54 protein-coding genes and 4 tRNA genes (2 of these 58 running past the window's edge) are annotated in these 55671 nt (G+C 64.7%); 24 read left to right on the plus strand and 34 right to left on the minus strand.

The window, feature by feature from the left end; translation table 11 throughout:
• On the plus strand, nt 1–178 hold the 3' portion of the coding sequence (locus NX862_RS11265; protein ID WP_264494016.1) for an enoyl-CoA hydratase/isomerase family protein. 1607 nt of this gene lie to the left of the window's left edge; 178 of the gene's 1785 nt are visible here — the last part of the coding sequence; its start codon lies beyond the left edge, outside the window; it ends in the stop codon at nt 176–178.
• A 23-nt stretch (nt 179–201) separates the two neighbouring features.
• On the opposite strand, the gene NX862_RS11270 is transcribed toward NX862_RS11265, so the two are convergent.
• A complete protein-coding gene (locus NX862_RS11270) occupies nt 202–417 on the minus strand; it encodes a hypothetical protein (protein WP_264494017.1) in 216 nt (71 codons plus the stop codon).
• A 72-nt stretch (nt 418–489) separates the two neighbouring features.
• Between NX862_RS11270 and NX862_RS11275 the strand changes: the two genes are divergently transcribed.
• Nucleotides 490–738, plus strand: coding sequence for a DUF2312 domain-containing protein (locus tag NX862_RS11275; protein ID WP_264494018.1), 249 nt, complete (start codon nt 490–492; stop codon nt 736–738).
• A 122-nt stretch (nt 739–860) separates the two neighbouring features.
• Here the strand turns inward: NX862_RS11275 and NX862_RS11280 are convergent, their stop codons facing one another.
• Nucleotides 861–1748 (minus strand): hypothetical protein, encoded by an 888-nt coding sequence (locus NX862_RS11280; protein ID WP_264494019.1) that lies wholly within the window; start codon nt 1746–1748, stop codon nt 861–863.
• 79 nt (nt 1749–1827) lie between these two features.
• On the opposite strand from NX862_RS11280, the gene NX862_RS11285 reads away from it, so the two are divergent.
• Both NX862_RS11285 and NX862_RS11290 read left to right on the plus strand, forming a co-directional pair.
• Complete coding sequence (locus NX862_RS11285) at nt 1828–3480, plus strand: ABC transporter permease (RefSeq protein ID WP_264494020.1); 1653 nt, start codon at nt 1828–1830, stop codon at nt 3478–3480.
• 44 nt (nt 3481–3524) lie between these two features.
• A tRNA-Thr gene (locus NX862_RS11290) sits at nt 3525–3599 on the plus strand.
• A gap of 160 nt (nt 3600–3759) precedes the next feature.
• Here NX862_RS11290 and NX862_RS11295 read toward each other — a convergent pair.
• On the minus strand, nt 3760–4365 hold the full coding sequence (locus tag NX862_RS11295; RefSeq protein ID WP_264494021.1) for a VPLPA-CTERM sorting domain-containing protein: 606 nt from the start codon (nt 4363–4365) through the stop codon (nt 3760–3762).
• A gap of 191 nt (nt 4366–4556) precedes the next feature.
• Between NX862_RS11295 and NX862_RS11300 the strand changes: the two genes are divergently transcribed.
• Both NX862_RS11300 and NX862_RS11305 read left to right on the plus strand, forming a co-directional pair.
• Nucleotides 4557–4627: transfer RNA gene (locus NX862_RS11300), tRNA-Gly, on the plus strand.
• A 98-nt stretch (nt 4628–4725) separates the two neighbouring features.
• Nucleotides 4726–5424 carry an SDR family oxidoreductase gene (locus NX862_RS11305; protein ID WP_264494022.1) on the plus strand — a complete coding sequence of 233 codons (699 nt, stop codon included), beginning with the start codon at nt 4726–4728 and terminating at the stop codon, nt 5422–5424.
• A 43-nt stretch (nt 5425–5467) separates the two neighbouring features.
• Here NX862_RS11305 and NX862_RS11310 read toward each other — a convergent pair whose 3' ends face one another.
• Both NX862_RS11310 and NX862_RS11315 read right to left on the minus strand, forming a co-directional pair.
• The gene (locus tag NX862_RS11310) at nt 5468–5935 is read right to left on the minus strand and encodes a DUF2244 domain-containing protein (protein WP_264494023.1); all 468 of its coding nucleotides are present in this window, start codon (nt 5933–5935) and stop codon (nt 5468–5470) included.
• 223 nt (nt 5936–6158) lie between these two features.
• The gene (locus NX862_RS11315) at nt 6159–7823 is read right to left on the minus strand and encodes a cytochrome c oxidase subunit I (protein ID WP_264494024.1); all 1665 of its coding nucleotides are present in this window, start codon (nt 7821–7823) and stop codon (nt 6159–6161) included.
• Nucleotides 7824–8117: 294 nt separating this feature from the next.
• Here NX862_RS11315 and NX862_RS11320 point away from each other — a divergent pair, with 294 nt between their 5' ends.
• The gene (locus NX862_RS11320) at nt 8118–9398 is read left to right on the plus strand and encodes a calcium-binding protein (RefSeq protein WP_264494025.1); all 1281 of its coding nucleotides are present in this window, start codon (nt 8118–8120) and stop codon (nt 9396–9398) included.
• 52 nt (nt 9399–9450) lie between these two features.
• On the opposite strand, the gene NX862_RS11325 is transcribed toward NX862_RS11320, so the two are convergent.
• On the minus strand, nt 9451–9870 hold the full coding sequence (locus tag NX862_RS11325; RefSeq protein ID WP_264494026.1) for a c-type cytochrome: 420 nt from the start codon (nt 9868–9870) through the stop codon (nt 9451–9453).
• A 123-nt stretch (nt 9871–9993) separates the two neighbouring features.
• Complete coding sequence (gene lipB / locus NX862_RS11330) at nt 9994–10635, minus strand: lipoyl(octanoyl) transferase LipB (protein ID WP_264494027.1); 642 nt, start codon at nt 10633–10635, stop codon at nt 9994–9996.
• A 101-nt stretch (nt 10636–10736) separates the two neighbouring features.
• On the opposite strand from lipB, the gene NX862_RS11335 reads away from it, so the two are divergent.
• The 6 genes from NX862_RS11335 to speB all read left to right on the plus strand — a co-directional run bounded on the left by NX862_RS11335 (nt 10737) and on the right by speB (nt 16688).
• Nucleotides 10737–10823: transfer RNA gene (locus NX862_RS11335), tRNA-Leu, on the plus strand.
• A gap of 377 nt (nt 10824–11200) precedes the next feature.
• The gene (locus tag NX862_RS11340) at nt 11201–12295 is read left to right on the plus strand and encodes an ABC transporter ATP-binding protein (RefSeq protein WP_264494028.1); all 1095 of its coding nucleotides are present in this window, start codon (nt 11201–11203) and stop codon (nt 12293–12295) included.
• Between the two features lie 61 nt (nt 12296–12356).
• Nucleotides 12357–13424, plus strand: a complete 1068-nt coding sequence (locus NX862_RS11345) for an ABC transporter substrate-binding protein (protein WP_264494029.1) — start codon at nt 12357–12359, stop codon at nt 13422–13424.
• Nucleotides 13425–13499: 75 nt separating this feature from the next.
• On the plus strand, nt 13500–14759 hold the full coding sequence (locus NX862_RS11350; protein WP_264494030.1) for an ABC transporter permease: 1260 nt from the start codon (nt 13500–13502) through the stop codon (nt 14757–14759).
• A gap of 4 nt (nt 14760–14763) precedes the next feature.
• Nucleotides 14764–15738: an ABC transporter permease gene (locus tag NX862_RS11355; RefSeq protein ID WP_264494031.1), complete on the plus strand. Its 975-nt coding sequence runs from the start codon at nt 14764–14766 to the stop codon at nt 15736–15738.
• Nucleotides 15735–16688, plus strand: coding sequence for an agmatinase (gene speB, locus NX862_RS11360; protein ID WP_264494032.1), 954 nt, complete (start codon nt 15735–15737; stop codon nt 16686–16688). Before NX862_RS11355 ends, speB begins: the two co-directional genes overlap by 4 nt.
• 131 nt (nt 16689–16819) lie before the next feature.
• On the opposite strand, the gene NX862_RS11365 is transcribed toward speB, so the two are convergent.
• Genes NX862_RS11365 through NX862_RS11395 form a run of 7 tightly spaced genes read right to left on the minus strand, consistent with a single transcriptional unit; the run spans nt 16820 to nt 23115 of the window.
• A complete protein-coding gene (locus tag NX862_RS11365) occupies nt 16820–17755 on the minus strand; it encodes an AEC family transporter (RefSeq protein ID WP_264494033.1) in 936 nt (311 codons plus the stop codon).
• Nucleotides 17755–18546, minus strand: a complete 792-nt coding sequence (locus NX862_RS11370) for an MBL fold metallo-hydrolase (RefSeq protein WP_264494034.1) — start codon at nt 18544–18546, stop codon at nt 17755–17757. Before NX862_RS11370 ends, NX862_RS11365 begins: the two co-directional genes overlap by 1 nt.
• A complete protein-coding gene (locus NX862_RS11375) occupies nt 18543–19328 on the minus strand; it encodes a TatD family hydrolase (protein WP_264494035.1) in 786 nt (261 codons plus the stop codon). Before NX862_RS11375 ends, NX862_RS11370 begins: the two co-directional genes overlap by 4 nt.
• Nucleotides 19329–19331: 3 nt before the next feature.
• Entirely contained in the window at nt 19332–20459 is a 1128-nt protein-coding gene (locus tag NX862_RS11380) for a DNA polymerase III subunit delta' (protein ID WP_264494036.1), read from the minus strand.
• Nucleotides 20456–21055, minus strand: a complete 600-nt coding sequence (gene tmk, locus NX862_RS11385) for a dTMP kinase (protein ID WP_264494037.1) — start codon at nt 21053–21055, stop codon at nt 20456–20458. Before tmk ends, NX862_RS11380 begins: the two co-directional genes overlap by 4 nt.
• Nucleotides 21055–22194, minus strand: a complete 1140-nt coding sequence (locus tag NX862_RS11390; RefSeq protein ID WP_264494038.1) for a D-alanyl-D-alanine carboxypeptidase family protein — start codon at nt 22192–22194, stop codon at nt 21055–21057. The genes tmk and NX862_RS11390 overlap by 1 nt, the downstream gene beginning before the upstream one ends.
• A gap of 9 nt (nt 22195–22203) precedes the next feature.
• Nucleotides 22204–23115, minus strand: a complete 912-nt coding sequence (locus NX862_RS11395; protein WP_264494039.1) for an SPOR domain-containing protein — start codon at nt 23113–23115, stop codon at nt 22204–22206.
• Between the two features lie 182 nt (nt 23116–23297).
• On the opposite strand from NX862_RS11395, the gene NX862_RS11400 reads away from it, so the two are divergent.
• Nucleotides 23298–23387, plus strand: a tRNA-Ser gene (locus NX862_RS11400).
• 59 nt (nt 23388–23446) lie between these two features.
• Nucleotides 23447–24271 (plus strand): serine O-acetyltransferase, encoded by an 825-nt coding sequence (gene cysE / locus NX862_RS11405; protein ID WP_264494040.1) that lies wholly within the window; start codon nt 23447–23449, stop codon nt 24269–24271.
• A 348-nt stretch (nt 24272–24619) separates the two neighbouring features.
• Here the strand turns inward: cysE and NX862_RS11410 are convergent, their stop codons facing one another.
• From NX862_RS11410 to NX862_RS11435, 6 genes are all read right to left on the minus strand, one after another.
• Nucleotides 24620–25894: a pyruvate dehydrogenase complex dihydrolipoamide acetyltransferase gene (locus NX862_RS11410; RefSeq protein ID WP_264494041.1), complete on the minus strand. Its 1275-nt coding sequence runs from the start codon at nt 25892–25894 to the stop codon at nt 24620–24622.
• Between the two features lie 11 nt (nt 25895–25905).
• The gene (locus tag NX862_RS11415) at nt 25906–27258 is read right to left on the minus strand and encodes a pyruvate dehydrogenase complex E1 component subunit beta (protein WP_264494042.1); all 1353 of its coding nucleotides are present in this window, start codon (nt 27256–27258) and stop codon (nt 25906–25908) included.
• 11 nt (nt 27259–27269) lie between these two features.
• Nucleotides 27270–28259 (minus strand): pyruvate dehydrogenase (acetyl-transferring) E1 component subunit alpha, encoded by a 990-nt coding sequence (gene pdhA / locus NX862_RS11420; protein WP_264494043.1) that lies wholly within the window; start codon nt 28257–28259, stop codon nt 27270–27272.
• A gap of 250 nt (nt 28260–28509) precedes the next feature.
• Nucleotides 28510–28812: an FtsB family cell division protein gene (locus tag NX862_RS11425; RefSeq protein WP_413694556.1), complete on the minus strand. Its 303-nt coding sequence runs from the start codon at nt 28810–28812 to the stop codon at nt 28510–28512.
• Nucleotides 28813–28956: 144 nt separating this feature from the next.
• The gene (locus NX862_RS11430) at nt 28957–29589 is read right to left on the minus strand and encodes a hypothetical protein (RefSeq protein ID WP_264494044.1); all 633 of its coding nucleotides are present in this window, start codon (nt 29587–29589) and stop codon (nt 28957–28959) included.
• 94 nt (nt 29590–29683) lie between these two features.
• A complete protein-coding gene (locus NX862_RS11435; protein ID WP_264494045.1) occupies nt 29684–30613 on the minus strand; it encodes a class I fructose-bisphosphate aldolase in 930 nt (309 codons plus the stop codon).
• 170 nt (nt 30614–30783) lie between these two features.
• On the opposite strand from NX862_RS11435, the gene NX862_RS11440 reads away from it, so the two are divergent.
• On the plus strand, nt 30784–31488 hold the full coding sequence (locus NX862_RS11440) for a helix-turn-helix domain-containing protein (protein WP_264494046.1): 705 nt from the start codon (nt 30784–30786) through the stop codon (nt 31486–31488).
• A 374-nt stretch (nt 31489–31862) separates the two neighbouring features.
• Here the strand turns inward: NX862_RS11440 and NX862_RS11445 are convergent, their stop codons facing one another.
• Nucleotides 31863–31988 carry an entericidin gene (locus tag NX862_RS11445; RefSeq protein ID WP_264494047.1) on the minus strand — a complete coding sequence of 42 codons (126 nt, stop codon included), beginning with the start codon at nt 31986–31988 and terminating at the stop codon, nt 31863–31865.
• 13 nt (nt 31989–32001) lie between these two features.
• Entirely contained in the window at nt 32002–33819 is a 1818-nt protein-coding gene (locus NX862_RS11450) for an extracellular solute-binding protein (RefSeq protein ID WP_413694557.1), read from the minus strand.
• A 296-nt stretch (nt 33820–34115) separates the two neighbouring features.
• On the opposite strand from NX862_RS11450, the gene NX862_RS11455 reads away from it, so the two are divergent.
• Nucleotides 34116–34892, plus strand: a complete 777-nt coding sequence (locus tag NX862_RS11455) for a 3-hydroxybutyrate dehydrogenase (RefSeq protein ID WP_264494048.1) — start codon at nt 34116–34118, stop codon at nt 34890–34892.
• Between the two features lie 233 nt (nt 34893–35125).
• Here NX862_RS11455 and NX862_RS11460 read toward each other — a convergent pair whose 3' ends face one another.
• From NX862_RS11460 to hemB, 5 genes are all read right to left on the minus strand, one after another.
• Entirely contained in the window at nt 35126–35800 is a 675-nt protein-coding gene (locus NX862_RS11460) for a DUF502 domain-containing protein (RefSeq protein WP_264494049.1), read from the minus strand.
• A gap of 70 nt (nt 35801–35870) precedes the next feature.
• Complete coding sequence (locus tag NX862_RS11465) at nt 35871–36797, minus strand: pseudouridine-5'-phosphate glycosidase (protein WP_264494050.1); 927 nt, start codon at nt 36795–36797, stop codon at nt 35871–35873.
• Nucleotides 36794–37681 (minus strand): PfkB family carbohydrate kinase, encoded by an 888-nt coding sequence (locus NX862_RS11470; RefSeq protein WP_264494051.1) that lies wholly within the window; start codon nt 37679–37681, stop codon nt 36794–36796. The genes NX862_RS11465 and NX862_RS11470 overlap by 4 nt, the downstream gene beginning before the upstream one ends.
• A 44-nt stretch (nt 37682–37725) precedes the next feature.
• Complete coding sequence (locus tag NX862_RS11475) at nt 37726–38292, minus strand: lipid-binding SYLF domain-containing protein (RefSeq protein WP_264494307.1); 567 nt, start codon at nt 38290–38292, stop codon at nt 37726–37728.
• Between the two features lie 419 nt (nt 38293–38711).
• Nucleotides 38712–39722: a porphobilinogen synthase gene (gene hemB / locus NX862_RS11480; RefSeq protein ID WP_264494052.1), complete on the minus strand. Its 1011-nt coding sequence runs from the start codon at nt 39720–39722 to the stop codon at nt 38712–38714.
• A 202-nt stretch (nt 39723–39924) separates the two neighbouring features.
• Here hemB and NX862_RS11485 point away from each other — a divergent pair, with 202 nt between their 5' ends.
• Nucleotides 39925–40449, plus strand: a complete 525-nt coding sequence (locus NX862_RS11485; RefSeq protein ID WP_264494053.1) for a component of SufBCD complex — start codon at nt 39925–39927, stop codon at nt 40447–40449.
• Nucleotides 40450–40458: 9 nt separating this feature from the next.
• The gene (mfd, locus tag NX862_RS11490) at nt 40459–43905 is read left to right on the plus strand and encodes a transcription-repair coupling factor (protein WP_264494054.1); all 3447 of its coding nucleotides are present in this window, start codon (nt 40459–40461) and stop codon (nt 43903–43905) included.
• Between the two features lie 140 nt (nt 43906–44045).
• Here the strand turns inward: mfd and NX862_RS11495 are convergent, their stop codons facing one another.
• The 3 genes from NX862_RS11495 to NX862_RS11505 form a co-directional block, all read right to left on the minus strand.
• Nucleotides 44046–45239 carry a multidrug effflux MFS transporter gene (locus NX862_RS11495; protein ID WP_264494055.1) on the minus strand — a complete coding sequence of 398 codons (1194 nt, stop codon included), beginning with the start codon at nt 45237–45239 and terminating at the stop codon, nt 44046–44048.
• 136 nt (nt 45240–45375) lie between these two features.
• On the minus strand, nt 45376–46011 hold the full coding sequence (locus tag NX862_RS11500; protein WP_264494056.1) for a DsbA family oxidoreductase: 636 nt from the start codon (nt 46009–46011) through the stop codon (nt 45376–45378).
• A gap of 93 nt (nt 46012–46104) precedes the next feature.
• Nucleotides 46105–47316 (minus strand): MFS transporter, encoded by a 1212-nt coding sequence (locus NX862_RS11505; RefSeq protein ID WP_264494057.1) that lies wholly within the window; start codon nt 47314–47316, stop codon nt 46105–46107.
• A 75-nt stretch (nt 47317–47391) separates the two neighbouring features.
• Between NX862_RS11505 and NX862_RS11510 the strand changes: the two genes are divergently transcribed.
• Complete coding sequence (locus NX862_RS11510; protein ID WP_264494058.1) at nt 47392–48015, plus strand: DNA-3-methyladenine glycosylase family protein; 624 nt, start codon at nt 47392–47394, stop codon at nt 48013–48015.
• A complete protein-coding gene (locus NX862_RS11515; protein ID WP_264494059.1) occupies nt 48012–48665 on the plus strand; it encodes an alpha/beta hydrolase in 654 nt (217 codons plus the stop codon). Before NX862_RS11510 ends, NX862_RS11515 begins: the two co-directional genes overlap by 4 nt.
• 72 nt (nt 48666–48737) lie before the next feature.
• Here the strand turns inward: NX862_RS11515 and NX862_RS11520 are convergent, their stop codons facing one another.
• The 4 genes from NX862_RS11520 to NX862_RS11535 form a co-directional block, all read right to left on the minus strand.
• Nucleotides 48738–49913, minus strand: a complete 1176-nt coding sequence (locus NX862_RS11520; protein WP_264494308.1) for an ammonium transporter — start codon at nt 49911–49913, stop codon at nt 48738–48740.
• Between the two features lie 376 nt (nt 49914–50289).
• Entirely contained in the window at nt 50290–50817 is a 528-nt protein-coding gene (locus NX862_RS11525; protein ID WP_264494060.1) for a CinA family protein, read from the minus strand.
• Entirely contained in the window at nt 50814–51383 is a 570-nt protein-coding gene (locus tag NX862_RS11530) for a phosphatidylglycerophosphatase A family protein (protein ID WP_264494061.1), read from the minus strand. The genes NX862_RS11525 and NX862_RS11530 overlap by 4 nt, the downstream gene beginning before the upstream one ends.
• A gap of 278 nt (nt 51384–51661) precedes the next feature.
• Complete coding sequence (locus NX862_RS11535; RefSeq protein ID WP_264494062.1) at nt 51662–52798, minus strand: bifunctional 2-C-methyl-D-erythritol 4-phosphate cytidylyltransferase/2-C-methyl-D-erythritol 2,4-cyclodiphosphate synthase; 1137 nt, start codon at nt 52796–52798, stop codon at nt 51662–51664.
• Between the two features lie 256 nt (nt 52799–53054).
• Between NX862_RS11535 and dusB the strand changes: the two genes are divergently transcribed.
• The 3 genes in view from dusB to NX862_RS11550 are tightly spaced (each overlapping or abutting the next) and all read left to right on the plus strand, a layout consistent with a single transcriptional unit that may run on beyond the window.
• Nucleotides 53055–53984 (plus strand): tRNA dihydrouridine synthase DusB, encoded by a 930-nt coding sequence (dusB, locus tag NX862_RS11540; protein WP_264494063.1) that lies wholly within the window; start codon nt 53055–53057, stop codon nt 53982–53984.
• Entirely contained in the window at nt 53981–55045 is a 1065-nt protein-coding gene (locus NX862_RS11545) for a two-component system sensor histidine kinase NtrB (protein WP_264494064.1), read from the plus strand. Before dusB ends, NX862_RS11545 begins: the two co-directional genes overlap by 4 nt.
• Nucleotides 55046–55671: the start of a response regulator gene (locus NX862_RS11550; protein ID WP_264494065.1), read on the plus strand. The gene runs 745 nt beyond the window's last position; only the first 626 of its 1371 coding nucleotides appear in the window; it begins with the start codon at nt 55046–55048; its stop codon lies beyond the right edge, outside the window. It begins immediately after the preceding gene.

Here is a 55671-nt window from a genome sequence, read left to right on the forward strand (position 1 = left end):
GATTGCCGTTCTGTCGGGCCTGATGCCGCGCTGGCTGGGCGGGCCCTTGCATCAGGCCGACCGCCGCGGGGCCTTGGTCCTGCGCGCCGACCTGCGCAAACTGGGCGCGGCGCCGGTCTTTGGCGTGTCGCCTTGGATCGACCGCCTGATCGCACAGGGCAAGGGGTTCGGCCTTTGACCCCGGGCCAGTAACCCCGGGCCTTAGCGCAGGATCAGCCCGACGATCACCGCCATCAGCCCCAGCATCGCGGTCCCCATCGCGGCGACGTTGATCCACAAGACGCGCTCCATCACCGTCTTGGCCTCGGCCTCGGGCAGGGTCCGCGCCTGCAGCGAAAGCCGGCCGCAATGGACCAGCCCCAGCACCCCCGCCATGGTGACGATTGCCCCGCCCCACAGGATCACATTGCCCAACATGCCCGAACTCCCTTGCACCTGACGCGCCCCGCGCTATAGCTGCCCCAAATCCCCGTGACCAGAGGCACGCCCATGTCGAACGATCCCTATTCCGTCACCGCCGAAGAGCTGAAGCAATTCATCGAGCGCGTCGAACAGCTGGAAGCCGAAAAGAAAGACATCGCCGAGCAGATCAAGGAGACCATGGCCGAAGCCAAGGGGCGCGGCTATGACACCAAGGCTCTGCGCAAGATCCTGGCGCTGCGCAAGAAAAAGCCGGACGAATTGGCCGAAGAAGAGGCCGTGCTAGAGGTCTACAAGGCCGCCTTGGGCATGATCTGACGCATCAGGGCGCCGCAGGGTCGGCGCCCTATTTGCTTGCGGTGCTTGGTGGTGCGCCTTCCGTGGTCGGCAGCTTGTTCCAAGTTCCCCAGCCGCCGCTTCAACGCCGCAGCCATGGCCCCCTAAGGCCGGATCACTGTGACGCCGGGCAGGGTGGCCAGATAGGCCAGGTCCTGCTGATAGATCTCGGCCAAGGCCGTGATCGTGCCTTCGGTCCAGCCTGCCATCTCGACCTCTTGTTCGACCTTGGCCGGGATCGCGAACTTCTCCAGGAACGCCGAGACCATGCGCCGCCGCCCCGCCACCGAGGTCACAGGGTGGCTTGCCTCATAGGTCCGCATCCGCTCCAGCCCCTCGGGGGCCATGATCTCTGACAACAGCGCGTCGGCATCCTCCAGCACGGTGCCGGGGGCCGCACCGGACACCGCGGCCAGGACCTCGGGCCAGACCAGGGGCGTGTCCTCGTCGCACCACAGGGTAATTTCGGCCTCGGGGTTGGCGTCCAGGATGCGTTCGACCACATCCGACCAGCGCAGGTCAAAGATGTCGATGCCCGCGGTAAAGGCCTCGACCGTGGGCTTGCCGCCCTTGATCCCCTTTTGCCGGTGAAAGACCTGAGGCAGAAAGCTGGCCGGATTGCGCAGGCCCATGTGGAACTCGGCCTCGATCTGCGGAAAGACCTGGGCAAAGGCCCGCGTCCGGGGCCCGGCCGAGGGATAGAGCGCCCCATCCACCGCCCAGGGGATAAAGGCCAGAAAGTTATCCCAGGACAGGATCAGCCGCTCGGCGCGGTCCTCTTCCATGATCTGCTCCAGCACCAGGGCCTGAGTCTCGATCGTGGCGGGCTTGCCCTTCAGCGCGATGGCCGTATCGCGCAACAGGTTGCGATAGCGCGTCGGCCCCGGCACGACGATGCCCTGTTCCGCCAGCACGCCGCGGTTCTTCAGGAAACACCGCAAGAGCCGCTCTTCGTCGGTGCAATGCGCCCCAAGGTGATAGACGATCCGCATGGGCAGCCCTTCTTGTTGTTTTGCCGCGAATATACGGGCTTTTCTGGACAGGGAAACCACTTTCGATTAGGCAGGCGCCATGACCGACCAAAACACTCAGACAAGGCCGCGCCGCGCCGCTTGGCCCGGTGGCTGGAGCCTTCTGGCCCTGGCCCTGACCGCCCTTGTGACGGTGCCGGTCCTGTCGGTCCTGTGGCTGGCGCTGCATCCGACCGAGAACATCTGGCCGCATCTTCTGTCGACCGTCCTGCCGCGGTATTTGTGGAACACCGCCGTGCTGGGGGCGGGGGTGGGCGTCTTTGCGACCTGTGTGGGGGTGGGGGCGGCCTGGCTTTTGACAATGTATCGCTTTCCGGGGTCGTGGTGGCTGGACCGCGCGATGCTGTTCCCGCTGGCGATCCCGGCCTATATCGGCGCCTATGCCCTGGTCGATTTCCTGGACTATGCCGGCCCCTTGCAGGTCGCCCTGCGCGCCGTGATGGGCTGGAATTCGGCGCGGGACTATGCCTTTCCCGAGGTGCGGTCGATGGGCTTTGCCATCCTGGTCCTGGGCTCGGCCTATTACCCCTATGTCTATCTGCTGGCGCGTTCGGCCTTTCGCGAACAGTCGGGCAGCAGCTATGAGGTGGCGCGGGCCTTGGGCGCCTCGCCCTTTGGCCTCTTTTGGCGCGTCGGCCTGCCCCTGGCCCGGCCCGCGATTGCTGCAGGCCTTGCGCTGGTCCTGATGGAGACCCTGGCCGATTTTGGCGCCGTGCAGCATTTCGCAGTTCAGACCCTGACGACGGGGGTGTTTTCCACCTGGCTGAACTCGGACAATGCGGGGGGGGCGGCGCAGCTGGCCTTTGTCATCCTGGGGCTGATCCTGACCCTGGTCCTGGTCGAGCGTGCCAGCCGCCGCCGCGCGCGCTTTCACAAGCCCGCCCGCGCGACGCGGCCCGTGGCGCCCCAGGCCCTGCGCGGGGCGCCTGCGCTTTTGGCCACCGGGCTGTGCCTTGTGCCGCTGGGTCTGGGCTTTGGTCTGCCGGTGGGGGTCATGGCGGGCCATGCCTTGCGCCATCCCTCGGTCTGGCTGGCGCCGGGTCTGGGTCAGGCCCTGTGGCATACGCTGGCGGTGGGCGGGGTTGCGGCGGTGCTGACGGTGGGCGGCGCGCTGCTCTTGGTCCATGCGCTGCGTCAAGGCGGTGAGGGGCTGGCCCGCGTGGTCCTGCCGCTGACCTCGCTGGGCTATGCCGCACCCGGCGCCGTGCTGGCGGTGGGCATCCTGATCCCCTTGGCCGCGCTGGATCACCGGCTGGCCGATGCGGTTCTGGCGGTGACGGGCCATGATCCGGGCTTGCTGTTGACCGGCACGGCGGCGGCGCTCGTGCTGGCCTATGTCATCCGGTTTTTCGGCATCGCCCAAGGCTCGGTCGAGACCGCTTTTGGCCGCATCCCGCCTTCGCTTCCGATGGCCGCAAGGGCGCTTGGCGAGACCCCCTCCGGCGTTTTGCGCCGCATCCATCTGCCCTTGATGCGGGGGTCGGTCTGGACGGCGGTGCTGATCGTCTTTGTCGACAGCGTCAAGGAATTGCCCGCGACGCTGCTGCTGCGGCCGTTCAATTTCAACACCCTGGCCACGCGGGCCTATGACCTTGCCAGCCTGGAAAAGGTCGGGGAAAGCGCCCCGGCCGCGCTGATCGTGGGGGCCGTCGGGTTGATCGCGGTCTGGGCCTTGTTGCACGAAGAGCATTGAACCCCGGTTGCAAGGCGCGCGTCTAGTCGCTAAAGAGGCTCCGGGCCGGTGTAGCACAGCGGTAGTGCAGCGCTCTTGTAAAGCGAAGGTCGGGAGTTCAATCCTCTCCACCGGCACCATTTTTTGGACAGTCGGGCCGCGCGGGCCCATGTGGGGCGGCCTTGGGCGCAGGGCGCGGCCCTGCCATGCGACCCTGTCCCCTGAGGCACCTCATCGGCGCGCAAAGGCAAAGGCCGATCCCCAGGCAGGGGACCGGCCCGAAATCTGGCGTGGCCGGGGTCAGGCTGCGGTGCGGCGGCGCATCAGGCCCAGGCCGCCAAGCGCGCCCAGCAGCAGCAGGCCCGCGGCAGGCAGCGGCACCGTGCCGTCAAGCGTGTAGTTCACCTTTTGATAGCCCACGTTCCAATCCGGCCCAAGCTGGATCACCGCCGTCGTCCACCTGCCGCCGCCTTTCCCGAAGCCCGTCACCCCAAAGAAGCCCTGGCCGCTGAGGCTAAAGGGGGTGCCGCCATCCGCAATGACCCGGACGGTGAGGGGATACACATCGAATTGGGTCCAATGGGCCACCATCGCCTCAAATTCGGTGATCCTGTTGTTCCCAAGGGCCTTGAGCGTGATTTGCATGATGCTGGGCGGTGAGCTCGGCGCAATCAGGGCATCGGTGTTGCTTTGAGCGCCGTAATAGCCCTTGGGCCAGATGATGCCGCCCTGTTGAAAGGTCGCGCCGGCGTCATAGGAATATTCGTAAGTGACATCAAGGACGCCCGCCACATCGCCATAGCTCTGGTCAAAGGTGCCAACGGGAATGGTCGTGAAGTCGATGGTCGTGGCCTGGGATGCCAGAGGCGCAAGCGCCAGCAAGGCCGAGAGTGCAAATGCCTTCATTCCGGGTTCTCCAAAAAATATGTGCGACGTAGGATGAATTTCAGGTCAAAATTACACGGTTTTCGGCGTGCAACCAAGACATTTCCGGACCAGGCGGCCGTCCCGGAACATGAACCCTTCGGATGCCGCAAGAATGTGCAAGGCCCTAAGGGGCTGGAGCGCGGTCCGGGGATATGCCAAGCTTGCGTCATGCGGCTTTGGTCTAGTGGCTGGGCCTCAGGTTTCCAACCTGATGAGGCGGGTTCGATCCCCGCAGGCCGCTCTTGACCTTGCCCTTTGCCGAAGCAGGCCGCCCTTGGGCGGGCATGGTCTTTCGCTTGCCTTGGCCTTCTGGCAATCTGGCGCAAAATGGAGGCGATGATGACGAAAGTGGCACTGATCACGGCGGGCGGCAGCGGGATGGGGGCGGCCTCGGCGCGGCGGCTGGCGGCGGAGGGCTGGAAGGTCGGCGTCCTGTCGTCCTCGGGCAAGGGCGAGGCTTTGGCGGCCGAATTGGGCGGCGTGGGCGTCACCGGGTCGAACACCGAGACGGCCGATCTGCAACGGCTGGTCGATCTGGCCATGGACCGCTGGGGGCGGGTGGATGCGCTGGTGAACTCGGCAGGCCACGGGCCGCGCGGGCCGCTGTTGGAGATTTCCGACGACGACTGGCACCGGGGCATGGAAGTCTATCTGATGTGCGTGATCAAGCCGGTGCGGCTGGTGGCGCCGATCATGCTGGCGCAGGGCAAGGGCGCGGTGGTCAATATCTCGACCGCCTGGGCCTTTGAACCGGCACCGATGTTCCCGACCTCGGCCGTCTTCCGGGCGGGGCTTGCCAGCTTCACCAAGATTTTCGCCGATACCCATGCCGCGCAGGGACTGCGGATGAACAATGTCCTGCCGGGCTGGATCGACAGCCTGCCCGCGACGGAGGAACGCCGGTCCTCGGTGCCGATGGAACGTTATGGCACCAGCGACGAGATCGCGGCGACGGTAACCTTCCTGTTGTCCGAAGGGGCGGGCTATATCACCGGGCAGAATATCAAGGTCGATGGCGGGCTGACGCGGGGGGTGTAAGGTCTTCGCGGCCGCGGCCCGTCCCTGTGGCCGGTCTGTGCGATCAGCGCAGGTCGGCCAGGCGGCGGGCGAGGTCGGCGCGCAAGGACCGCCGCTCGTCGGGGGTCAGGAAAGCGCCCAACTCGACCTCGCGGCCATTGCCGGCCAGGGTCAGGTAGACCGGCACCGGCCCTTCGGTCTCATAAAGGGTCAGGCGCACCCAATGCGGATTGGCCTCCCAGGACTGCAAGCCGCGGGCATGGCGGGTCAGGGTCAGACGGTCTGGCGACAGGCGCAGGGTCTCGGTGATGCGGCGGTCGGTCTGGTTGCGCCGGATCGCCAGCCACAGGAAAGCGACTGTCCCCGCGACAAAGGCCAGGATCACCCACAGCATCGGATTGCCCAAAAGCGGCGTCAGGGGCAGGGCAAGGCCCGCCGACAAAAGCCCGATGGCCCAGACAAAGCCCCTGGGCCCCAGTGAGCGGTGGGGCCAAAGCGTCAGCGTGTCATCATCGGTCCAACGGTAGGGCATGGAGGCAGTATAGAACGCGGCCCGCCCGCGGAAAGCCCTGATCCAGAATAGCGCGCGTTTTCAGGGGTCCTTTGGCCCGCGGCCAACCGGCAAGCGCAGGATTTTCAGCGCGCCCCCGGTCCTATCGTCCCCCGGTCCCATCGCCCCTGATCCTGCGGTCCAACCGGCAGATGCAAAAAGGCCCCGGGCGCGAACCCGGGGCCTTCTTTCATGACGCAGCCGATCAGTGGGCGTGGGAGTGATCCCAGTCCTTCTGCTTGGGCAGCTGTTCGAACGTATGTTCCGGCGGCGGGTTGGACAGGGTCCATTCCAGCGTATCGGCATATTCGCCCCAATAACCCGGCTCGGTGACTTTGCGGCCCCAGAGCAGCGTATAGGTCATGACCCCGATGAAGAACACGAAAGACCCAAAGGACAGGAAGGCGCCATAGGACGAGATCTCGTTCCAATAAGCATAGGCCTCGGGGTAGTCGATGTAGCGGCGCGGCATGCCCTGGCGGCCCAGGAAGTGCTGCGGGAAGAAGGTCAGGTTGGCCCCCGCGAACATCGCCCAGAAGTGCAGCTTGCCCGCCCATTCCGGATACTGGCGGCCCGACATCTTGCCGACCCAAAAGTAGATGCCCGCAAAGATGCCAAAGACGGCGCCCAAGCTCATCACATAGTGGAAGTGGGCGATCACATAGTAGGTGTCGTGATACAGCCGGTCGACCGGCGCCTGGGACAGCATGATCCCGGTGACGCCACCGACGGTGAACAGGAACAGGAAGCCAAAGGCCCAAAGCATCGGCGTCTTGAACTCGATCGAGCCGCCCCACATCGTCGCGATCCAGGAGAAGATCTTGACGCCCGTCGGCACCGCGATGACCATCGTGGCCAGCATGAAGTAGCTTTGCTGGGTCAGCGACATGCCCACGGTATACATGTGGTGCGCCCAGACGACAAAGCCCAGCACCCCGATCGCCACCATGGCATAGACCATCGGCAGATAGCCGAAGATCGGCTTTTTCGCGAAGGTCGAGATCACATGGCTGATGATGCCAAAGGCCGGGATCACGATGATATAGACTTCCGGGTGGCCGAAGAACCACAGGATGTGCTGATACAGGATCGGATCACCACCGCCGGCCGGGTCAAAGAAGGTCGTCCCGAAGTTGCGGTCGGTCAGCAGCATGGTGATGGCACCCGCCAGAACCGGCAGCGACAGCAGGATCAGCCAACCCGTCACAAAGATCGACCAGGCGAACAGCGGCACCTTGTGCATGGTCATGCCAGGCGCGCGCATGTTCAGGAAGGTCGTGATGATGTTTATCGCGCCCAGGATCGACGATGCCCCCGACAGGTGGACGGCAAAGATCGCAAGGTCCATGGCATAGCCGTCTTCGCGCGCCGACAGCGGCGGGTAAAGCACCCAACCCACGCCCGCGCCCAGACCGCCTTCACCACCCGGAGCAAAGACCGACAGGATGCCCAGCGAGGCGCCGGCCACATACATCCAATAGGACAGATTGTTCATCCGCGGAAAGGCCATGTCCGGCGCACCGATGTGCAAGGGCATGAAATAGTTGCCGAAACCGCCAAACAGCGCCGGGATGACGACGAAGAACATCATCAGCACGCCATGGGCGGTGACGACCGCGTTCCACAGGTGGCCATCCTGCGCACATTCGCCATTGGCGATGAACCGCATCCCCTCGGCGCACATGTATTGCACGCCGGGATGCATCAGCTCCATCCGCATGTAGACGGTGAAGATCACCGAAATCAGGCCAACCAGCCCGCCGGTAAAGAGGTAAAGGATCCCGATGTCCTTGTGGTTGGTCGACATGAACCAGCGGGTGAAAAACCCTTTCGGCTCATGGTCGTGGCCATGGATGGCTGCATCGGCCATTGGCGTCTCCCGTTATGCCCTTTTCGGGCGTTCTGTTGTCCTCGTCGGAGCAGAGTCCCTCCCCGCGCCGCATCCCGGTTGTTCTAGTGCGCCAAAGCCTTTGGGGCAAGGCGCAAAGCGGCGGACAAGGCCGGAAAATGGCGCGATTTCAGGGGGTCGGGAGCAGGGCGGGCGGGGCTGTCGTTTCGCCTGTGGAAACAGTGGTTTCCCCTTGCGCGATTGACCCTGGGCTGGGCGCGGCCCTATCATGGGGCAAGTTTGACATTTTCAGGGCAGGGGCGGGACCAGAGCGCGATGACCAAATTCAATTTGACCGATGCCGACGACTTTTTCCCGGCGCTTGCGGGGCTGACCGATGGCCATGACCTGATTTACGGCAATGCGGGAAACGACACGATCGAGGGCGGCAAGGGCCAGGACACGCTGTGGGGGGATCTGGGCAACGACATCCTGCGCGGCGGCGCGGGGCATGACCTGCTGTATGGCGGCCCGGGGGTGAACGAGCTTTGGGGCGGCAGCGGCAATGACACGGTGATCGCGGTCTATGATGCGCAGTTTGCGGCCTTGCAGGGCGGGACCGGGGTGGATGCGCTGGGGCTGATCATGTCCGACACGGTCGATGCACCTGCCAAGATCGTGGTCAGCGGGCTGAACAACGGCTTTTTGGTGAGCCTCGATGGCCGGGTGATCTCGGCCAATGCCTTTGAACAGCTGTTCGTCGAATCCGGCCGCGCACTAGAGTTCGTCGGCGGGGCGGAACAGGACGAGGTCGTCTCTTGGGGGGCCAAGTCGCGGATTTCGCTGGGGGCGGGCGATGACCGGCTTTTCATCGAGCGGACGACCGCGATCAAGGGCCAGGCCGATACGCTGGACGGTGGCGCGGGCAATGACCTGCTGCAAGTCGATGTCACAAACCTGGGCAGCCGGATCTATGTCAGCTTTGATGCGACGGGCGCGGGGAAATACAGCTTTATCAACGGGGTGAATTCCGGGTTCACCGGGTTCGAACGGCTGGAGATCATCGGCGGCGATGCGGGCGACCGGGTGCAGATGGGGGCGCAGGCCATCGCCCTGTTCGCCGAAGGGCGCGAGGGGCTGACCACCGACAACGACCTGTTCGAGGGCGGCGCGCTGAATGATGTGCTGAAGGGCGGCTCGGGCGCGGATACGCTGCGCGGGGCGCTTGGGAATGACGTGCTGATCGGCGGGACGGGCGCGGACATCCTGACGGGCGGGGCGGGGGCCGACATGTTCGTCTTTCAAGGCACCGCGCAATCGGCCTTGGGGGCTGCGGACCGGATCATGGACTTTGCCTCCGCGGCTATGGTGGGCACGGCGGGCGGCTGGGACATGCTGGACCTGACCGAAGCGCGCCTAGCGGCCGGGCTGACCGAAACGCTGGTCCTGATCGGCACCGGCGCCTTTACCGCGGCGGGTCAGATCCGGCTGGTTGACCTTGGGGCGGACCTTGCGGTGGATGTGAACCTGACCGGGGTCACGGGCGCGGAAATGCGGGTGATCCTGATGGGCGTGGCCGATGCCACGATGATCGGGGTCCAGGACTTCTTTGGGTGAAAGCAAAGGCCGGGCAAGGGTTTGCCCGGCCTTCTTCATGTGAAGCGTTGGCTTATTGCGCCGGGGCGACCGAGGCGAGATAGGCCGCGACATCCTCGCCGCCCTTGGCCAGCTTGAAGGTCATCTTCGACTTGGCGCTGTCATCGCCGGTCTTTTCCTTCAGCCATTTGGTCGGATCGACGACATAGGCGGCCAAGGCAGCCTCGTCCCATTTCGACCCATCGGCACCGGCGGCCACGACCGACTCGCCATATTTGAAATCGGGCAAGGCGCCGATCTGACGGCCGATCACGCCGTAAAGGTTCGGGCCGATCTTGCCGCCCTTCACCACCTCGGCCCCATCGGGACCGATGATGGCATGGCAGGACTTGCACTTCTTGAAGACATCCTCTCCGGCCTTGGCATCGCCAGCCAGGGCAGGCGCCGCAGCAAGGGCACCAAGGGCAAGGGTGAAGGCGAAAACTTTGGACATTGGTTTGAACATGGGGGGCAGTTCCCTGAATCTGTCTGACACGCGCGGTCGGCGCAACTTAGCGGCCTGAACCATGCAGAACAATGGTTAAGCGTCGGTTAAACCGGCCTTGGTCAATTTGTCTCAACCGGGGGGAAGTGCTTGCGGGGGGAAGTGCTTGGGGAACTCGGCCAGAAGGGCCGCGTCCAGATCGGCCAGGGTTACGGGAAGCCCAAGGTCGACCAGGCTGGTGACGCCATGGTCGCTGATGCCACAGGGCACGATACCGGTGAAATGCGCCAAGTCGGGCTCGACATTGATCGAAATGCCGTGGAACGAGACCCAGCGCCGCAGGCGGATGCCGATGGCCGCGATCTTGTCCTCGCGGCCCTCTCGGGCAACCCAGACGCCGACGCGGCCCGCACGACGCTCGCCCTTGATGTTGAACTGCGCCAGGGTGCCGATCACCCAGTTCTCCAGCGCGCAGACGAATTGGCGCACATCGCGGCCGCGGCGCCCCAGATCCAGCATGACATAGACCACCCGCTGACCCGGCCCGTGATAGGTGTATTGCCCGCCACGCCCGGCCGGAAAGACCGGGAATCGGTCCGGGTCCACCAGATCAGAGGCCTGGGCGGAGGTGCCCGCGGTATACAGCGGTGGGTGTTCCAGGAACCACAGCGCCTCTGGGGCGTCACCCCGGGCGATGGCCTCGGCCCGCGCCTCCATCAGGCCAAGGGTTTCGACATAGGGCGCAAGGCCTGCAAGGTGGGTGATTTCAACCATGACCCGATGATAGGCAAAGCACGCGATTGAAAAAAGGGTGAAAAGCCCCTTTTCAACCGCGAAACCCTTCGCTATGAAGCCTCCACCGAAGCCGGATCAATGCGGATGTGGCGGAATTGGTAGACGCGCAGCGTTGAGGTCGCTGTTCCTTAACCGGAGTGAAAGTTCGAGTCTTTTCATCCGCACCAATCCGGCTTTGGCAAAGAACAGGGCGTGGCGCAAGCCGCGCCCGTTTCATTTTGCGCCCCCTCGCCCGTGGCGCATTTGCACGAAAAAACGGCGATTCCCGAACAGCATGTTTGCGCAAACTTTGGGCCCTTGGACCCGCGCATCAGGGACCGCATGGTGATTCTGCGGGCAGTTTTCGCCCGCCGCAGGAAACTGGCTCTACCTCATGGTGAAAAAGACGGCGTTTATCGCCTGATTGCGGCGCAATAACCCCTTTTTGACGCTTTCGCATCGCGCATCCTTGACCTCATCAGAAGTGAATTGCACCAAAGGCCACCATCGGCTTAAGTCGCAGTCAACGGGACCGAAACAGGCCCGACCGGGGAGACGTAAACGTATGACCAGCCCGAACGAGGCTTTCGTGGCCTTCGAGCATGTCCAGAAAAGCTACGACGGGGTTTCCCTTGTTGTGAAGGACCTGAACCTGGCCATCGGCAAAGGCGAGTTTCTGACCATGTTGGGGCCGTCGGGCTCTGGCAAGACGACCACGCTGATGATGCTGGCGGGCTTTGAAACCGCGACCCATGGCGAAATCAAGCTGGACGGGACCAACATCAACCTGGTGCCGCCGCATAAGCGCGGCATCGGCATGGTGTTCCAGAACTACGCGCTGTTTCCGCATATGACGGTGGGCGAAAACCTGTCCTTTCCGCTGGAAGTCCGCGGCATGGGCAAATCCGAGCGTGAGGCCAAGATCAAGCGCGCGTTGGACATGGTGCAGATGGGCGCCTTTGCCAACCGTCGCCCGGCGCAACTGTCAGGCGGCCAGCAACAGCGGATCGCTTTGGCCCGCGCCTTGGTCTTTGATCCCAAATTGGTGCTGATGGACGAACCCCTGGGTGCGCTGGACAAGCAGTTGCGTGAGCATATGCAGTTCGAAATCAAGCACTTGCATGAGTCGTTGGGCATCACCGTCGTCTATGTGACCCATGACCAGGGCGAGGCCTTGACCATGTCCGACCGCGTGGCCGTGTTCAACGATGGCCGCATCCAGCAGCTTGCCTCGCCGTCCGATCTTTACGAACGCCCCGACAACAGCTTTGTGGCGGGCTTCATCGGCGAGAACAACAAGCTGCCCGGCGTGATCGAGGCGATGGGGCAGGGCACCTGCACCGTGCGTCTGGCCACCGGCGAGGTCATCGACGCCACCCCGGTGAACGTCACGCAAAAGGGCCAGAAAACCATGGTCTCGATCCGCCCCGAGCGCATCGAATACAAGCCCGAGATGTTCCCCGAAGGCGCGCATGTGCTGGACGCCGAGGTTCTGGAGTTCATCTATATGGGCGACATGTTCCGCACCCGCCTGCGCGTGGCTGGGTCGGAAGATTTCGTCATCAAGTCACGCAACACCCAAGGTCAGCGCATGTTGACCCCGGGCGAGAAGATCAAGGTCGGCTGGCATCCGCAGGACGCACGGGCACTTGACCCATAAGCCGACCCTTGAGACCAAACCGGGAAAACCCGGAGCCTATAAATTCAACAAGGAGACCAGAATGAAAAAACTCATCCTGACCACCGCACTGACGTCTTTCGCCTTTGCGGCGCATGCGGATGTGACGGTCATGTCCTGGGGCGGTGCCTATGGCGGCGCGCAGACCGAAGGCCACCTGAAGCCCTTCACGGCGGAAACCGGCATCGGCACCGTCATGGTGGACAGCGACAACCCAGCCACGCCCATCAAGGCGATGGTCGAGGCGGGCAACGTCACCGTGGACGTCGCTTCGGTCGAATATGCCGACGCGATCCGTCTGTGCGACGAGGGCGTGCTTGAAGCGATCGACATGGCCATGCTGCCCGCGGGCGACGATGGCACCCCGGCCGCCGAAGACTTCATCGCCGGCGCCGTGACGGAATGTGGCGTTTCGACCGACGTCTGGTCGACCGTGTTTGCCTATGACACGACCAAGTTCCCCGAAGGCCCGAAGACCGCGGCCGATTTCTTTGACCTGACCAAGTTCCCGGGCAAGCGCGGCTTGCACAAGGGCGCCAAGGCGGTTCTGGAATTCGCGCTGATGGCCGATGGCGTCGCTCCGGCTGACGTCTATGCCACCTTGGGCACCCCCGAGGGCGTGGACCGCGCCTTCGCGAAACTCGACACGATCAAGGCGGAAACCGTCTGGTGGGAAGCGGGCTCTCAGGCTCCGCAACTGCTGGCGGACGGCGAAGTTGCCATGACCACCGCCTATAACGGCCGGATCTTCAACGCCGCGATCTCTGAGGGCAAGCCCTTCCAGATCGTCTGGGATTCGCAGCTGTTCGAGAACGAAATGTATGTCGTTCCGAAAGGCGCGCCGAACAAGGATCAGGCGCTGCAGTTCATCGCCTATGCGACCTCGACCAAGGGTCTGCGTCAGCAAGCCCAGCACATCTCTTATGGTCCGTCGCGCAAGTCGTCGCTGAAAGATCCGCTGGTGTTCATGGACGGCAAAACCGACATGGGCCCGCATATGCCCACCGCCGAGGCCAATATGGTCAACGCTTTGGGTTCGGACTTCCAGTTCTGGGTCGACCATGACGCAGAGCTGAATGACCGCTTCAACGCCTGGTTGGCCGCGAACTAAGCCTTTTGGGGCCGCCCCGTGCGGGCGGCCCCTTTTTCGGACCCCGGTCCGCCGTATTCCCCCCGGAGATCCCCGATGGCCGATGTCTCACTGGCCCCCTTGCAGACGCAACCTCTGCAAACCGCAGATGGCCGCCCGCTGAAGGCCGCCTTGGCCAAGGCGCAGCAACGCGCCAAGCGCCGCGCCTTTCTGCTGGTGCTGCCGCTTTTGGCCTTTGTGCTGTTGACCTTTGTCCTGCCGATTGGCCAGATGCTGCAACGCTCGGTCTATCATGATGGGTTTGCCGCCAACGCCCCTGCCACGGTGGCTTGGCTTGCCGCCAACCCCGGAGCGCCGGATGAAGCCGCCTATGCCGCCCTGGTCAGCGACCTTGCGGCCATGCAAGTGGCCAAGACGGCGGGGGCTGCGGGGACGCGGATCAACTACACCTATCCCGGCACGATCAGCATTTTCAAAGAGGCCGCGCGTGAGGCCGCCAAGCTTCAGCCGCCCTACAAGGACTCGCTGGGGGCGCTGGATGCCAAGTGGAACGACCCCCTGCTGTGGGTGACGTTCCGCCATGCCGCAAGCGCCTGGACCACCGACTTCTACATGGTGGCGCTGGATGCAAAGCGCACGGCGGATGACGGGCTGGAATGGCAGTCCTCGGACATGTCGATCCTGAAGTATCTGTTCGCCAAGACCTTTGTCCTGTCGGCCGTGATCACCTTCCTGTGCCTGCTGTTGGCCTTTCCCATCGCACATCTTCTGGCCATCTTGCCGATGCGCAAATCCAGCCTGCTGATGATCCTGGTGCTGCTGCCGTTCTGGACCTCGCTTTTGGTGCGGACCTCCAGCTGGATCGCGATCTTGCAGGAACAGGGGATCATCAACGACATCCTGGCCTGGGCGCGGATCATCCCGGACGACAACCGCTTGCCGATGATCTACAATCAGACCGGCACGATCATCGTCATGACCCATATCCTGCTGCCCTTCATGGTGCTTCCGCTTTATTCGGTGATGCGGGTCATCCCGCCGAGTTACGCCCGTGCCGCGCGGTCGCTGGGGGCGACAAGCTGGACCACCTTCCGCCGCATCTATCTGCCCCAGACCCTGCCGGGGATCGCGGCTGGCTCTTTGTTGGTCTTTATCCTGGCGGTCGGCTATTACATCACCCCCGCGCTGGTCGGTGGCGCCGATGGCACGCTGATTTCGAACCAGATCTCTTATCACATGGGCAAGTCGAACTGGTCGCTGGCCGCCGCTTTGGCCGCAATCCTTCTGGCCCTCGTCCTTCTCCTTTACTGGCTCTATGACCGTCTGATCGGCATCGACCGTTTGAAACTCGGGTGACACCATGGCTCTTCCCGTCTATGCCTCGCCACTGGAGCGGATCTGGTATTACACCTTCCGCGTGATCTGCGCCTGCGTGTTCGTCTTTCTGATCGCGCCGATCCTGATCGTCATGCCACTCTCGTTCAACGTCGAGCCCTATTTCAGCTTTACGGAGAAGATGCTGGCGCTTGACCCCTCGGGGTACTCCTTGCGCTGGTATGACACGCTTTTGACCTTTGGCGTGAACGCGCCCGAGGATGCGGTGCGCGATGCTTCCTGGTGGTCGATGGTCTGGCAGGATGCGACCTGGATCAAGGCCGCCAAGAACTCGATCTGGATCGGGTTTTGGGCGACGATCCTGGCCACGGTGCTGGGGACCACGGCGGCGCTGGGACTGTCGCGCCCCGAGATGCCTTATCGCAGGCTGATCACCGCGATCCTGCTGTCGCCGATGATTGTGCCGATCATCATCATCGCGACGGGGCTGTTCTTTGCCTATTCCTCGGCCTGCCTGCCGCAGGGCAATATTCTGGCCGATGCGCTGTCGCCCTTCTTGTCGGCCAAGGGCTGTCTGGCCAATACGCATCTGGGCATCATCATGGCCCATGCGACGCTGGGCATCCCCTTTGTCATCATCACGGTGACGGCGACCTTGTCGGGGTTCGACCAATCGCTGATCCGCGCCTCGGCGTCCTTGGGGGCCAATCCCCGGACGACGTTTTTCAAGATCATCATGCCGCTGATCTTGCCGGGCGTGATCTCGGGCGGGCTCTTCGCCTTTGTCACCTCGTTTGACGAGGTCGTGGCGGTCCTGTTCATCGCAGGCCCCGATCAGCAAACCATCCCGCGCCAGATGTGGAACGGCATCCGCGAGGCGATCTCTCCGGCCATTCTGTCGATCGCCACGATCCTGGTCATCATCTCGGTCGGACTTCTGGCTTCGGTCGAACTCTTGCGCCGCCGGTCGGAACGTCTGCGCGGAGTGACGCCCCAATGAACGACTATGATGCCGGCCGCCTGAACCTGCCCTTCGTCGGCATAGCCACCTTTGGCAAACGCCCCTATGTGCAAGATTGGGCCGCCATCGACGCCGATGTGGCCGTCCTGGGCGCGCCCTTTGACTTTGGCACGCAGTTCCGGGCGGGTGCGCGGTTCGGGCCAAGGTCGGTGCGCGAGGCCTCGACTCTGTTCAGTTTCGGCCATGCTGGCGCCTATGACCACGAGGATGACGCGACCTATCTGCCGCAATCGGTGCGCATCGTCGATATAGGCGACGCCGATATCATCCACACCGACACCGCGCAAAGCCATGCCAATATCCGCAAAGGGGTTCAGGCGATCCTTGCCGCGGGCGCGCTTCCGGTGGTGATCGGCGGAGACCACAGCGTCAACATCCCCTGCATCGAGGCCTTTGAGGGCCAAGGCCCGATCCATATCCTGCAAATCGACGCCCATCTGGATTTCGTCGACCAAAGGCATGGGGTGCGGGTTGGCCACGGCTCTCCAATGCGGCGCGCGGCCGAAAAGCCCTGGGTCAGCGGCCTGACGCAAGTGGGCATCCGCAACGTCAGCTCCACCGCGAAAGACGGCTATGACGCCGCCCGGGCGATGGGGTCGGATATCCTGTCGGTCCGCCAATTCCGCGCCCTTGGTCCCGAGGGCGTCGCCGCACGCATCCCGGCAGGGGCGAAAGTCTATGTGACGCTGGACATCGACGGCTTTTGCCCCTCGATCGCGCCAGGGACCGGCACGCCTAGTCACGGTGGGTTCCTGTATTACGAGGTGCTGGAGCTGTTGCAACAGGTGGCCCAGACCCACGACGTCGTGGGCATCGACCTGGTCGAGGTCGCCCCCGATTACGACCCCAGCCAATCGACCCAGATCCTCGCGGCGCAAGTGCTGCTGAACTTCTTGGGCTTCATCTTTCACGCGAGGGGCGCGCGGTAGGGTCAGAGCCTCCGGCGGGAGTATTTGCGCCAATGTGAAACTGCGCTCCTTTGCGCTTTCATACTGATCAAAATACTCACGGGGGTTTCCAAAGGGGGCCCGTGGGTCCCCTTTGGCCTGTTTCTGCCGGCCTAGGGCAAGATAGACAGCCAGAACCAGACCGAAAGCAGCGCCAGCCCCGTGCCCCACAGCACGGCCGAGGCCGAGGCGCGGCGGCCCACCAGATACATATGGGCAAAAAGATAGGCATTGGCGCCGGGCGGCATGGCGGCGGTAACGACCGAAGAGCGCAGCGCCGCAAGGTCGAGGTTCAGCGCCTGGGCCAGGCCCCAGGTCACGGCTGGATGGACCACCAGTGCCAAGCCCACGATCAGGGCGATGACGGCGCGGTCTCCCTCGGGCTTATAGCGCCAGAGCACGCCGCCCAATCCGAACAGCGCCGTGGGCAGGCCCGCGCGGCCCAGCATCTCGGCCCCGGCATCTATCGCGCCGGGCAGGGGTAGGCCGCTGATGTTCACCACAAAGCCCAGGCCGATGGCCACGACCAGCGGCTGTGTCCCGATGGCGCGGCCGACCTTGGTCCCAAGGGCGCGCGGTGACAGGCCCTGGCCGCGGTGCCGCACCAGCTCCATCACCGTGATGCCAAAGGCATAGAACATCGGCGAATGCATCGCGATGATGGCGTAATTGCCCGACAATGCATCCACGCCATAGGCGCGCTCGGTGATGGGCAGGCCCAGAAGCAGCGTGTTGGAGAACATCGCGGCGAAACCGATGGCCACACATTCCTCCAGTGGGCGGGAGAGGAGCCGCCAGGAGATCGCAAAGGCCAGGGCAAAGCAGAGAAAGGCGCCAGCATAGAAACTGCCCAGCATGTTCAGGCCGAAATCGGTCTTCAGGTCCAGATGCACCATCTGGCGGAACAGCAGGCAGGGCACGGCCAGACCTTGGGAAAACCACATCAGCGCGTCGATATGGCTGTCGGTGAAACGCCCCGCCCGGGCCATCGCGTAACCCGCGCCCAGGATGACGAAGACCGGCAGGATGACATCCAGCAGCAGGCCCATCAGAGCGTGATGACCATGCCGTCATAGGCGGGCTCGACGCCTTGGGGCAGTTCATGAACCAGCGTTTCGTAATCCATATCCAGGTGCATATTCGTGATGACCGCGCGTTCGGGAATGGCGCGCGCGATCCACTCCAGCGTCAGGGCCAGATGGGCATGGGTTGGATGGGGCTTGCGGCGCAGCGCATCGACGACCCAGTATTTCAGACCCGTCAGCTTGGCCCAGCTTTCCTCAGGGATTGCAACCGCATCAGGCAGATAGGCGAGGCCTCCGACGATGAAACCCAGCGCCTCCATCGCGCCGTGATCGGCGGTAAAGGGGGTGAACTCGATCGGACCGCCGGCGCCCGGGACCTGAAACGGACCATGACCAATCGTTCGCAAATCAAGGATCGGCGGATAGGGCGAGCCCTGGGGCTGCACGAAAGCATAGCCGAAACGGGCGATCAGCGCGTCTTCGGTCGGCCCATCGGCCCAGACCGGCAGACGGTCGCGCAGGTTGAAGACGATCTGGCGCAGGTCGTCGATGCCATGCGTATGGTCGGCGTGGGAATGGGTATAGACGACGCCGTCCAGCGTGCCGACACCCGCCGACAACAGCTGTTCACGCATATCCGGTGAGGTGTCGATCAGCACCCGCGTCACGCCCTCGGGGCCCTTTTTCTCGACCAGCATCGAACAGCGGCGACGGCGGTTTTTCGGGTTCTGGGGGTCGCAGTCGCCCCAATCGCCGCCCAGACGCGGCACGCCGCCCGAGGACCCGCAACCCAGGATCGTGAAACGCAGGCTCATGGCTTGGCTTTCGTGAAGAGGCGGTCGAAATTGGCGGTGGTGGCGGCGGCGAATTCTTCTTCGGTGACGCCGAAGACCTCGGCGCCTTTGCGGGCGGTAAAGGCGGTATAGGCGGGCTCATTCCTTTTGCCGCGGTGCGGCATGGGGGCAAGATAGGGGCTGTCGGTTTCGACCAGGATGCGGTTCAGGGGGGCTGCGGCGAAGATCTCGCGCAGTTCGCCCGACTTCGGGAAGGTCGTGATGCCGGACATCGACAGGTAAAATCCCATCTCCAAGGCGGCCTCGGCCAGGCGGCGGCCCGAAGAGAAGCAGTGCATCACGCAGGGGAAGGGTTTCACCGCCATCCCCTCGGCAAGGATGCGCTCCATATCCTCATCCGCGGCGCGGGCGTGGATGACCAAGGGCAAATGGGTTTCCTGGGCGGCCTGAATATGGATGCGCAGCGAGACTTGCTGCACCGCAGCAGAGTCCGCCGTGTAGTGGTAGTCCAGCCCGCTCTCGCCAAAGCCCACGAACTTCGGATGGCGCGACAGGGCGACCAACTCTTCGACCGTGGTCAGAGGCTCTTCGGCGGCCGACATCGGGTGGATACCGGCGGTGTAATAGACGCCCTGATGCGCCTCGGCTATCGCACGCACCACCGGTTCGCGGTGCAGTTTGGTGCAGATCGACACCATCCGCGTGACCCCTGCCGCGCGGGCCCGGGCGATGATCGCGTCAAGCTCCCCCTCGAAATCGGGGAAATCCAGGTGGCAATGGCTGTCGACGAGTTCAAAGGGCATTTGTCACCTATGGGCGACCAAAGCCGCCGTTTCTTCCATGCGCAGGAACATATCTAGGATCAGGGCAGAGGGGTCAAGGTTCACCGCCTTGGCCTTTCGCGCCCGCAGGCCCAGATGCTGCGCAAGGTCGGCCCATTCGCGGGCGATGGCGGGGTCGGCGGCCAGGCGTTCGATCAAGGCGGCCTCACCGGGGGCGGCCTCGGGCGGGATCTCGCGCGTGGTGCCGGCGCGGGCCAGACGCGCCAGGAAGAGGTCGATCAGCGTCACGGTCAGGTCAAAAGCCTCGGGGCGTTTGCGGTCAGAGGCCGCATCGGCCAGGACCCGCGCCATGGGGCGGTCCAGTTGCGGCAGGGTGGCCAGCAGCCGCACGAGGCGCCCGTATTGGTCAAGGCCCTGCAGATGGGTCAGGCGAAAGGCCTCGCCGACCGAGCCGCCCGCGAGTTCCGCCAAAGGCGCCGCATCGGTGATCTCGGCCCCGGCCTGATGCATGGCACGGGCCAGCAGATCGGCGGGCAGGGAGGCAAGCCGCAGATCGCGGGTGCGGCTTCGGATCGTGGGCAGCAGGCCCGCAGGTTGATGCGTCACGATCAGGAATGTGACCTTGGCCGGAGGCTCCTCCAGCAGCTTCAGGATCGCATTGGCGGCGTTGCGGTTCAGGTCATCGGCGGCGTCGATCAGGACGACCCGGCGCCCGCCATCCGCCGCCGAAAGGCCAAGGAAGTTCCGCAGGGCGCGGGTCTCGTCCACCGTGATCTCGGCGCGCAGTTTCTCGGTCTTGTCGTCCCAGGGGCGGCGCAAGAGGAACAAGCGCGGTTCCGACAGGGCCAGCAGGCGATGGGCGACGGGGTGATCGTCGGGGATGTCAAGGTTGCGGGGGGGAGGCGGCGCAAAGAGTTTGGCAGAGTCGGGGCCCTCATCCTCCGGCGTGGCCAAAAGAAACCGCGCAATCCGCCAGGCGAGTGTCGCCTTGCCCACCCCTTTGGGGCCGGAAATCAGCCAGGCGTGATGCATCCGGCCCGAGTTGAAAGCATCCAGAAACACCGCCTCGGCACGGGCATGGCCCAGAACCTCATGGGTCTCGCGCGGGTGGGGGGCGCCCTCCAGCCGGTCGGGTTCGGGAATGTCGCTCATAGCGCTTGGGCCACGCGGGCCGCAACCTCGGCAGAGCTGCCGCGCCCGTCGATCACGCGGAACCGTGCATGGCGCGCGGCGAGGTCAAGGAAGCCCGCCCGCATCCGGGTTTGCATGTCCAGGCCCATGTCCTCGAACCGCATCTCGACCCCGGCGCGGGTCTGGGCGCGGGCCAGGCCCTCTTTGGCGGGCAGGTCGATCAGGAAAGTCAGGTCGGGTTCCACCCCGATCATCAGCGCATGAAGCTGATCAACGGTGGCGGCAAGATCGCCGCGCGTGACGCCCTGATAAATCCGGGTGGAATCCGCGAAACGGTCGGTGATCACGGTCGCCCCCCGGGCCAGCGCCGGGCGGATCGTCTTTTCCAGATGGTCACGGCGGGCGGCGGTAAAAAGCAGGATCTCGGTTTCAGGCGACCAGCGGTCGGGGTCGCCCTGCAGCACCAAAGCGCGGATTTCCTCGGCGCCCGCAGAGCCGCCGGGTTCACGGGTCAGCACGACATCTTCGCCCCGCGCCCGCAAAGCCTCGGCCAAAGCCCGGGCCTGGGTGGATTTGCCCGACCCGTCGATCCCCTCGAACGAGATGAAACGTCCCATCAGATGCCGTATTGGCTGCGCAATTGCGTCAGGGCCACGAACATGCGGTCAACGAAACCGGCGGGCGCCACATCGGCGGTGGTCAGCAGATCGACGGTCTGGTCGGGCAATTCGGGGCGGCGGATGACCAGTTGGGCCACCTTGGTCCCCTTGGCCACCGGAGCCTCCAGCGGACCGGTATAGATCACTTCGGCCGCGATCTCCTTGCCGGCCCCGGCCGGGATCAGAAGCTGCAGGTCCTCGGCCGCGGCCAGCCCCACCTTGGGGGCGGCGCCAAGAAAGACATCGGCCTGGGTGACTTCGGTCCCCGCCTTGACCACGGTCTTCAAGGCGAATTGGCGAAAGGCCCAATTGGCGATGCGCTCGGCCTCTTCGGCGCGTTCCTTCTCGCTGGTCAGACCGTTGAAGGCGAAAACGATCCGCCGCTCGCCCTGCAGGACGGACCCCACCATCCCGTAACCCGCCTCTTGCGTATGGCCGGTCTTCAGCCCGTCGGCCCCGGACACCACGCCCAGAATCGGGTTGCGGTTGTTGGCATTGGCCGGGGCGCGGTCCTTGTAATTATACTCGGTCTCCGAAAACACCGGGTAAAGCTCGGGATAGGCGGTGATCAGGTGGACCGCCAGAAGGCCAAGGTCCTTCATGCTCATCCGCTGACCCGGGTCGGGCCAGCCCGAGGAATTGGCGAAGGTGCTGGCGGTCAGACCAAGCGCCTGGGCCCGCTCGGTCATCTTGCGGGCGAATTCCTCTTCGGAGCCCTCCAGCCCCTCGGCCACCACGGTGCAGGCGTCGTTGCCCGAATTCACCACCATGCCCTTGATCAGCTCTTCGACCGTGGGCCGGTCGGTTTCCTGCAGATACATGGTCGACCCGCCCATGGCGGTAAAGCTCATCGCCTTGGCCGAGACGCCAAAGGTCGTGTCCATCTGGACCCGGCCTTCCTGCAACGCCTCGAACAGCATTTCGATCGTCATCAGTTTCGACATCGAGGCAGGCGGCACCGACACCGTGCCCTCTTTGTCCAGAAGCACCGTATTGGTCGTCATGTCATAGACCCAGGCATGGGTGGCCTTGGTCTCGAAGGCCTGCGCGGCGCTGGTGAACAGCGCAAAGGCGGCCAAAAGGGGGATAAGGCGCATGGCGGACCCTCAGCGTTTCAAAAGATAGGCGTCGTTGAAGCCGGCCGACTTCACCGTGGCCAGGGTGGCCTGATCGCCCTTGGTGGTGACAGACCACAGGTCCTTGCCCTGCGAGGTCTCTTTCGTGCTGCGGGCGCTGACGCCGACGGCCTTCAGGACATCGACGGCGCGCTTGGCGTTGGCCTCTTGGGAAAAGATGCCAACCTGGATCGTGCGGCCGGTGGCGACCTCGACGGGGGCGAGGGCGCCTGCCGGTTTCGTCGTGGGCTTGACCTCTGCCGCGGTCTGGGTGGCGGTTTGGGCGGAGGGTTTGGCGGGCGGGGCTTCCGAACCGGCAACGGCGCCCGCAACCGGGGCCACCGCGTCGATGGCGGCGGCCGCCGTGGTCACGACATCGGTTTCCAGCGGCAGGACCGCACCTTCGGTATTGGCATCCAACAGCGGCGCATCGGCGGCGGGCTCGGCCACTGGGGCCTCTTCGCGGCGCAGCGCCGTCACCGACACCGTCGCAGGCTCACCGGCCAGCAGGCCAAGCGCCTGGGCGGCATCAGAGGACAGTTGCAGCTTGGGGCCGGGCAGGGCCTCTTCGCGGCGGAACAGGCCGCCGATCACGAATTTCCCATTGGCCGGGTTGCGCAGGATCACGCGTTCCGGGTCCTTGGCATCGGAGGAGGCGACCCAGACGCCACCCAGCGAGGGCCGGCCGTCCCACAGCGCCTTGTCCTCGGTCTGAAAGATTTCCGGCGCCTCGACGTCGCGGTCGACCAAGCGGGCCGAGGTCGCAGGCGCGCTGGTTTCGGTCGAACCGCCCCCCGCCCCCATCTCGCAGGCCGTCAGCGCAAGGCAAGCCACCCCCGCCAAAAGCAGCGCCAAGGGCCGCCGTGCCGCGGCCGAAATCCCGCCCGTATAAATCCTGTCCATGCCCGAACCTCTGATTTGCCCGCGGTTCTTTGCCGCGCCTGGTGGAGAAACTGGGCTTTTCCGCCCGATTGTTGCCAATCATAGCGGCAAGCCCGGCAACAGGGAAGGCAGCGCGCCAAGGCTTGGCGGAAAACTTCACCCTCTGGACCCCGGCGCGGCTTTTGGTTAGGAAGGCGCGCAACGGAAGTGTGGCCGAGTGGTTTAAGGCTCTGGTCTTGAAAACCAGCGTGGGGGGAACCCCACCGTGGGTTCGAATCCCACCGCTTCCGCCAGTTTTCCCATCTCGCCCGGTCGCGCGTCTCGTGTTAGGCTTTGGGCAAAGAGGTGCATCATGCGCGACATCAAGCCCAAGCTTACCCCCCAGGTCGATCCGGTCTGGACCCGCATCCGCGACGAGGCCGCAGCCGCGGTTGCCGCCGAGCCGCTTTTGGGCGGGTTGATCCATGCCAGCCTTTTGCATCATCCGACGCTGGAACGCGCGCTGGCCTATCGGTTCAGCCAAAAGCTCGCCAGTTCCGAGATGAGCGAACAGATCCTGCGCGAGATCGCCGACGAGGCTTACGGCGCGGCCCCCGACATCGGTCAGGCGGCGCGGGCCGATATCATGGCGATCTTTGACCGCGACCCGGCCTGCCACCGGTTCCTGCAGCCGGTCTTGTTCTTCAAGGGCTTTCAGGCGGTGCAGGCCTATAGGATCGGCCATTGGCTGTGGACCGAGGGGCGGCGCGATCTGGCCTATTTCGTCCAGATGCGGGTCTCCGAGGTCTTTGGCGTCGATATCCACCCCGCAGCCCGGGTCGGTCGCGGCTTGATGATCGACCATGCCCATTCCATCGTCATCGGCGAAACCGCGGTGGTGGGGGACAATGTCTCGATGCTTCATTCGGTGACTTTGGGCGGCACGGGCAAAGAGGACGGCGACCGCCATCCCAAGATCGGTGATGGCGTGTTGATCGGCGCCGGGGCCAAGGTTCTGGGCAACATCCACATCGGCAATTGCAGCCGGGTGGCGGCGGGTTCGGTCGTTCTGGCCGATGTGCCGCCTTGCAAGACCGTGGCCGGCGTGCCTGCCCGCATTGTGGGCGAGGCGGGATGCGCCCAGCCCTCGGTCTCGATGGATCAGCGGTTGAAGGATTGCGACTGCGGCGAGATGTAGTCCCGGGCCACGCGGTCTGGTCTGGTCTGGTCTGGGCGCGTGGCGTCTCGGCGCACCCCTTCGGTTGACGCCGGGGAGGGTTTCACACCCTCGCCGGTCTTTTGCGGATACCCCGGGAGGGTTTCACACCCTCGCCGGTCTTTTGTGGATACCCCGGGAGGGTTTCACACCCTCCCGGACCCTCCCGTGGGATATTTTTGAAAAGATGAAGGGCAAGAAGGCTCTTGGTCTGCAATGGCTTTGCAGTGGTTTGCAGTGTAAGGGCTTTGCTGCCGCTGCGTCGCCCGGAGGATACGCCGGGACCTCCGCCAAATCAAAAGGCCCGGGACGTTGCCCCGGGCCTTTTGTTTACGCCAGCATGGCCATCGGGTTTTCCAGAAGCTCGACAATGTGCTTGAGGAGTTCCGCCCCAAGCGCGCCGTCGATGACCCGGTGATCGACCGACAGCGTCATGGACATGACGGTGGCGACGCCCAGTGTGCCGTCCTTCAACACCACCGGCTTCTTGATCCCGGCACCCACGGCCAGGATCGCGCCATGCGGCGGGTTGATGACGGCGTCGAAATTCTCGACCCCCATCATCCCCAGGTTCGAGATCGCAAAGCTGCCGCCCTGATATTCGTGGGGCGCCAGTTTCTTGGTCTTGGCGCGGGTCGCCAGGTCTTTCATCTCGGCCGAAAGGGTCGAGAGGGTCTTCTTGTCGGCATCCTTCAGGACCGGGGTGAAGAGCCCGCCTTCCACCGCGACAGCCACCGCAACATCCGAGGGCTTCAGCTTGAGGATGCGATCCCCGGCCCAAACAGCGTTTGCATCCGGAACAGCTTGCAGAGCCGCCGCACAGGCCTTGATGATGAAGTCATTGACCGACAGCTTGACGCCGCGGGATTCAAGCCCCTTGTTCAGCTGCTCACGGAAGGCCATCAGCGCATCAAGCCGCACCTCGCGGCGCAGGTAGAAATGCGGGATGGTCTGCTTGGCTTCGGTCAGGCGGGCGGCAATCACCCGGCGCATCCCGTCCAAAGGCACCTCGGTATAGGCGCGGTCGGCATAGATTTTCATGACCGTTTCCGCTGCCATGCCGGTGGGCATGGCAGCCTTCGGGGCCGGAGCCGCCGCCACGGGGGCAGGGGCCGCGACCACCGCAGCCGGAGCGGCTTTGGCGCCCTCGACATCGGACCGCACGATGCGGCCATGCGGGCCGGAGCCTTGAACCTTGGTCAGGTCCAGACCCTTTTCCGCTGCGATCCGGCGGGCGAGCGGTGAGGCGAAGACGCGGGCGCCTTCAGCCTTCGGCGCAGCAGCCACGGCAACCGCCGCGACTGCGACCGGAGCTGCCACCGGAGCCGCGGCCGCCTTGGGTGCCGCCACTTCCGTCGAGCCGCCCTCTTCGATCAGCGTGGCGATGGCGGTGTTCACCTTCACCCCCGCCGTGCCTTCCGCGATCAGGATCTTGCCGATGGTGCCTTCATCCACCGCCTCGAACTCCATCGTCGCCTTGTCGGTCTCGATCTCGGCAAGGATCTGGCCGGATTTGACCACATCGCCCGCTTTGACCAGCCATTTCGCCAGCGTGCCTTCCTCCATCGTGGGGGACAGCGCGGGCATCAGAATTTCGATAGCCATGATCCCACCCCTTACCGATAGCAGACGGATTTGACAGCGGCGACCACATCGGCGGTCGTCACCAGGGCCAGCTTTTCAAGGTTGGCCGCATAGGGCATCGGCACATCCTTGCCGGTGCAGGTGATCACGGGCGCGTCCAGGTAATCAAAGGCGCGCTGCATGATCGTGCTGGCCAGGTGATCGCCGATCGAGCCCACCGGAAAGCCCTCTTCGACCGTGACGCAGCGGTTGGTTTTCATGACCGAAGCCAGAACCGTGTCATAGTCGATGGGCCGCAGGGTGCGCAGGTCGATGACTTCGGCCGCGATACCTTCCTCGGCCAGCTTGTCAGCGGCCTCCAGCGCGTAACGCATCCCGATGCCGAAGGAGACGATGGTGACGTCTTTCCCCTCACGCCAGATGCGGGCCTTGCCGAAGGGGATGGTGAAATCGGGCAGGTCGGGGACCTCGAACGATTGACCATACATGATCTCGTTTTCCAGGAAGATCACCGGGTTCGGATCGCGGATCGCCTGCTTCAGCAGACCCTTTGCGTCGCTTGCCGAATAGGGCATGACCACCTTCAGACCCGGGATCGCCGCATACCACGCCGCGAAGTCCTGGGAGTGCTGGGCGCCCACGCGGGCCGCCGCGCCATTGGCGCCACGGAACACAATCGGACAGCCAAGCTGACCGCCGGACATGTAATTCGTCTTGGCGGCAGAGTTCAGGATATGGTCGATGGCCTGCAGCGCGAAGTTGAAGGTCATGAATTCGACAATCGGGTTCAGCCCGCCCCAAGCCGCGCCAACGGCGATGCCGGTAAAGCCCATCTCGGTGATCGGCGTGTCAACGACCCGCTTCGGCCCGAACTCATCCAATAGCCCTTGGGAGATCTTGTAGGCGCCCTGATACTCACCGACCTCTTCGCCCATCAGCATGACGTGCGGATTGGCGCGCATCTCTTCGGCCATGGCCTCACGCAGAGCCTCACGAACGGTCATGGTCTTCATCGGCGTGCCGGGCGCCCAATCGGCCGAGGCCTTGGACACCACAGCCACCGGGGCCGCCACGGCGACCGGGGCAGGGACCGCAACAGCCACAGCCACAGCGACCGGAGCCGCCTTCGGCGCAGCCGTCTCGCCCTCTTCGCCCATCAAGAGGATCGGCGTGTTCACTTTCACGCCGCTCGTCCCCTCAGGCACCAACAGCGCCCCAACGCGACCCTCATCGACCGCCTCGAACTCCATCGTCGCCTTGTCGGTCTCGATCTCGGCGATGATCTGGCCGGATTTGACCACATCACCAACCTTGACCAGCCATTTCGCCAAGGTGCCCTCTTCCATCGTGGGCGACAGAGCCGGCATCAATACTTCAATTGCCATGGTCATCCCCCTCAGGCGTAGATGTCGGTGTAGAGTTCCGAAACCGAAGGCTCCGGGCTTTCCTTGGCGAATTCAGCCGAGGCGTTCACGATGTCCTTGATCTCGCGATCAATCGCCTTCAGGTCCTCTTCCGAGGCCAGACCGGGCGTCAACAAAAGGTCGCGGACATGTTCGATTGCGTCCTTTTCGGCCTTCATCTTCTCGACCTCTTCGCGGGTGCGATACTTGGCCGGGTCGGACATCGAATGGCCGCGATAGCGATAGGTCATCATCTCAAGGATATACGGCCCGTTGCCCGCGCGACAATGCGCGATGGCCTTTTCGCCAGCAGCCTTGACCGCCAGCACATCCATGCCGTCGACCTGCTCACCCGGGATGCCGTAAGCGAGGCCCCGACCGAACAAGGTCGTCGACTTGGTGGACCGCTTGACCGAGGTCCCCATGGCGTAACCGTTGTTTTCGATCACAAAGATGATCGGCAAAGCCCAAAGCTCCGCCATGTTATAGGTCTCATAGACCTGACCCTGGTTGGCCGCGCCGTCCCCGAAATAGGTGAAGGTGACGTTGTCGTTGCCCTTGTATTTGTCGGCGAAAGCCAGACCGGCCCCCAGCGGCACCTGCGCGCCCACGATCCCATGCCCGCCATAGAAATGCTTGGCACGGGAGAACATGTGCATCGAGCCGCCCTTGCCGCGCGAATAACCGCCCGCGCGGCCGGTCAGCTCGGCCATGACGCCATTGGCCTCCATGCCGCAAGCCAGCATATGCCCATGGTCACGATAAGAGGTGACGCGCTTGTCGCCTTCCTTGGTGCAGGCCTCAAGCCCGACCACCACGGCTTCTTGCCCGATATACAGGTGGCAAAAGCCCCCGATCAGACCCATGCCGTAAAGTTGCCCCGCCTTCTCTTCGAATCGGCGGATCAACAGCATCTCGCGGTAGTATTTCAGCAGCTCTTCCCGCGACACATTGGATTTCGCGGCATCTTTCTTGGTGGCCAAGGGTTCCTCCCGGGTTCGAAAGATAGTTCAACATTGAACTACCTATACCACATCGGGAAAACAAAGCCAAACCCATTCCCGCCACGGCGCCAGACATGCCAGCCATGCGCCGCGCTCATGGCTTTCACTCGGGTTCCAATAGGCAGCTGCGGCGCCCAAAAAAGCCCGATCGCTTTCACATTGGCCCAAATACTCCGGGGGAGAGGCGCGAAAGCGCCTCGGGGGCAGCGCCCCCCTCCTGAAACCTACCTTAGCGGATCACGATCTCGTCGGCGCGGACATAGCCCAGGACCGAGCGGACCTGTTCGTCCAGCAGGTCCATATCCAGGAAATGATCCGAAAGCCGCTTGGTCAGGTTCTGCAACTCGTCCAGCTCGCCCGCCAGCCGGTCCCGTTCCGACGTCAGTTCAGAGATTTCGCCCGCGGTCTGGGCCTGACGAAAGACGCCGTAATCACCCTGGATCGCCGCAAAGCCAAAGTTGCCGCCAAGGATCGCGATAATGGCGAAATAGGCCATCGAGGCCATGCGGCGGCGCGGGTCGGTCTGGGTCATGCTCTGCCTCTTGGCCCACTTCCGGGGCTTTGCCGCAGTTTGCCCAAAAACCCCGGAAAAAGAAACCCCCATCTCTGGGTTCAATCAGGGCTCCTATTGCACAAACGAAAGCCCTTGCGGCTTATGAGACACAACCGGGGTCATTTACGGCTCGTATTGCACATCGGTGTCGAAACTGCCCGTCACCTCGCGGCACCGCGCGTTTTTTGCCACCACCACCGGGTCGCCATCGGCCGAACAGATCCGCGCGGTGAAATGCCCGGTCGCATGACCATAGCCCGAGGAACTCCCCGGCGTCTGCGGCACAAAGCTGTCGATCACCAGAACGCCTTCACCGCCCTCCGAGGTCCAGCGCCGGCCGCGGAAAGTCTCTTTGATCGAGATCGCCACCACGGCCGCCGCATCCGTGCTGCCCGGTCCGATCACGCCCGAGAATGTCCCCTTGACGCGCAAGAGCCCCGACTTGGCGTCCTCGTCGCCATTGGGCCAGGCGGTCAGGGTGAATGTCGGCGCCCCGCTCTCCATCCCCAGAAAAAACGCCGAGGCGTCAAAGGCGCCGATCGAGTAATCAAAGGTGGTGAAATAGAAAGTATCGGCCCCCTCGGTGAGGACGGCGCCACCCATGGCAGGCGGATAGCCCTCGGGTGGCGGGTGATAGGCCTGCACCTCGGCCTGAATTGCGGCCTGAGTCTCGGCGGCGGTTTCGGCATAAAGCGGAGGGGCCACAAACGCAGTGGCAAAAAGCGCGGGCATCACGGCAAGAACAATGCGCTGCATGGCAATCCTGAATTGAAAGGGCCCGGGAAGTGTTCCCGGGCCCCAAGTTTGTGTCAAGTCTGGTCTTGGCCGTCAGCCGATCAGTCCCAACTTTTCAGGCCTTGCCCTTGTAGATGTCCACCATGGTCTGCAACAACTCCATCGCCTCTTCGCGCGGGCGTTGAAAGCAGTTGCGGCCGATGATCGACCCATTGCCGCCGCCGTCGCGGATCGCGCGGGCATCGTCCAGGACCGAGTCCGCGCCCTTGGCCGCGCCGCCCGAAAACACGATGATCCGCTTGCCGTTCATCACCGAGCGCACACATTCCCGCACCCGGTCGGCCTGGGTGGCCAGGGGGATATGCCCGGCCTCAAACGCCTTCTTGGCCTCGGGCTGGCTGAGGTGGTCGGTGGAAAGCTTGACCTTGATGATATGCGCGCCCAGCAAAGCCGCGATATGGGCGGCATAGGCCGTCACATCGGCCGCGGTCTCGGCGTCCTTGTCCAGATCCTCGCCGCGGGGATAGGACCAGATGATCGTGGCGATCCCTTTGGCGGCCGCCTCACGCCGCATTTCGGCGATGTCACCGAACATGTCCAGCGACTGCGAGGACCCGGGATAGATCGTGAAACCGATGGCCGCGCAGCCCAGGCGCAGCGCATCATCGACCGAAGCGGTGATGGCCTGCGTCTTCGGCGCCACCTTGGGCAAAAGCGAATTGGCCGAGTTCACCTTCAGGATCGTCGGGATTTGGCCTGCAAAGGTATCGGCGCCGGCCTCCAGCGGCCCCAAAGGCGCGGCATAGGCCGAAAGCCCGGCATCGACGGCCATCTGATAATGGTAATGCGGATCATAGGCGGCGGGGTTGACCGAAAAGCTGCGCGCCGGCCCATGTTCAAAGCCCTGATCGACCGGCAGGATGATCATCTTGCCGGTTCCGCCCAGCTTGCCCTCCATCAACATGCGGGCAAGATTGCCCTTCACGCCGGGGTTTTCGCCCTCGTAACACGAGAGGATTTTCTGGACGATCCTTGTGGTGCGCATCTTGGCCTCCTGCACGTTGCAGCGTCTTTATCCATGGCGCCTGCGGCCCTGTCCATGATGTTTGCGCAAACATCGCTGACGAAGACACCGCAGCCGCCCCGGACGAGGCTTTCGCACCAGTTGCGGCAAGGGGCCGTAAAAGCTATGAGGGGCAAAAGCCAAGAGGGCTCATGTCCAATTCCGATCCCCATTCGCCCGCCCCCACTGCGTCCGACCGGCGTGCTGCTGACCCGCGCTCTTCTGACCCGCGCTCTTCTGACCCGCGCCGGCTGATCCGCATCGCGCGTGAGACGCCCGACGCCGCCGAACCCCCGCCCGAGCCGCTGGACCTTGGCTTGCGCGTGCGGGAGTTGCGCAAGGCAAAGGGCTGGACGCTGGATCAGGCCGCGGCGCAGGCGGGGCTTGCGCGCTCGACCCTGTCCAAGATCGAAAACGGCCAGATGTCGCCGACCTATGACGCGGTGCGCAAACTGGCCGAGGGGCTGAAGATCTCGGTCCCGCAGCTGTTCACACCGGCGGCCAAGGCCCAGGTCTCGGGGCGGATGGCCGTGACCAAGATGGCCACGGGTCAGGCCCATGTGACCGCCACCTATGAACACGAGCTGTTGGGCGGGGGCCTGCGCACCAAGCAGATGCTGCCCTACCGCGCCACGATCCGGGCGCGGGCGATGGAGGATTTCGACGGCTGGGTTCGCCATTCGGGCGAAGAGTTCCTGTATGTGCTGACCGGTATCGTGCGGCTTTACACCGAGTTCTATGAACCGGTGGACCTGAAACGCGGCGACAGCGCCTATTACGACGCCACCATGGGCCACAACGTGATCAGCCTGTCCGAAGAGGATGCCACGATCCTTTGGGTGACGTCTCTGTCCTAAGCCGGAGGACTGCCGTCCCCCAAGCCAGCGGTCCTTGGACCAATGGCGGCACCGCTGGCTCACCCCCCGCCTGGAGGGACCCACGGGCCCCTCCAGACCTCCCCGTGAGTATTTGGGTCAGTATGAAAGACCAAAGGCCGCCCGTTTGAACTGGCGAGCCTGTCAGTTTGGAATACGCATGGGGGTCTCTAGGCCGCTTCAGAGCTTCCGCGAACTTTCTAAGAGAGTATTTGTGTCAGTATGAAAGACCAAGGGGCGCCCGATTGAGCTGGCGCCGCTTTCAATTTGGCCGACATACGCATGGGGGTTCCAAGGGGGAGCGTGCTCCCCTTTGGCCAGGGGGTGCGGGGGGCGGGAGCCCCCCGCTTCTGGCCTCAGCCGCCGCCGCCCATCCAGCCGCCGACGCGGTTGGCGCTGCCGGATATATCCATGCCCACGCCCGAGATCGTGTTGCAGCCGGCCAGTGCGGCCAAGATGGCCACCAGGATCAGTTTCTTCATTGCTCTGCCTCTTTCATTTCGCCTCAAACCACCAGACATCGGGCAAGAACCCCAGCCAATCGCCATAGAGCGGCAAGCGCTCTGGGTGATGCAGCGCGGAGTTGTGCGCCACGCGGCTGACGTCCGAATACCAGAACGGGATCACATATCGCCCCGAGGTCAGGACCCGGTCAAGGGCCTGCACCGAAGTCACGAAATCCTCGCGGTCTTTTGAGCTGACCATGGTCGAAATCAGCCCATCCACGGCCTTGGAGCCCACGCCCATATAGTTCCGCGTCCCCTCGGTGGTCACGCCATCCGCGCCCCAATACAGCGTCTGTTCGTTGCCCGGGCTCAGGCTCAGCGACCAGGCGTTGTAGATCATGTCATAGTCGTATTTCGTGATCCGCTCTTTATAGGCGGCCGAGTCCGAGGTGGTGATCGTCAGCTTGACCCCCAGCTTCTCCAGGCTTTGCGCCCAGATGTTCGCGGCCGAAACCGCATCGGCCGCGCCATTCGCCAGCAGCAGCTCAAAGGCCAGCGGCGTGCCGCTGGCATCCCTTAGAACGCCGTCCTGCACGGTCCAGCCGGCCTCTTCCAAAAGGGCTGTCGCCTTGCGGATATTGCCGCGGTTGGCCTCAGAGCCGTCGCCCTGGGGCAGGGCGTAACCCTCCAGCGCGCCGGGCAGAAGATCGGCCCCATAGGGCGCAAGCAGCGCCGCCACCGCGTCCGAGGCCGGGGCCGCCACATCCCCCGCCAGCTCCGAATTGGCGAAATAGCTGTCGGCGCGCGGCAATTTGCCAGCGTTCAGCGACTGGTTCACGAATTCAAAGTTGAAGGACAGCGTCAGCGCCTCGCGCACACGCCAATCGGCAAAGATCGGCTTGCGGGTGTTGAAAACAAAGCCGTTCATCCCCGAGGGCCGCTGATGCGGGATCTCTTCCTTGACCACCTCGCCCGAGGTCACGGCGGGAAAGTCGTAATCGCGCTCCCATTTGGCGGCATTGCTTTCGCGGTAAAGGTCGATGGTGCCGGCCTTCATCGCCTCGATCATCACGGTGGGATCGGCGAAATACTGGTATTTGATCGTGTCGAAATTCCACAGGCCCTGGTTGATGGGCAGATCGCGGCCCCACCAATCGGCGCGGCGCGTGAAGCTGATCACGGTGCCGGCATCGACCTTGCCCACGACATAGGGGCCAGAGCCGATCACCGCGGTCAGTCCCGCCTCGGCAAAGTCGCGGCCCTGAAACTGCGCCTTTTTCAGCACCGGACGCAGACCCAGCAGAAGCGGCAACTCGCGGTCCGGGGCGGCAAAGGTAAAGCGCACGGACCGCGGGCCGGTGGCCTCGGCCTTGGCGACCTTTTTCCAGGCGGCGGCATAGCGCGGGTTGCCTTGGGTGCCCAGGGTCTCCATCGACCACAACACGTCCTCGACCGTCACCGGGCTGCCATCCGAGAAGGTCGCCCCCTCACGCAGGGTAAATTCCACGTAGGACCGCGAATCATCGGTATCAATCGATTCGGCCAAAAGCCCGTAAAGCGCGAAGGGCTCGTCGTAGTTCCGCGCCATCAGCGTCTCGACCGTCAGGGGGGACACGGCGCCCGGCGCCTGGCCTTTGGTGATGAAGGGATTGAGCGAATCAAAGCTTCCCGCCTCGCCGAATGTCACCGTGCCGCCCTTGGGGGCCTGGGGGTTGGCCTGGGGCAGGGCCACAAAATCCGGTGGAAGCGCAGGCGCGCCATACATAGCTATGCCATGCTGGGGCTGGGCAAAGCCCGGCAGGGCGGCCAGCGCGGACAAGAAACAAAGGGCGGAAACGCGCGTGAGGCGCGAGAGAGCGGGGCGCATTTGGGCAAACCTTTCGACTGCAGCTTTGATGCGACCCTAAGCCCGTGTGCGGCCCTTTTCAAACCTTTAGCTTGAAGTGTTAATCTAGGATCGCTATACAAGGCTTACTGCTCGATAGGTTTCTTGCCTGTATGAAACCTGCCTCAACGACTTGACGCCGGCCTTGTGCCGGCGTTTTTTTTCATCCAGAGGTCGGGCGCAGAATGGTGCCCCAGATTGGGCCTTGTGCGGGCCTTGTGTGGGCTTTGCATTTCCGCAGTGCAGCATTTAGGCTGATCCCGAATGTGGAGGATCAGATGGCGATACTGGCGGGAAAGCTTGCGGTGGTGACGGGGTCGAATTCCGGGATCGGGCTTGGCGTGGCCGAGGCCCTGGCCGCGGCGGGGGCCGATGTGGTGCTGAACTCCTTCACCGACCGGCCCGAAGATCATGCTCTGGCCGCAGACCTTGCCGCGCGTCATGGGGTCAAGGTGCGCTACATCGCCGCCGACATGAGCGACGGGACAGCCTGCCGGGCGCTGGTCGAACGGGCGGGCGGCTGCGACATCCTGGTCAACAATGCCGGCATCCAGCATGTCGCGCCGATCGAGGATTTCCCGCCCGCCATGTGGGACCGGATCATCGCGATCAACCTGTCCTCGGCCTTTCACACGACCGCCGCAGCCTTGCCCGGGATGAAGGCGAAAGGCTGGGGCAGGGTCGTCAACATCGCCTCGGCCCATGGCTTGACCGCCTCGCCCTTCAAGTCGGCCTATATCGCGGCCAAGCATGGCGTTGTGGGCCTGTCCAAGACCACGGCGCTGGAGGTGGCGGGGATGGGCATCACCGCCAATGCCATCTGCCCGGGCTATGTGCTGACCCCCCTGATCGAGGCGCAGATCCCCGACCAGATGAAAGTGCATGACATGGACCGCGAAACCGTGATCCGCGAGGTCATGCTGTTGCGCCAACCCTCGCGCCAGTTTGCCACGGTGGACCAGATCGGCGGGACGACGGTTTACCTGTGTTCGCCCGCCGCCGATCAGGTCACGGGAACGACGATCAGCGTGGACGGCGGCTGGACGGCTTTGTAAACCGGGGGCCTGCGGCGCGGGGCCGTATCTGGCCTGCGGCCAACCAGCTTGGACGCCGCTTCGCGGGGTGGAATAGATGTAGGGCAAGGCCACACCCACAAGGCCGCACCCCAGCAGACAGGCCGCCGCCCCCTATATGTTCGAAAACATCCCCGCCTGCGGCACGCCGAAGCCGGTTGGCCGCAGGCCAGAGGCGAGATGAAAAACTTGCGCGCTGTGCGCGCGCCATTGGATCAGGCCTGTCCGGTGGTGTTGTCCTTGACCGGATAGACCAAGCCGCCTGAGGCCACCAGTTTCGCGGCCTCTTCGGGTGTCAGGTCCAGTTCGATCACATCCTTGCGCGGCACAAAGACCACGAAACCGCTGGTAAAGGGCGTCAGGCCGATGAAGACCGAGATCACCTCTGGACCCAGACGCGCCGCGATCTCGCCCTTGGGCCGGGCAGAGATCAGCCCGATGGTCCAGACGCCGGGGCGGGGGAATTCCACCAGGCAGGTCTTTTCGAACGACGATTCGGTCTTGTTGAAAACCGTCTCGGCCACCTGTTTCAGAGCGGAATACAGCGACCGCACCACCGGCATCCGGTCGACCAGCCCATCCAGCTTGCCCAGAACCGTGCGCCCGATCAGCCCCTTGGCCACCCAGCCCACCGCCGTGGTGAACAGCAAAAACACGATCACCCCAACCCCGCGGATCGGGAAACTGTGCCCCGGGCCAAAGTAATGCTCGGTCAGGGCCTGGGGGTGATAACCCTGCGGGATCAAGGGCAAGATCCAGCCGTCCAGATAGCCGATCACCGACCAGATCAGGTAAAAGGTCAGCCCGATCGGCAAAACGACGATCAGGCCGGTCAGGAAGGAAGCCCTCAGGCTGGCGGCAAGGCTGCGGGTGCGGATCGGATCGGACATGGGACCTATATGGCAGGGCGTGGGCTCAATGCAAAGATGCCCCGCGCTTGGTGACCTATCTGTGACGCGCTCAGCCCGGTTTCAATGCAACCAGCGCCTTTGCGATCTGACAGGCCAATCGCGCGTTGTTCATCACCAAAGCGATGTTCGACACCAGCGAGCGCCCCTCGGTCAGCTCGAATATCCGTTGCAGCAAGAAGGGCGTCACGGATTTGGCCGCAACACCTTGGGCCGCGGCCTCGGCCAGGGCCTGTTCGATGACCGGAGTTATGACCTCGCGGGCGATCTCGGCCTCGGGGGGGATCGGATTGGCGACCAACTGGCCACCGCGCAGACCCAAGGCGCCGCGCATCACCTGCGCCGCGGCGATCTGGGCCGGATCATCCATCCGCAAAGGCGCCCTCAGCCCCGAAGACCGCGACCAGAAGGCCGGGAAATCGTCCTGACCAAAGGCGATGACTGGGACGCCCTGGGTCTCCAGCACTTCCAGCGTCTTGGGCAGGTCCAGGATCGCCTTGGCGCCCGCCGCCACCACCGTCACCGGGGTCTGGGCGAATTCCAAAAGATCGGCCGAGATGTCAAAGCTGCTTTCCGCCCCGCGATGCACCCCACCGATGCCACCGGTGGCAAAGACGCCGATCCCCGCCAGTTCGGCACAGATCATCGTGGCGGCCACCGTCGTGGCCCCCATACGCCCCATGGCAAGACAGGCCGCAAGGTCCGCCCGCGAAAGTTTCATCACGCCCTTGGCCTGACCCAGGCTCTCCAGTTCCGCATCGGTCAGGCCCACATGGATGCGCCCCCCCATCACGGCGATGGTTGCGGGCACGGCGCCATGGGCGCGCACGCAGGCCTCGACCGCACGGGCGGTTTCCACATTCTGCGGCCAGGGCATCCCATGGGTGATGATGGTGGATTCCAGCGCCACGATGGCAGCGCCGCGGGCCCGCGCCTCGGCCACTTCCGGGGACAGCGTGATATAAGCGTTCAGCGTCATGCGCCAACCTCCTGGGATATGTAATCGGCCGCAGCCTTCAGCGCCGCCGTAAGGGCCGCCGCCGCCGAGGCGCCCGCGCGTTCGGCCACGATATGGGCGGCCATGAATGTATCGCCCGCCCCGGTGATGCGGCGGACCTGAACCTGGGGCGGGTGGCCGATGCGGATGCCCTCTCCGGCCGTGCCCATGGCGCAGGGATTGGCGCCATCCGTCACCAGCACCCGACCGGCCCCGCGCGCAAGCATCGCCTCGGCCGCACCTGGCGCATCCGCCTCGGGGCACAGGCCGATTTGCCGCGCCTCGGCCAGGTTGACGTAAAGCGTGGCGCCGGGATGGGTCAGCAGGGGGCACAGCCGCAGCGCCTTGCCCGGCGAGGCCGGCGCCACCCGCAGATCGGCGCGTTCAAACAGCGGCGAGACGGCGATTTCCGCCAAGAGCGTCTCGGTCAGGTTACCATCCAGCGCGATCATCCCCGCCCAAGGGGCCTTGGCGCTGCCCAGCCGCCCATCGGACAAGGGCGCCAGGATATCGGCGCCACAAGCCTCCAGGCTATGGGCATCGGCAATCGCCGCCATCAGCCCGGCGCCGGATTCGATGGCCATATAGCAATCGGTGGGCCGGTCGCTGCGGTGGATATGGTCGGTGATCAGCCCGCGCGCGGCACAGGCGGCCAGAAGGTCATCGCCCTCGGCATCGCGGCCCAGGGCGGACAACAGCGCCGGACGCAGGCCCAGCCGCGCCAAGGTCATGGCGATGTTCAGCGCCACCCCCCCCGGCAGGCGGGTGATGCGGCCGGGCACATCGCCCCCCGCGGCCAAGGGCACGGAGGCGCGGCCGATGATGTCCCACAGGACCGAACCGATGCAAAGGATGTCTGCGCTCATGGCGGCCTCATGCACCGGGACGCGGTCTTAGGCAAGGGAGCCGATCAAGGAATGATGCGCGAATATTTCACGCCCTCGATCGTGGCGCCGACGATCAGCCCCTGTTGGCCAAAGATGAACACCGTGACCGGGTCGATCTCGGTCGTGTCGCGGCCCACATTGCCGCCCTGTTGCGGCGTGGCATATTCGACCCCCGCGCCCGCAACCCACCCGTTGGAGCGGCGGAAGTTCGACAGCGCCTCGTCGGTCATGAAAAAGATCGCATGGGCATATTGCTGCGCCCCGATCTGCAGCCCGAACGAAGCCGAGGTGGCCGAATAGTAATCCACCGTGACATCGTTGATCCGCAGCGCGCCCCGCCCAAAGGACCCGCCAAAGCCCACGCCGACCTCGGTCACAAGCGGGATATACAACACCCCCTTGGCATTTTGCGCGATGGTCTGGGTGCCGGGATAGGAAGAGAACAGGTAATCGCGCGTCGCATCGACCCTTGCGTCGATGGTGGACGAGCCGTTCGAGCCCACCCCATTGCCCAAAAGCCCCGCATCGCAAGCCGCAAGCCCCATGGCACCCGCGCCCAAGATCACGAAATTCCGCCGAGAAATCATCATATGCCTCATCGGTTGCCGGGCTCTGAGGGCCCTTGACGGCGACGATAACAGGCCGGGGTTGTGCCGCCAAGGCCCGCATGGACCTGCGGCAAGCCCCCGCCGATGGATCGCGCGTTTGATCCAAAGGAGCGACCGGCGCCGCACGTCTTTTGCATTGCCTGCGGGCCTGCGGCTGAAGGTGCCTCCGGCGGGAGTATTTCTGTCAATGTGAAAGTTGATCGTCCCGCCGCAAGCAGAAACCGGGCCGCAAGGGTCAAGGTGTCAAGCCGCGCCGCAAGCAGCCACCCCGCTTTCACATTGACCCAAATATTCCCGCCGGAGGCATGACCAAGACGCCCCAAGGCGGCTTGGTCCGGAACCGGAGGGCGTCAGCCCGCAGGTGACACAAAGGCTTGCGGGCGCATGCCCGCTCCGCTGGATTACCAGACCAGACCCGCGCGGATCGCCTTGGCGGCTTCGGGGGCGAAATAGGTCAAGACGCCATCACAGCCGGCGCGGCGGAAGGCCATCAGGCTCTCGATCATCGCCTTTTTGCCGTCGATCCAGCCGCGCTCTGCCGCGCCCATGATCATCGCATATTCGCCCGACACCTGATAGGCATAGGTCGGTGCGCCGAAGGTGTCTTTCACCCGGCGGCAGATGTCCAGATAGGGCATCCCGGGCTTGATCATCACCATATCGGCGCCCTCGGCCAGGTCGCGTTCGATCAGCCGCAAGGCCTCGTCAGAATTGGCGGGGTTCATCTGATATGTCTTCTTGTCGCCCTTCAGCGCGCCGCTGGCCCCCACGGCATCGCGGAAGGGACCGTAAAACGCCGAAGCGTATTTGGCCGAATAGGACATGATCGCAACATCCTTGTGACCCGCCCCCTCCAAAGCCTGACGCAGCGCGCCGATCCTTCCATCCATCATGTCCGACGGACCCAGGATATCGGCGCCACATTCGGCCTGGATCAGGGCCATCTTCACCAGCGCCTCGATCGTCTCGTCGTTCAGGATCACGCCATCCTTGACCAGCCCGTCATGGCCATTTGAATTATACGGGTCCAGCGCCACATCGGTCATCACGGCAATATCCGGCACCGCGGATTTGATCGCCCGGATCGCCCGGTTGGTCAGGTTGTCGGGATTCCAGGCCTCGGCGCAGGTTTCGGTTTTCACGGATGGATCGGTATAGGGAAAGAGACAGATGGCCGGGATGCCCAAAGCCGCAGCCTCTTCGGCCGCCTTGACCACCAGATCGACAGACCGCCGCACGACCCCCGGCATCGAGCCGATCTCTTGGGTCACGCCCACCCCGTCGCACAAAAACACCGGCCAGATCAGATCGCCCACCGACAGCGTGTTTTCAGCCGCCAACGCCCGCAAGGGGGCCGAGCCGCGCAGGCGGCGGAACCGGGCGGCGGGAAAGGCGGCAGAGATGGGGCGCATGGCAGGTGTCCGTTGGCTGGCTGTGGCGTGGCTCGGGCCGCCAGAGCCTCCGGTGCGCCGTCACAGGGCCAGCGCGCCCCGCGTCCAAACGCCCGAAAGCCCCACCGAAACGAACTGCCGCCAAACCGGCGTGCAGTCGAAACGACTTGCAGCTTTGCCAAACGACTGACATGGAATGCACGCAGGCTCAAGGTGTAACGCGATGTCCAACCCGATGCTTTTACTCGACCTGATCGACTTCCGGTCCTTTTCCAACCTTTGGTATTGGATCGCGCTTTGCGTCATATGGTCCTCGGCCAGCCATTGGGTGCTGGGCGTGCCCCATGACATGGTCGCCCGCGCCCGGCGCGAGGGCGGCGAGGCGTTGGACTGGCTGGAGACGCTGGCCCGCATCAACACCGGCCGGCTTTTGTTCCATTCGCGCGAATATGGGCCCTGGGTCGTGGGCGTTGCCTGTTTCCTGATCTCGACCCTGGGGGTACTGGCCTTTGCCTATGGCAACGAATTCTCGTTGGCCGTGCTGTTGATCCTGGGGCCCCTGATGATCCTGGCCTATCTGACCCTGCGCGCCGCCCTGCGCGTCGAGGCCGGCGAGGGTCAGGGCGACGCCCTCTTTCGGCTGATGTTTCGCACAAGACTGATGGTGCAGGGCCTGGGCATGGCGTCGATCTTTGTCACCGCCCTGGTGGGCATGTATGTCAACCTGATGCATTTCATTCCGCACTAGGGGGCCAGAATGACCCGTATCCTGCTGGGCGGTGCGCCCGAGGGCTATGACGCCAAGCTTCTGGCCCGTGAGGCCGAAGGCGGCGTCCCCGTCATCCACATCGCCCGCGACGACCGCCGGGCCGAGGCGATGCGTCAGGCGCTGGCCGTGTTGGCGCCGGGTCTGACGGTGCTGGACTTTCCGGCCTGGGATTGCCTGCCCTATGACCGCGTGTCGCCCAACCCGGAAATCGCCTCCCGCCGGATGTCGACGCTGGCGGCGCTGGTTGCGGGCATCCCGGGGGCTTATGTCCTGTTGACGACCGTGAACGCCGCCACCCAGCGCGTGCCGGCGCGTGACGTGGTCGAGGGGGCGTCGTTTATCGCCTCGGTCGGCGACCGGGTGGATGAAAAGCGGCTGAAGGCCTTCCTGGCCAATATGGGCTTTTCGCCTGTGTCCACCGTGGCAGAGCCCGGGGATTACGCGTTAAGGGGCGGCATCGTCGATATCTTTCCGCCCGGGCGCGGCGGTCCGGTGCGGCTGGACTTCTTTGGCGATCAGTTGGACGGCATCCGCCGCTTTGACCCCGAAACGCAAAAGACCGTGGGCAAGCTGAAATCGGTCGAATTCGCGCCGATGTCAGAGGTGCTGATGGACCCTTCGGCGATCAGCCGGTTCCGCCAGAACTACCGGGTGGAATTCGGCGCGGGCGGGTCGGAAGACCCCCTGTATGAGGCCGTCAGCGCGGGCCGCAAGCATCAGGGCATGGAGCATTGGCTCCCCTTCTTCCATGAACGGCTTGAGACTTTGTTCGACTACCTGCCCACCGCCGCCGTCATGTTGGACGACCAGGTGACGGCCATGCGCCTGTCGCGCTGGGAGGGGATCGAGGACCAATACGACTCGCGCCGCGAGGCGATGACCGCCAAGGGCCGGATGGATTCCGTCTATAAGCCCTCAGCGCCGGGGTTGCTCTATCTGGATGACGGGGCTTTCGAGGCGGCTGTTGCGGGCCACCGCGTGATCCAGCTGTCGCCCCTGCATCAGGCGCCGGGGCCGGGCTGTGTCGATGCGGGCGGCGGCATCGGCCGCAGTTTCGCCCCCGAACGGCAACAGGAAAGCATCAGCCTTTTCGGTGCCTTGGCCGATCATCTTAAGGCACGGTTGAAAGAGGGGCAGGTGGTGATTGCCTCCTTCTCCGAGGGGGCGCGCGAACGGCTTTCGGGCCTGTTGCAGGATCAGGGCATCAAAGGCCGCGAGGTGAAGGACTTCCGCGAAGTCCCTGACGGAAAAGGCGATTTGTTCCTTATGGTCTGGCCGCTGGAGGCAGGCTTTACCGCGCCGGGTCTGACGGTGATCAGCGAACAGGATGTGCTGGGCGAACGCATGGTCGGCAAGCCGCGCAAAAAGCGCAAGGCCGAGAATTTCCTGCGTGAGGTCGATACGCTGACGGTGGGTGATCTGGTCGTCCATGTCGAACATGGCGTCGGCCGCTATCTGGGGCTTGAAACCATCACCGCGCTTGGTGCCCCCCATGCCTGCGTCGCGCTGGAATATGCCGAGGCCGCCAAGCTTTACTTGCCGGTCGAGAATATCGAACTTTTGTCGCGCTATGGGCACGAAGATGGCCTGTTGGACCGGCTGGGCGGCGGCGCCTGGCAGGCCAAGAAGGCCAAGCTCAAGGAACGCATCCGCGAAATCGCCGACCGCCTGATGCGGGTGGCCGCCGAACGCGCCCTGCGCCATGCGCCCATCCTGGAGGCGCCGCACAGCCTGTGGGAGGCCTTTGCCGCCCGCTTCCCCTATACCGAGACCGAGGACCAATTGGCGGCCATCGCCGATGTGGTGACGGACCTGGAAAAGGGCTCGCCCATGGACCGGCTGGTGGTCGGCGATGTGGGCTTTGGCAAGACCGAAGTCGCCATGCGCGCGGCCTTTGTGGCGGCACTTGCAGGCCAACAGGTCGCGGTGATCTGCCCGACGACGCTGCTGGCCCGTCAGCACTACCGCAGCTTCGCCGAACGCTTTCGCGGCTTTCCAATGCAGGTCCGGCCCCTGTCGCGGTTCGTGTCCTCCAAAGAAGCCGCGACCACCCGCGCGGGCCTGGCGGATGGCACGGTGGATATCGTCGTCGGCACCCATGCATTGCTGGCCAAGGGCGTCAGCTTCAAACGTCTGGGCCTGATGATCGTCGACGAGGAACAGCATTTCGGCGTCGGCCACAAGGAACGCCTGAAAGAGATGCGGAGCGAAATCCACGTCCTGACCCTGACCGCAACGCCCATCCCCCGCACGCTGCAACTGTCGCTGACGGGCGTGCGCGACCTGTCGATCATCGCGACCCCTCCGGTCGACCGCCTTGCAATCCGCACCTATGTGTCCGAGTTCGACTCCATCACCGTGCGCGAGGCGCTCTTGCGCGAACACTACCGCGGCGGCCAAAGCTTCTATGTCGTCCCGCGCATCTCTGACCTGCACGAGATCGAAGACTTCCTGAAAACCCATGTCCCCGAAGTGACCTTCTGCGTCGCCCATGGCCAATTGGCGGCGGGCGATCTGGATGAACGGATGAACGAGTTCTACGACGGCAAATATGACGTGCTGTTGGCCACGACGATTGTCGAAAGCGGTCTGGATATCCCGACCGCCAACACCATGATCATCCACCGCGCCGACATGTTCGGCCTTTCGCAGCTGTATCAAATCCGCGGCCGCGTTGGCCGGGCGAAGACCCGGGCCTATTGCTACCTGACCACCAAACCCCGCGCGCCTCTGACGCCGCAAGCCACCAAACGCCTGCGCCTGCTGGGCTCCTTGGACACCTTGGGCGCGGGCTTCAACCTCGCCAGCCACGACCTTGACCTTCGCGGCGCGGGCAATCTTCTGGGCGAGGAACAGTCGGGCCATATCAAGGAAGTCGGCTACGAGCTGTATCAGCAGATGCTGGAAGAGACGATTGCCAAGATCAAGTCGGGCGAGTTGGGTGGCCTGTCCCAAGTCGATGACAACTGGAGCCCCCAGATCAACCTGGGCGTGCCGGTGATGATCCCCGAGGATTATATCCCCGACCTGGATATCCGCCTCGGCCTTTACCGCCGCCTGTCGGGACTGCAAACCAAAGTCGAACTCGAAGGCTTTGCCGCCGAACTGATCGACCGCTTTGGCCCCCTCCCGCGGGAGGTCAACACGCTGATGGTCATCGTTCGCATCAAGGCGCTGTGCAAGAAGGCCGGCATTTCGCGGCTGGACTGCGGCCCCAAGGGGGCCAATGTGCAGTTCCACAACGACAAATACGCCAACCCGGCGGGATTGGTGGAATTCGTGCGCGCCCAAGGCCCGGGTGCCCGCGTGGCTGGCAACAAGATCGTGCTGATCGGCGACATGAAAACCGAGGCCGAGCGCATCAAGGCCGCCCATGCCATCGCCCGCGACCTGGCCGAAAAAGCCGCGCCCAAGGCCAAGGCGGTCGCTGGCTGAAAGCGCTGGAGGGGTTTCACACCCCTCCAGACCTCCCCGTGGGAATATTTATGAAAAGATGAAAGACAAGGCGCGCCGCCCCCCTTTTCATCTTTTCCCAAATATCCCGGGGTGAGGCCAAAGGCCGAGGGGCAGCGCCCCTACTTTCTGAGCAGCCCCGACAACACAAAGGCCGTCACCGAAAAGACCAAGGTCCCCACCATCAAGGGCAGCGGCGTGCCGTCAAAGGCTTGGCCCACCGGGATCGCCAAAAGCGTCGAGGCCACGGTGGAAATCGCCGCGATCAGCGACGAGGCAAAGCCCGCGATATGGCCCAGGCTCTCCATCGCCATGGCGTTCAGGTTGCCCATCGTCAGGCCCATCGTGGCAAAGCCACTGATCGTCCAGAGCATGAACAGCGCGAAGGCCGCGATGCCGCTGACCAGGCCAAAGTAGAACAGCCCCAGCGTCACCACCGTCAGCGCGACCTGAAACCCATAGGCGCGGCGCACCATCTTGCGCATCCCCAGCCGCACCACAAAGCGCGCATTGATCGCCGATCCGGTCATCGCGCACAGCGCAATCACCGTGAACCAGGCCGGAAACGTCGCCCCGCGGTCGAAATACTCACGGAAAATCCCCTCCATCGACGACAGGTTGGCGAACAGCGCCCCCGCCGTCAGGGCCTGGCAGGCGGTCGAGATCAGCGCGATCCGGTGTGTCACCAGCTCGCGCCCGGCCTGGGCCAGCTTGCCCAGCGACAGGGGGCGGCGGGCCTCGGGGGGCAGGGTCTCGACCTGACGCAGCAGGAACCAGGTGTGAACCACCAGTGAAAAGACCATGAAGATCAGGAACAATTCGCGCCAGCCCGCCACCAGGATCACGCCCTGGCCCATCAGGGGCGCCACGGCCGGAACCAGGGTGAAGACCATCATGACAAAGGACATGATCCGCGCCATTTCAGAGCCGCGATACAGGTCGCGGATCAGGGCAGAGCCCACGGCACGGGGGCCCGCGGCACCCAGGCCCATCAGGACACGGGCGGCCAGCAGGGTCTCTAGCGTGGGCGCCATGAAACAGGCGGCGGCGCCGGCGATGTAAAGCCCCGCACAGACCAACATCACGGGCTTGCGGCCAAAGCTGTCCGACAGCGGCCCGGAAATCAGCGTGCCGACCCCCATGCCGAAGATAAAGCTGGTGATGACCAATTGCGCCAGGTTCGGCGCATCGGGCGAGAGGCTGGCTGCGATCTCGGGCAGGGCGGGAAGCATCGAGTCGATGGCGATGGCCAGGACGGCAAACATCATCGCGTTCAGCGCAACGAATTCGCGTTGCGACATCAGGGGTTTGGTCATGTCAGCTGTCCTTTGCCGCAGGAGGGTCGGCCAAGGCCCCTGATGCCCAATTCCGCGCCGAAGGTCCAGAGGCGACGGCAGGGCCTTTGCTGCGCCCCGCAAAACTTCACGCCAATGTCATGCAGGCGCCTGGCCCTTAGTCAGCAGGACCCGCCGCCGCCAGTTCGTCGATCACCTGACCCCAAAGCTCGGGCGGTTGCGCGCCGGACAGGACATATTGCCCCGCCACAACAAAGGTCGGCACGGCATTGACGCCCCTTTGGCGGGCATGGGTCTCGCGCTGCAGGATTTCGGCGCGGTCGGCGTCACTGGCCAAAAGCCGGGCGATGGCGGCGCGGTCAAGGCCTGCCTCCTCGGCCAGGTCGGCCAGAACCCCAGGGTCGCCGATGTCGCGCCCCTGCACCCAATAGCCCCGCATCAGGGCTGAAACCATCGGCGTCTGCCGCCCCTCAAGCCCGGCCCAATGGATCAGACGATGGGCGTTCAGCGTGTTGGGGATGCGCTTTGGCGTGTCGGGGTCCATCTGAACCCCCGCCTTGGCCGCGATGTCACGGAACCGCTGATGGATGCCCTCAAGCTGCTCGGCCCCGAACCGGCGCGACAGGTATTCGCGCTTGTCCACGCCCGCCTCCGGCATCTCGGGGTTCAGTTGGAACGGGTGCCATTCGACCTCGAACGGGTGGCCGGCATGGGCCTCAAGGGCGCGGTCCAGATTGGCCTTGCCCAGATAGCACCAGGGACAGACGGGATCAGAGAAGATATCAAGTTTCATGGCCCAGAAATGATCCTTGCCGCATGCGGGGTCAAGAGTGCCCAAAGCCAAGGCCATGGGGCGCGTTGAAATTTGCGCGAAAACCCCCGGGCGTCAGGCCTCGCGGCGGAAGGCCAGCCAGATCAGCGCGCCGCCCGCCAGCACCAGGAAGGGCAGCATCGCCAGGTTCACCGCCTGCCAGCCGGCGATGACCGAAGAGCCCGAGCAGTTCATCAGCCCGCCCGACGACATCGAGGCCAAAGTGACCCCGCCAAAGACCAGGGCGTCGTTCATCCCCTGCATCCGGCCGCGCTCTTCGACGGTATGGGCGTTGGTCAGCATGGTCGTGGCGCCGATGAAGCCAAAGTTCCAGCCCAGGCCCAACAGGATCAGGGCCAGAAAGAAGTTCTCAAGCTGCACCCCGGCAATCGCCACCGCCCCGGCAATCGCCAGGATCACCAATCCGGTGCCCATGATCTTTTCCACGCCAAAGCGCGCGATCAGGTTGCCGGTGAAAAAGCTTGGCAGGAACATCGCCAGCACATGGGCCGCCACGACATCGGCGGCATCCGCGGTCTTGAACCCGCAGCCCACCACCGCCAGCGGCGACGAGGTCATGACCAGGTTCATCAGCGCATAGCTGACCGCCCCCACGATCACCGCCACCCGGATGCGCGGATCGGCCAGCAGTTGCCAGCGCGTCCGCCCGCCAGCTTGCCCGGTATGGGCCTGGGGCGGCGGCGCCTTCAGCAGCGCAAACAGCCAGACAAAGACCAGGTTCATCGCGATCACGGTCAGATAGGCGCCCAGGAAGGGCACGGCCATGACCTCGGCGGTCTGGCTGACGATCTCTTTGCCGGTAAAGGCCGCGACAAGTCCGCCCGCCAGCGCCCAGGAAATCACCTTGGGTCGGAAAGCGGGCGAGGCCACATCGGCGGCGGCAAAGCGGAAGAACCCCTGCGCCGACTGATAAATGCCCGAAAAGAAGGCGCCAAAGACGAACAGCGGGAACGACCCCATCGCCAGGGCCAGCGCGCAGATCGCGGCCCCCAAGGTGCCCCCCAGCGCGCCCACAAAGAACCCCGCCCGCCGCCCATGCCGCGCCATCAGCGCCGACAGCGGGTTGGCCGACACCATGGACCCCACGACCGTCGCCGTGATCGGCAAGGTGGCAAGGCAAGGGTTCGACGTCAGCATCTTGCCCGCCAGCCCTCCGATGGTGAAGATCACCGGCATCTGGGCGCCAAGGGTCGCTTGGGCCAGGATCAGGACGATCAGGTTGCGCTTGGCAAGGCGGTCATCGAAGGGGCTTGTGGTGCTTGTCATGGGCTAGGCGTAGAACGCGGTTCTGCGCGACACAAGGGGAAGTCTTGGGGGGCAGGGACAGTATCGGGGGGGGCGATGCGGCGGATCGAGACTTTGGCGGATATCGAGGAGGGCGCGGATTGGCTTGCCGCCCGCGATCCGGTCATGGCGCGGGTGCTGCAGGCGGTCGGGACCTTGCCGCTGCGCCGGCGGGCGGATGGCTTTGGCGCCGTGCTGGATGCGATCGTCGGCCAACAGGTCTCGACTGCGGCGGCGGCGGCGATCTGGGGGCGGCTGCAGGCGGCTGGCATGGTGGATGAGGCCGCGGTGGCGGGCGCCGACGAAGACCTGTTGCGCGGCCTTGGCCTGTCGCGGCCCAAGGCGCGCTATGCTTTGGCCGTGGCGCGGGCCGGGGTGGATTGGGGCGCGCTGCGCGATTTGCCCGATGGACAGGTGATCGCGCGTCTGATCGAATTGCCCGGCGTCGGGCTTTGGACGGCCGAGATCTACGCCATGTTCGCTTTGGGGCGGGCCGATGTTCTGGCCTCGGGCGATCTGGCCTTGCAGGAGGCGGCGCGGGTGGCCTACGGGCTGACGGCGCGGCCCGGGGCGCGCGACCTTGCGGCTATGGCCCAGGACTGGAGCCCCTGGCGCGCGGTTGCGGCCCGGGCGCTGTGGGCCTATTACCGCATCATCAACCAGCGTGAGGGGGTAAGATGAGCCGGACATTGCGATTTGGCCGCAGGGCTGCGGTGAACGGGGCGGCCAAAAGCCTTGTGGTTTTCGTCCATGGCTATGGGGCGGATGGCAATGACCTGCTAAGCCTCGCCGATGTGCTGGGCGAACACCTGCCCGACACCGCCTTTGTCGCCCCCGATGCGCCCGAGGCGATCCCCGGCGCGCCCTTTGGCCGGCAGTGGTTCGGCATCCCGCGGTTCGATGGCACGTCGGAGGACCGGGCGCGGGCGGGGCTTGCGGCCGCATCCGACGATCTGAACGCCTTCATCGACCAGCGCGCGGCCTATGAGGACGTGACTTCGGTGGCCGTTGTGGGCTTTTCGCAAGGCGCGATGCTGTCCTTCAACGCCCTGCCGATGCGCGCGGCGCCGGTTGCGGCCTGCGTGGCGATCTCGGGCCAGCTGTTGCATCCGCCGGGGCTTTTGCAGGCGCTGTCCAAGCCGCCCTTTTTGGTCATGCATGGCGATCAGGACGAGGTCGTCCCCTTTGCCGCCATGGCCGAGGCCTGCAACGCCCTGGTGGCGCAGGGTTTTCCGACCTTTGGCCATGTGATGAAGGGCATGGGCCACGGAATTTCCCAGGATGGGCTGGGGCAGATCCTTGGCTTTCTGCGCGAACATCTTACGGCGTAAGTGGACGGTCGTCGGGCGTAAGGTGGCCGCCTTACACTGCAAAAAGGCCCCGGTTTCCCGGGGCCTCTCGCATCAGGAATTCATCTCATAGGCGCGCTCGCCATGGACAGACAGGTCCAGGCCATTGACCTCGGTTTCATGATCGACCCGCAGCGGGGTGATCAGCGCCACAAGCCTGACCAGCCCCCAGGTCACAGCCGCAGTCCAAAGACCCACGACCGCAAGCCCGCCCAATTGCGCAGCCCAGGTCCCGGCGCCAAAGACCGCGACCATGACCGTGCCAAAGATGCCGCCGACACCATGGACGCCAAAGACATCCAGCGTGTCGTCGATTTTCCAGCGTTGCTTGACCACGATCACCGCCTCTTGGCACAGAACCCCGGCCACCGCGCCGATCACCAGCGCTTGCCAAGGCGTCACCCAGCCTGAGGCCGGCGTGATCGAGGCCAGACCCGCCACCGTCCCCGTCACCACGCCGATGGTCGACACGCGGCCGAACTTGATGCGCTCCCACAGGGCCCAGGACAGCGTGGCGGCGGCGGCCGACAGATGCGTCACCGTGATGGCCATGGCCGCCTGCCCATTGGCCGCCAAGGCTGATCCGCCGTTAAAGCCGAACCAGCCGACCCACAGCATCCCCGCGCCGATCATCACCATGCCCGGGCTATGCGGCGGCGTGGTCTTGTTGCGCCGCGGGCCAAGCGCCGCCGCCACGATCAGCGCGGCCAGGCCCGCCGTCTCATGCACCACGATGCCGCCGGCAAAATCGCGCACGCCGACCGCGCCAAACATCCCGCCATCGGCCAGAAAGCCGCCGCCCCAGATCCAATGCGCCACCGGCACATAGACCAACAGCAGCCAAAGCCCGGTGAACATCAGCGTGAAGCCAAAGCTTGCCCGTTCAACCCAGGCGCCCAGGATCAGCGCCGGGGTGATGACGGCAAAGGTCATCTGATAGGCAAAGAACAAGACCTCGGGCAGGGTGCCCTTGACCGTGTCCGCATCCAGACCCAAGAGCATGACGCGCGACAGGCCGCCGATCCAAGGGCCTTCGGTGAAGGTCAGCGAATAGCCAAGCGCCAGCCACAGCACCGACATCAGCGCCGCGATGGCGAAGGTCTGGGTAAAGACCGACAGGACATTGCGCGCCCGCACCAGGCCGCCATAGAACATGGCCAGACCCGGCAGCGTCATGAACAGCACCAGCGCGGTCGCCAGCAGGATGAAGGCCGTATCGGCCGGGTTGATCTCAGGGCTCATCGGTCCTCCGTGCGACAGGGCGGCCCTGGAACGTGCGGGCCTTGCCTTCGGCGGTTGGCGATTTTTCGGCGCCTTGGAAATGGGCATCTGCGGGAAATAGGGGGGAATAAAGCAGCGTTTTGCGGAGTGCATGAAATTTGTGCGCCTGGACGGCATGTCTGACCTTTGTGGGGCAGATTGCAAAGCGGGCGTCGGGCGTCGCTTTTGCTGAAGCACCCGGGGGGGGCGCCCGCTTGCTGAAGCACCCGGGGGGCGCCGCCCCCCGGACCCCCCGCTGGAGAGGGCTGCGCGCCCTCTCCAGACCTCTTGGCGGAATATTTGTATCAGTGCGAAAGGGGGGCGGCGACCTGCAAGCGGGGGGGCGTCAGGTCAGGGCTTGCGCCAGAAGGTGCAGCGCATGGGTGCAGGCGGCGGCGCGGACCTGGGCGCGACCCAGGGGGCCGAAGTCCACCGTTTCGGTTCGGATGCCCGCGGGAGAGGCCAGGCCAAAGCAGACCCGGCCTTCGGGTTTGAATTCCGACCCGCCCGGACCGGCGATGCCGGTGATCGAGACGGCGAGGTCGATACGGGTCAGATGGGGTTGGGCCAGATCGGTTTGGACCCGCGTGCCATAGGCCCGCGCGCCTTGCGCCATTTCGGCCGCGACCTCTTCGCTGACCGCGCCATGGGCGGCGAGCGTTGCGGGGGCGACGCCCAGCATCTGCGTCTTGGCCTGGTTGGAATAGGTCACAAAGCCGCGCTCAAAGACCGAAGAGGAGCCCGCAACATCGGTCAAAGCGACCGCCACCATGCCGCCGGTGCAGCTTTCGGCCGTGGCGATCCGCCAGCCTCGGGCGCGGGCGGCGTCAAGGATCTGGGCGGCAAGGGTCTGGGTCGCAAGCATTTGGGTCATTTCATCAGCACCAGCGGGATGTGATACAGCACCGCCAGCGCGACCGTGGCGATGCCGGCGAAAAGGCCGGCCCAAAGGTCGTCCTCCATCACGCTGGCGGGCGTGGCCTTGGCATCGGCGCGCCCGATCAGGCCGGGCTTCCAGATGTCGAACAGCCGAAACAGGGCAAAGGGGAAGACCCAGGCCGGCCAGGGCATCCAGCCATGGGACAGGATCGCGTCAAGGCCCGCGGGCCAAAGCGACGGGGGCAGGGGGAAGGCGCCGCCATTGGCCAGAAAGGCCGCGCCATTGGTCGAAAAGGCAAAGCCCGCGGCGGGGAACAGCAGGGTCAGCCACTGGCCCGCGACCTCGTCGATGACGACTTCGGAGGGGTCCTGACCGGGGGCAAGCGCCGCGCGGCAGGCCCAGAACCCCAGGGCCGTGACGGCGAGTGTCGCCGCCAAAAGCGCCCAGAACGACAGTTTGAACAGCACCATGCCAAGAAGAAGCGCGCCAAGGCTGCCCCAGGTGCCCGGCGCGGGGCGCAAAAGGCCAAGGCCGAAGAAGGTGGTCAGAAGGCGGGTCATGGCGGCTCCGGGGTTTTGGGGCAGCCTAGCCGAGCGGGCTTGCGGGGGGAAGGTCCCGGGGCGAGGCAAAGCCCGGGCTTGGGCGTTTTGTCCAGGCAGGGCCGGCATGGGCTGGGCGCGGTTCCCGACGGCAAAGCCTTGGGCACAGCCGGCGGGACGCCTTTTGCGGGGCGGCAGGGCGCAAGTTCTATACGGCGGCAGGGGGCAAGCCGCGCGGGTTCAGTCGGCGGCACCCTTTGGGGTCAAGGCTGCGATGGTGCTGCGGGGCCAAGACGTCCTCAGCCGGCCGCGCCCAGCAGCACGACCGTGGCCAGCGAGGCGATCCCCTCTTCGCGGCCGGTGAAGCCCAGCCGCTCCGAGGTCGTGGCCTTGACGCTGACGCGGGTCGCATCGACGCCCATGATCTCGGCCAGGCGGGTCTGCATCGCGCCGGCATGGGGGCCGATCTTCGGACGCTCGCAGACGATGGTCACATCGCAATTGCCCAGCCGATAGCCGCGGTCGCGTGCCATGCCGATCGCATGGGCCAGAAAGATCGCCGAATCCGCGCCTTTCCACTGCGGGTCAGAGGGCGGGAAATGCCGCCCGATGTCGCCCAAACTCAGCGCGCCATAGATCGCATCGGTCAGCGCGTGCATCGCCACATCGGCATCCGAATGGCCCAAAAGCCCGCGCCCATGCGGCACCTTGACCCCGGCAAGCCAGACGTGATCGCCCTCGCAAAAGGCATGGACGTCATAGCCATTGCCCATCCGCACATCCATATCCGTCCCCATCCCCGTCCCCAACATCGCGCGCGCCCGGGCGAAATCCGCGGCCCAGGTCAGTTTCAGATTGGCTTCCTCGCCCTCGACCATGACGACGTCAAGCCCCATGGCGCGGGCGACTTCGACATCATCGGCCGCCCCGCCAGCATGGGCGCGGTGCGCGGCCAGGATCGCGTCAAAGCGAAAGCCCTGCGGCGTCTGCGCCCGGTAAAGCCCCGAGCGGTCGCGCGTCCCCGTCACCAACCCCTGTTCGCCCGTCCACAAGGCATCCGTCACCGCAAGCGCCGGCGCGGCCCCCGGCGCCGCCTCCAGCCCCTGCAAAACCCGCCCGATCAACGCCTTGGACACCAGAGGCCGCGCGCCGTCATGGATCAGCACCCGCGTCACGCCGCGCCCGTCCAGCGCCTCCAGCGCCGCGCGGACCGAGCCCTGGCGCGAGGCGCCCCCAATCACGACCATCTCGGCCGCAAGACCCTCGGCCCGGGCGTGGTCCTCGGGATGGATCGCCAGCACCCGCGTCATGCCCGCAAAAGCCTGCAGCGCATGGGACACCACCGGCCGCCCGCCAAGGTCGCGCCATTGTTTGGGCAAGCCGCCCCCGGCGCGGGTGCCGCGTCCGGCGGCAAGGATGATGGCTGCAACTGTCATGCCCCACCCTAACGCGGGTCCCGCCCAAGGTCAAAACCCCCAAATCCGACCCTTCGCGCGTCAATCCCGACCCAAGCCAGCCGCAGAAGGCCTTGATTTTGCCGCTTGCCCTTGGTTGTCGCATAATATTTAGGCAATGCCTGATTTAAAGGCAGGAAATCGCCCGCTTTCCTTGCCTCTGGTCCCAGCCCGGCGCAGTCTGCCCCCAACCCCGAGGTTCATTTTGCACATCGCAGCCCATCCCATCGCCGCCCCCGTGCTTCTCGCCCCCATGGCGGGGATCACCGACTTGCCCTTTCGCCGGGTGGTGGCGGGCTTTGGCGCGGGGCTGGTGGTCAGCGAAATGGTGGCCAGTGAAGAGGTGATGCGCGATCACCCCGAAATGAAGGCGCGCGCCGAACTGGGCGATCACGGCTTGGCGGCCATTCAGCTGATCGGGCGTGAGCCGCATTGGATGGCCGAAGCCGCCCGCATGGTCGAAGCGAATGGCGCGCAGATCATCGACATCAACATGGGCTGCCCGGCCAAACGGGTGACGACGGGGGCTTGCGGGTCGGCGCTGCTGAAGGACCTGTCGCAGGCCATGGCGATCATTCAGGCGGTGGTGGAGGCGGTCAAGGTCCCCGTGACGCTGAAGACGCGGCTGGGCTGGGATGATGACAGCCTGAACGCCCATGAGCTTGCGGCCAAGGCCGAGGGGGCAGGGGTCGCCATGGTGACGATCCATGGCCGGACGCGCTGTCAGTTCTACAAGGGGCACGCCGATTGGGCGCGGATTGCGCGCGTCAAACAGGCGGTTGCGGTGCCGGTGATTGCCAATGGCGATATCCTGACGCCCGCCGACGCCGCCGAGGCGCTGCGGCAATCGGGCGCCGATGGGGTGATGGTCGGGCGCGGGGCGCAGGGCGCGCCTTGGGTGCTGGCGCAAATCTCGGCCGTTCTGCATGGCACGCCCGCGCCCAATGTCCCGCGTGGGGCTGCGCTGGCCGATCTGGTCATCGCGCATTACGAGGCGATGTTGGGCTTTTACGGCACCGAACTGGGTCAACGTTGCGCGCGCAAACATCTTGGCTGGTATCTGGAAGCCGCGGGCCTGCCCCATCACCGCGAAGAGATCCTGACCCTGGCGTCAGCCGCCCAGGTCATCCCCCGCCTGCACGCCGTATTCACCGAGGAGGCCGCATGAGCGACCAGATCTTCGCCTCGCTGCCGATGCCCGCGCTGTTGGTGGGCCCCGACGACCGGATCATCGACGCCAATTCGGCGGCGGAAACCTTTCTGAACGCCTCGGCCAAAATGCTGATCGGCCACAGGCTTGCGGAAAAGCTGTTTGTCGACAATGACATCGCGCCGTCTTTGGCGCGGGCGCGCAGCAATCAGGCCGATGTGAACATCAACGAGGCCCAGGTTTCGACCCATGAACGCGGCACGGTCCAGGCGCAAATCCAGATCGCGCCGATCCATGACACCGGGATGCTGCTTTTGATGATCAGCCCGCGCATCATGGCCGACCGGATCGGGCGGGCGCGCAATGCCTCCTCTGCCGCGAAATCGGCCATCGGCATGGCGGAAATGCTGGCCCATGAGATCAAGAACCCGCTTGCCGGGATTTCCGGTGCGGCACAGCTGGTGGCGATGAACCTGAGCGCGGAGGACCGCGAGCTGACCGACCTGATCGTCGAGGAAACCCGCCGCATCGTCAAACTGCTGGAACAGGTCGAACAATTCGGCAATGTCCGCCCGCCCGAATGTCGCGCCGTCAACATCCACGACGCGCTGGACCGCGCCCGCAGGTCCGCGCAGATGGGCTATGCCAGCCACATGATGATCGTCGAGGATTACGACCCCTCGTTGCCTGCGACCTGGGCCGATGCCGATCAGCTGATGCAGGTGTTTTTGAACCTGATCAAGAACGCCGCCGAGGCCTCACGCGACCGGCGCGGCGTGATCCGGTTGCACACCTTCTATGACCTTTCCCTGCGCCTGCGCCGCCGCGATGGCACCGGGGCCAGCCTGCCGCTGCAGGTGGAAATCATCGACGACGGCCCCGGCATCCCGCCCGACATCGCCGCCGACATCTTCGAGCCCTTTGTTTCGGGGCGCGAGAATGGCACGGGGCTTGGCCTCGCGCTGGTCTCGAAAATCATCACCGACCATGGCGGGCTGATCGGGGTCGAATCTGTCCCCGGCAAGACGGTGTTTCGCATTTCTCTGCCCATGGCGCCCAAAGATAAAAAGGAGTTGTAAATGGATGGCACGGTTCTGGTCGCAGATGACGACCGCACGATCCGCACGGTTCTGACCCAGGCCCTGACGCGGGCGGGGTGCAAGGTCCATGCCACCTCCTCCTTGATGACGCTGATGCGCTGGGTCGAAGAGGGCAAGGGCGACCTTGTGATTTCCGATGTCATCATGCCGGATGGCAACGGGCTGGAGGCGCTGCCGCGCATCAGCCGCATCCGCCCGGGCCTGCCGGTCATCGTGATTTCGGCGCAGAACACGATCATGACGGCGATCCAGGCGGCCGAGGCCGAGGCGTTCGATTACCTGCCCAAGCCCTTTGACCTGCCCGATCTGATGAAACGCTCGGCGCGCGCGCTGGATTCGAAACGGCGGGCGGCGGCGGCGGTGGTCAACCCCCCGCGGGAACCCGGCGATGACCTGCCCTTGGTCGGTCGGACGGCTGCGATGCAGGCGCTGTATCGCTTGGTTGCCAAGGTGATGAACACCGACCTTCCCGTGCTGATCACCGGCGAATCGGGCACCGGGAAAAGCCTGATTGCGAAGGCGATCCACGATTTCAGCGACCGCCGGTCCCAGCCCTTTGTCGTGGCGCAGGCCGCAGACCTCGGCGGCGTCGACGGCATCGCGCA

It is taken from the genome of Stagnihabitans lacustris (assembly GCF_025950525.1).
In the GTDB taxonomy this organism is placed as follows: domain Bacteria; phylum Pseudomonadota; class Alphaproteobacteria; order Rhodobacterales; family Rhodobacteraceae; genus Stagnihabitans.

Coding starts and splice junctions, on each gene's coding strand:
- NX862_RS11545 (WP_264494064.1), top strand. CDS start 53,981: ATGAGCGACCAGATCTTCGCCTCGCTGCCGATGCCCGCGCTGTTGGTG.
- cysE (WP_264494040.1), top strand. CDS start 23,447: ATGCGCGACATCAAGCCCAAGCTTACCCCCCAGGTCGATCCGGTCTGG.
- NX862_RS11375 (WP_264494035.1), bottom strand. CDS start 19,328: ATGCCCTTTGAACTCGTCGACAGCCATTGCCACCTGGATTTCCCCGAT.
- NX862_RS11460 (WP_264494049.1), bottom strand. CDS start 35,800: ATGTCCGATCCGATCCGCACCCGCAGCCTTGCCGCCAGCCTGAGGGCT.
- NX862_RS11475 (WP_264494307.1), bottom strand. CDS start 38,292: ATGATGATTTCTCGGCGGAATTTCGTGATCTTGGGCGCGGGTGCCATG.
- NX862_RS11355 (WP_264494031.1), top strand. CDS start 14,764: ATGGCTCTTCCCGTCTATGCCTCGCCACTGGAGCGGATCTGGTATTAC.
- mfd (WP_264494054.1), top strand. CDS start 40,459: ATGACCCGTATCCTGCTGGGCGGTGCGCCCGAGGGCTATGACGCCAAG.
- NX862_RS11280 (WP_264494019.1), bottom strand. CDS start 1,748: ATGCGGATCGTCTATCACCTTGGGGCGCATTGCACCGACGAAGAGCGG.
- NX862_RS11430 (WP_264494044.1), bottom strand. CDS start 29,589: ATGCAGCGCATTGTTCTTGCCGTGATGCCCGCGCTTTTTGCCACTGCG.
- NX862_RS11535 (WP_264494062.1), bottom strand. CDS start 52,798: ATGACAGTTGCAGCCATCATCCTTGCCGCCGGACGCGGCACCCGCGCC.
- NX862_RS11510 (WP_264494058.1), top strand. CDS start 47,392: ATGCGGCGGATCGAGACTTTGGCGGATATCGAGGAGGGCGCGGATTGG.
- NX862_RS11505 (WP_264494057.1), bottom strand. CDS start 47,316: ATGACAAGCACCACAAGCCCCTTCGATGACCGCCTTGCCAAGCGCAAC.
- NX862_RS11350 (WP_264494030.1), top strand. CDS start 13,500: ATGGCCGATGTCTCACTGGCCCCCTTGCAGACGCAACCTCTGCAAACC.
- NX862_RS11285 (WP_264494020.1), top strand. CDS start 1,828: ATGACCGACCAAAACACTCAGACAAGGCCGCGCCGCGCCGCTTGGCCC.
- NX862_RS11440 (WP_264494046.1), top strand. CDS start 30,784: ATGTCCAATTCCGATCCCCATTCGCCCGCCCCCACTGCGTCCGACCGG.
- NX862_RS11365 (WP_264494033.1), bottom strand. CDS start 17,755: ATGGGCCTGCTGCTGGATGTCATCCTGCCGGTCTTCGTCATCCTGGGC.
- NX862_RS11340 (WP_264494028.1), top strand. CDS start 11,201: ATGACCAGCCCGAACGAGGCTTTCGTGGCCTTCGAGCATGTCCAGAAA.
- NX862_RS11325 (WP_264494026.1), bottom strand. CDS start 9,870: ATGTCCAAAGTTTTCGCCTTCACCCTTGCCCTTGGTGCCCTTGCTGCG.
- NX862_RS11500 (WP_264494056.1), bottom strand. CDS start 46,011: ATGAAACTTGATATCTTCTCTGATCCCGTCTGTCCCTGGTGCTATCTG.
- NX862_RS11305 (WP_264494022.1), top strand. CDS start 4,726: ATGACGAAAGTGGCACTGATCACGGCGGGCGGCAGCGGGATGGGGGCG.
- NX862_RS11415 (WP_264494042.1), bottom strand. CDS start 27,258: ATGGCAATTGAAGTATTGATGCCGGCTCTGTCGCCCACGATGGAAGAG.
- NX862_RS11315 (WP_264494024.1), bottom strand. CDS start 7,823: ATGGCCGATGCAGCCATCCATGGCCACGACCATGAGCCGAAAGGGTTT.
- NX862_RS11515 (WP_264494059.1), top strand. CDS start 48,012: ATGAGCCGGACATTGCGATTTGGCCGCAGGGCTGCGGTGAACGGGGCG.
- NX862_RS11395 (WP_264494039.1), bottom strand. CDS start 23,115: ATGGACAGGATTTATACGGGCGGGATTTCGGCCGCGGCACGGCGGCCC.
- NX862_RS11380 (WP_264494036.1), bottom strand. CDS start 20,459: ATGAGCGACATTCCCGAACCCGACCGGCTGGAGGGCGCCCCCCACCCG.
- NX862_RS11270 (WP_264494017.1), bottom strand. CDS start 417: ATGTTGGGCAATGTGATCCTGTGGGGCGGGGCAATCGTCACCATGGCG.
- NX862_RS11455 (WP_264494048.1), top strand. CDS start 34,116: ATGGCGATACTGGCGGGAAAGCTTGCGGTGGTGACGGGGTCGAATTCC.
- NX862_RS11425 (WP_413694556.1), bottom strand. CDS start 28,812: ATGACCCAGACCGACCCGCGCCGCCGCATGGCCTCGATGGCCTATTTC.
- NX862_RS11370 (WP_264494034.1), bottom strand. CDS start 18,546: ATGAGCCTGCGTTTCACGATCCTGGGTTGCGGGTCCTCGGGCGGCGTG.
- NX862_RS11435 (WP_264494045.1), bottom strand. CDS start 30,613: ATGCGCACCACAAGGATCGTCCAGAAAATCCTCTCGTGTTACGAGGGC.
- NX862_RS11470 (WP_264494051.1), bottom strand. CDS start 37,681: ATGAGCGCAGACATCCTTTGCATCGGTTCGGTCCTGTGGGACATCATC.
- NX862_RS11410 (WP_264494041.1), bottom strand. CDS start 25,894: ATGGCTATCGAAATTCTGATGCCCGCGCTGTCCCCCACGATGGAGGAA.
- NX862_RS11495 (WP_264494055.1), bottom strand. CDS start 45,239: ATGACCAAACCCCTGATGTCGCAACGCGAATTCGTTGCGCTGAACGCG.
- NX862_RS11275 (WP_264494018.1), top strand. CDS start 490: ATGTCGAACGATCCCTATTCCGTCACCGCCGAAGAGCTGAAGCAATTC.
- NX862_RS11530 (WP_264494061.1), bottom strand. CDS start 51,383: ATGACCCGCCTTCTGACCACCTTCTTCGGCCTTGGCCTTTTGCGCCCC.
- NX862_RS11320 (WP_264494025.1), top strand. CDS start 8,118: ATGACCAAATTCAATTTGACCGATGCCGACGACTTTTTCCCGGCGCTT.
- NX862_RS11465 (WP_264494050.1), bottom strand. CDS start 36,797: ATGACGCTGAACGCTTATATCACGCTGTCCCCGGAAGTGGCCGAGGCG.
- NX862_RS11310 (WP_264494023.1), bottom strand. CDS start 5,935: ATGCCCTACCGTTGGACCGATGATGACACGCTGACGCTTTGGCCCCAC.
- NX862_RS11450 (WP_413694557.1), bottom strand. CDS start 33,819: ATGCGCCCCGCTCTCTCGCGCCTCACGCGCGTTTCCGCCCTTTGTTTC.
- NX862_RS11390 (WP_264494038.1), bottom strand. CDS start 22,194: ATGCGCCTTATCCCCCTTTTGGCCGCCTTTGCGCTGTTCACCAGCGCC.
- lipB (WP_264494027.1), bottom strand. CDS start 10,635: ATGGTTGAAATCACCCACCTTGCAGGCCTTGCGCCCTATGTCGAAACC.
- NX862_RS11345 (WP_264494029.1), top strand. CDS start 12,357: ATGAAAAAACTCATCCTGACCACCGCACTGACGTCTTTCGCCTTTGCG.
- NX862_RS11485 (WP_264494053.1), top strand. CDS start 39,925: ATGTCCAACCCGATGCTTTTACTCGACCTGATCGACTTCCGGTCCTTT.
- NX862_RS11295 (WP_264494021.1), bottom strand. CDS start 4,365: ATGAAGGCATTTGCACTCTCGGCCTTGCTGGCGCTTGCGCCTCTGGCA.
- NX862_RS11445 (WP_264494047.1), bottom strand. CDS start 31,988: ATGAAGAAACTGATCCTGGTGGCCATCTTGGCCGCACTGGCCGGCTGC.
- NX862_RS11525 (WP_264494060.1), bottom strand. CDS start 50,817: ATGACCCAAATGCTTGCGACCCAGACCCTTGCCGCCCAGATCCTTGAC.
- hemB (WP_264494052.1), bottom strand. CDS start 39,722: ATGCGCCCCATCTCTGCCGCCTTTCCCGCCGCCCGGTTCCGCCGCCTG.
- speB (WP_264494032.1), top strand. CDS start 15,735: ATGAACGACTATGATGCCGGCCGCCTGAACCTGCCCTTCGTCGGCATA.
- tmk (WP_264494037.1), bottom strand. CDS start 21,055: ATGGGACGTTTCATCTCGTTCGAGGGGATCGACGGGTCGGGCAAATCC.